Source organism: Vibrio kagoshimensis (genome assembly GCF_050337535.1).
Lineage (GTDB): Bacteria > Pseudomonadota > Gammaproteobacteria > Enterobacterales > Vibrionaceae > Vibrio > Vibrio gallaecicus.
Map to the genome: position 1 here is coordinate 57,672 of NZ_JAKJSZ010000011.1, position 57,671 is coordinate 115,342.

The 57,671-nt window shown below is 42.7% G+C and carries 45 protein-coding genes (2 of these 45 cut by a window edge); 26 read left to right on the forward strand and 19 right to left on the reverse strand.

The annotated features are described in order from the left end of the window. From L4C37_RS12030 to secD, 4 genes are all read right to left on the reverse strand, one after another. On the reverse strand, window positions 1-588 hold the 5' portion of the coding sequence (locus L4C37_RS12030; RefSeq protein WP_429768716.1) for a DedA family protein. It extends 69 nt beyond the left edge of the window; the window shows 588 of its 657 coding nt (coding positions 1-588); the start codon lies at window positions 586-588; its stop codon lies beyond the left edge, outside the window. Between the two features lie 57 nt (window positions 589-645). After that, window positions 646-1,737, reverse strand: coding sequence for a calcium:cation antiporter (locus L4C37_RS12035; RefSeq protein ID WP_429768717.1), 1,092 nt, complete (start codon window positions 1,735-1,737; stop codon window positions 646-648). Between the two features lie 290 nt (window positions 1,738-2,027). Further along, window positions 2,028-2,930: a protein translocase subunit SecF gene (gene secF, locus L4C37_RS12040; protein WP_429768718.1), complete on the reverse strand. Its 903-nt coding sequence runs from the start codon at window positions 2,928-2,930 to the stop codon at window positions 2,028-2,030. Continuing rightward, complete coding sequence (gene secD / locus L4C37_RS12045; RefSeq protein ID WP_429768784.1) at window positions 2,930-4,723, reverse strand: protein translocase subunit SecD; 1,794 nt, start codon at window positions 4,721-4,723, stop codon at window positions 2,930-2,932. The genes secF and secD overlap by 1 nt, the downstream gene beginning before the upstream one ends. Window positions 4,724-5,009: 286 nt before the next feature. On the opposite strand from secD, the gene L4C37_RS12050 reads away from it, so the two are divergent. The 11 genes from L4C37_RS12050 (at window position 5,010) to L4C37_RS12100 (ending at window position 20,488) form a co-directional block, all read left to right on the forward strand. Then, window positions 5,010-5,339, forward strand: a complete 330-nt coding sequence (locus L4C37_RS12050; RefSeq protein WP_429768719.1) for a hypothetical protein — start codon at window positions 5,010-5,012, stop codon at window positions 5,337-5,339. A 125-nt stretch (window positions 5,340-5,464) separates the two neighbouring features. After that, window positions 5,465-7,225, forward strand: coding sequence for an alkyl sulfatase dimerization domain-containing protein (locus L4C37_RS12055; RefSeq protein WP_429768721.1), 1,761 nt, complete (start codon window positions 5,465-5,467; stop codon window positions 7,223-7,225). 368 nt (window positions 7,226-7,593) lie between these two features. Continuing rightward, a complete protein-coding gene (locus L4C37_RS12060) occupies window positions 7,594-8,379 on the forward strand; it encodes a TetR/AcrR family transcriptional regulator (RefSeq protein WP_137372640.1) in 786 nt (261 codons plus the stop codon). Between the two features lie 184 nt (window positions 8,380-8,563). After that, window positions 8,564-11,092, forward strand: coding sequence for an efflux RND transporter permease subunit (locus tag L4C37_RS12065; RefSeq protein WP_429768722.1), 2,529 nt, complete (start codon window positions 8,564-8,566; stop codon window positions 11,090-11,092). Window positions 11,093-11,204: 112 nt separating this feature from the next. Continuing rightward, window positions 11,205-12,026, forward strand: coding sequence for an outer membrane lipoprotein-sorting protein (locus tag L4C37_RS12070; protein WP_372266313.1), 822 nt, complete (start codon window positions 11,205-11,207; stop codon window positions 12,024-12,026). Window positions 12,027-12,035: 9 nt separating this feature from the next. After that, window positions 12,036-13,268, forward strand: a complete 1,233-nt coding sequence (locus L4C37_RS12075) for a hypothetical protein (RefSeq protein WP_273297159.1) — start codon at window positions 12,036-12,038, stop codon at window positions 13,266-13,268. 226 nt (window positions 13,269-13,494) lie between these two features. Next, on the forward strand, window positions 13,495-14,604 hold the full coding sequence (locus L4C37_RS12080) for a GGDEF domain-containing protein (RefSeq protein WP_171735336.1): 1,110 nt from the start codon (window positions 13,495-13,497) through the stop codon (window positions 14,602-14,604). A 307-nt stretch (window positions 14,605-14,911) separates the two neighbouring features. Continuing rightward, on the forward strand, window positions 14,912-15,895 hold the full coding sequence (pheS, locus tag L4C37_RS12085; RefSeq protein WP_004734764.1) for a phenylalanine--tRNA ligase subunit alpha: 984 nt from the start codon (window positions 14,912-14,914) through the stop codon (window positions 15,893-15,895). 18 nt (window positions 15,896-15,913) lie between these two features. Then, window positions 15,914-18,334 carry a phenylalanine--tRNA ligase subunit beta gene (gene pheT, locus L4C37_RS12090; protein WP_429768723.1) on the forward strand — a complete coding sequence of 807 codons (2,421 nt, stop codon included), beginning with the start codon at window positions 15,914-15,916 and terminating at the stop codon, window positions 18,332-18,334. Between the two features lie 350 nt (window positions 18,335-18,684). Then, window positions 18,685-19,374, forward strand: coding sequence for a hypothetical protein (locus L4C37_RS12095; RefSeq protein WP_429768724.1), 690 nt, complete (start codon window positions 18,685-18,687; stop codon window positions 19,372-19,374). Window positions 19,375-19,615: 241 nt separating this feature from the next. Next, window positions 19,616-20,488 carry an alpha/beta fold hydrolase gene (locus tag L4C37_RS12100; protein ID WP_429768726.1) on the forward strand — a complete coding sequence of 291 codons (873 nt, stop codon included), beginning with the start codon at window positions 19,616-19,618 and terminating at the stop codon, window positions 20,486-20,488. A 203-nt stretch (window positions 20,489-20,691) separates the two neighbouring features. Here L4C37_RS12100 and L4C37_RS12105 read toward each other — a convergent pair whose 3' ends face one another. Beyond that, window positions 20,692-21,939 (reverse strand): MFS transporter, encoded by a 1,248-nt coding sequence (locus L4C37_RS12105; RefSeq protein ID WP_429768727.1) that lies wholly within the window; start codon window positions 21,937-21,939, stop codon window positions 20,692-20,694. 122 nt (window positions 21,940-22,061) lie between these two features. On the opposite strand from L4C37_RS12105, the gene L4C37_RS12110 reads away from it, so the two are divergent. Then, window positions 22,062-22,823 carry a helix-turn-helix domain-containing protein gene (locus tag L4C37_RS12110; RefSeq protein WP_273296585.1) on the forward strand — a complete coding sequence of 254 codons (762 nt, stop codon included), beginning with the start codon at window positions 22,062-22,064 and terminating at the stop codon, window positions 22,821-22,823. 128 nt (window positions 22,824-22,951) lie between these two features. Here the strand turns inward: L4C37_RS12110 and L4C37_RS12115 are convergent, their stop codons facing one another. Then, window positions 22,952-24,460 (reverse strand): DUF3360 domain-containing protein, encoded by a 1,509-nt coding sequence (locus L4C37_RS12115; protein WP_372266276.1) that lies wholly within the window; start codon window positions 24,458-24,460, stop codon window positions 22,952-22,954. 409 nt (window positions 24,461-24,869) lie between these two features. On the opposite strand from L4C37_RS12115, the gene L4C37_RS12120 reads away from it, so the two are divergent. Both L4C37_RS12120 and L4C37_RS12125 read left to right on the forward strand, forming a co-directional pair. Next, window positions 24,870-25,424 carry a hypothetical protein gene (locus tag L4C37_RS12120; protein WP_273296583.1) on the forward strand — a complete coding sequence of 185 codons (555 nt, stop codon included), beginning with the start codon at window positions 24,870-24,872 and terminating at the stop codon, window positions 25,422-25,424. A gap of 335 nt (window positions 25,425-25,759) precedes the next feature. Further along, window positions 25,760-26,632 (forward strand): patatin-like phospholipase family protein, encoded by an 873-nt coding sequence (locus tag L4C37_RS12125; RefSeq protein WP_429768728.1) that lies wholly within the window; start codon window positions 25,760-25,762, stop codon window positions 26,630-26,632. Window positions 26,633-26,682: 50 nt separating this feature from the next. Here the strand turns inward: L4C37_RS12125 and folM are convergent, their stop codons facing one another. The 5 genes from folM to L4C37_RS12150 all read right to left on the reverse strand — a co-directional run bounded on the left by folM (window position 26,683) and on the right by L4C37_RS12150 (window position 30,220). Beyond that, window positions 26,683-27,399 (reverse strand): dihydromonapterin reductase, encoded by a 717-nt coding sequence (gene folM, locus L4C37_RS12130; protein WP_429768729.1) that lies wholly within the window; start codon window positions 27,397-27,399, stop codon window positions 26,683-26,685. Further along, entirely contained in the window at window positions 27,396-28,034 is a 639-nt protein-coding gene (gene folE, locus L4C37_RS12135; protein ID WP_137372653.1) for a GTP cyclohydrolase I FolE, read from the reverse strand. The genes folM and folE overlap by 4 nt, the downstream gene beginning before the upstream one ends. A 10-nt stretch (window positions 28,035-28,044) precedes the next feature. Continuing rightward, a complete protein-coding gene (folX, locus tag L4C37_RS12140; protein WP_137372654.1) occupies window positions 28,045-28,422 on the reverse strand; it encodes a dihydroneopterin triphosphate 2'-epimerase in 378 nt (125 codons plus the stop codon). 112 nt (window positions 28,423-28,534) lie between these two features. Continuing rightward, window positions 28,535-29,032, reverse strand: a complete 498-nt coding sequence (folK, locus tag L4C37_RS12145) for a 2-amino-4-hydroxy-6-hydroxymethyldihydropteridine diphosphokinase (protein WP_429768730.1) — start codon at window positions 29,030-29,032, stop codon at window positions 28,535-28,537. A 288-nt stretch (window positions 29,033-29,320) separates the two neighbouring features. Then, window positions 29,321-30,220: an AraC family transcriptional regulator gene (locus tag L4C37_RS12150; protein WP_429768731.1), complete on the reverse strand. Its 900-nt coding sequence runs from the start codon at window positions 30,218-30,220 to the stop codon at window positions 29,321-29,323. Window positions 30,221-30,452: 232 nt separating this feature from the next. On the opposite strand from L4C37_RS12150, the gene L4C37_RS12155 reads away from it, so the two are divergent. The 7 genes from L4C37_RS12155 (at window position 30,453) to L4C37_RS12185 (ending at window position 39,864) form a co-directional block, all read left to right on the forward strand. Continuing rightward, entirely contained in the window at window positions 30,453-32,819 is a 2,367-nt protein-coding gene (locus L4C37_RS12155) for a penicillin acylase family protein (RefSeq protein WP_429768732.1), read from the forward strand. A 55-nt stretch (window positions 32,820-32,874) separates the two neighbouring features. Further along, window positions 32,875-33,795 carry a Fe2+-enterobactin ABC transporter substrate-binding protein gene (fepB, locus tag L4C37_RS12160; protein ID WP_429768734.1) on the forward strand — a complete coding sequence of 307 codons (921 nt, stop codon included), beginning with the start codon at window positions 32,875-32,877 and terminating at the stop codon, window positions 33,793-33,795. Window positions 33,796-33,829: 34 nt separating this feature from the next. After that, window positions 33,830-34,843, forward strand: a complete 1,014-nt coding sequence (locus tag L4C37_RS12165) for a FecCD family ABC transporter permease (RefSeq protein WP_429768735.1) — start codon at window positions 33,830-33,832, stop codon at window positions 34,841-34,843. A 1-nt stretch (window position 34,844) separates the two neighbouring features. Beyond that, window positions 34,845-35,903, forward strand: a complete 1,059-nt coding sequence (locus L4C37_RS12170) for a FecCD family ABC transporter permease (RefSeq protein ID WP_429768736.1) — start codon at window positions 34,845-34,847, stop codon at window positions 35,901-35,903. A 14-nt stretch (window positions 35,904-35,917) separates the two neighbouring features. Continuing rightward, a complete protein-coding gene (locus L4C37_RS12175; protein ID WP_273296109.1) occupies window positions 35,918-36,745 on the forward strand; it encodes an ABC transporter ATP-binding protein in 828 nt (275 codons plus the stop codon). Window positions 36,746-37,234: 489 nt separating this feature from the next. After that, window positions 37,235-39,283 (forward strand): TonB-dependent receptor, encoded by a 2,049-nt coding sequence (locus L4C37_RS12180; RefSeq protein ID WP_429768737.1) that lies wholly within the window; start codon window positions 37,235-37,237, stop codon window positions 39,281-39,283. Window positions 39,284-39,525: 242 nt separating this feature from the next. Beyond that, the gene (locus L4C37_RS12185; RefSeq protein WP_429768738.1) at window positions 39,526-39,864 is read left to right on the forward strand and encodes a cytosolic protein; all 339 of its coding nucleotides are present in this window, start codon (window positions 39,526-39,528) and stop codon (window positions 39,862-39,864) included. Between the two features lie 375 nt (window positions 39,865-40,239). Here L4C37_RS12185 and L4C37_RS12190 read toward each other — a convergent pair whose 3' ends face one another. Next, window positions 40,240-42,054, reverse strand: coding sequence for a hypothetical protein (locus L4C37_RS12190; protein ID WP_429768739.1), 1,815 nt, complete (start codon window positions 42,052-42,054; stop codon window positions 40,240-40,242). Between the two features lie 407 nt (window positions 42,055-42,461). On the opposite strand from L4C37_RS12190, the gene L4C37_RS12195 reads away from it, so the two are divergent. Both L4C37_RS12195 and ihfA read left to right on the forward strand, forming a co-directional pair. Beyond that, a complete protein-coding gene (locus L4C37_RS12195; RefSeq protein ID WP_429768740.1) occupies window positions 42,462-44,630 on the forward strand; it encodes a diguanylate cyclase domain-containing protein in 2,169 nt (722 codons plus the stop codon). Window positions 44,631-45,039: 409 nt separating this feature from the next. After that, complete coding sequence (ihfA, locus tag L4C37_RS12200) at window positions 45,040-45,336, forward strand: integration host factor subunit alpha (RefSeq protein WP_137372666.1); 297 nt, start codon at window positions 45,040-45,042, stop codon at window positions 45,334-45,336. A 242-nt stretch (window positions 45,337-45,578) separates the two neighbouring features. Here the strand turns inward: ihfA and L4C37_RS12205 are convergent, their stop codons facing one another. Continuing rightward, window positions 45,579-46,352, reverse strand: a complete 774-nt coding sequence (locus L4C37_RS12205; RefSeq protein WP_137372667.1) for a RelA/SpoT domain-containing protein — start codon at window positions 46,350-46,352, stop codon at window positions 45,579-45,581. Window positions 46,353-46,663: 311 nt separating this feature from the next. On the opposite strand from L4C37_RS12205, the gene L4C37_RS12210 reads away from it, so the two are divergent. After that, on the forward strand, window positions 46,664-47,314 hold the full coding sequence (locus L4C37_RS12210; protein ID WP_429768741.1) for a thiopurine S-methyltransferase: 651 nt from the start codon (window positions 46,664-46,666) through the stop codon (window positions 47,312-47,314). Between the two features lie 103 nt (window positions 47,315-47,417). Here the strand turns inward: L4C37_RS12210 and purT are convergent, their stop codons facing one another. From purT to L4C37_RS12240, 6 genes are all read right to left on the reverse strand, one after another. Continuing rightward, window positions 47,418-48,593, reverse strand: coding sequence for a formate-dependent phosphoribosylglycinamide formyltransferase (purT, locus tag L4C37_RS12215; protein ID WP_429768742.1), 1,176 nt, complete (start codon window positions 48,591-48,593; stop codon window positions 47,418-47,420). A gap of 172 nt (window positions 48,594-48,765) precedes the next feature. Next, window positions 48,766-49,653 (reverse strand): cytidine deaminase, encoded by an 888-nt coding sequence (gene cdd, locus L4C37_RS12220; protein ID WP_273293443.1) that lies wholly within the window; start codon window positions 49,651-49,653, stop codon window positions 48,766-48,768. A 421-nt stretch (window positions 49,654-50,074) separates the two neighbouring features. Beyond that, window positions 50,075-50,770, reverse strand: a complete 696-nt coding sequence (locus L4C37_RS12225) for an LrgB family protein (RefSeq protein ID WP_137372805.1) — start codon at window positions 50,768-50,770, stop codon at window positions 50,075-50,077. Window positions 50,771-50,772: 2 nt separating this feature from the next. Then, window positions 50,773-51,150: a CidA/LrgA family protein gene (locus L4C37_RS12230; RefSeq protein ID WP_429768743.1), complete on the reverse strand. Its 378-nt coding sequence runs from the start codon at window positions 51,148-51,150 to the stop codon at window positions 50,773-50,775. Between the two features lie 41 nt (window positions 51,151-51,191). Next, the gene (sbcB, locus tag L4C37_RS12235; RefSeq protein WP_429768744.1) at window positions 51,192-52,616 is read right to left on the reverse strand and encodes an exodeoxyribonuclease I; all 1,425 of its coding nucleotides are present in this window, start codon (window positions 52,614-52,616) and stop codon (window positions 51,192-51,194) included. Window positions 52,617-52,998: 382 nt separating this feature from the next. After that, window positions 52,999-54,687: an NAD-dependent malic enzyme gene (locus L4C37_RS12240; protein ID WP_273293440.1), complete on the reverse strand. Its 1,689-nt coding sequence runs from the start codon at window positions 54,685-54,687 to the stop codon at window positions 52,999-53,001. A gap of 184 nt (window positions 54,688-54,871) precedes the next feature. Here L4C37_RS12240 and L4C37_RS12245 point away from each other — a divergent pair, with 184 nt between their 5' ends. Next, entirely contained in the window at window positions 54,872-57,244 is a 2,373-nt protein-coding gene (locus L4C37_RS12245) for a helicase-related protein (RefSeq protein WP_429768745.1), read from the forward strand. A 202-nt stretch (window positions 57,245-57,446) separates the two neighbouring features. Beyond that, window positions 57,447-57,671, forward strand: partial view of a transporter gene (locus tag L4C37_RS12250; RefSeq protein WP_137372675.1) — the 5' portion only. It continues 153 nt past the right edge of the window; the window shows 225 of its 378 coding nt (coding positions 1-225); its start codon is at window positions 57,447-57,449; its stop codon lies off the right edge, out of view.

The window sequence follows — 57,671 nt, forward strand, 5'->3', positions numbered from 1 at the left end:
CATCAGGATTAAACTGCCCATTAAGAACCATTTTGTAATCAACTCTTGATATTGAGAGACGAGTGGGTGTCGCATAACCCACTTTCCTACTAGTAATAAACTGAAGACCCATGTAATCGAGCTAGTGAAGCTAACAATCAGCGTTCTTATTGCGCTGAGTTGTGCAACGCCCATCAACATTGGGGTCAGTACACGAACAAATGGGACAAACCGCGAAACGAACAGAGACAGAAAGCCGAATCGGTTTAATAGTTTTTTTGCCTTGGGTAACGATTCATCTGGCAGTGTTCGTTCAGCTTTACGCATGAACTGAGTGTTGTGCAGCCAACGCCCTTGAAGGTATGCAATGATACTGCCCAAAAAAGAGGCACTGGTTAGAAGCATTAGAGCACTTGAAAAATCAATAGCGCCCAAACCGACCATGCCCCCGACAAACAACACTAGGCCGTCACCGGGTAGTGGTAAGAAAACAAAACTCGACTCAAGGAAAAGCACGACACCAAGTAAAAGTAATAAAACGTGCAGTGAATTCAATTCAAGTAAGGCATCAAAGTCTTGCAGCCAAATCGCGGAAAAAATCTCTTGCATGGAAACTCCAAGTTAGTGTGGGCTCTGGCTGTTGATTGCCGGAGCCCATAATGCGTTTTAATCAAACATCAATATGATGTAAGCAAAGAACAGGATGAGGTGGGTCGCACCATTGAGCGAGTTGGTTCGCCCGCTACTAAAGCTCACGCTTGTCATTAATAGTGTTGCACCTAACAACACCATTTCTGCTGGGGCGAGGCCGAGTTGGATGGGTTCGTTCATTACCCCTGAAATCAACAGAACAGCGGGAACGGTTAGTGCAATAGTGGCGAGAACCGAGCCAAAGAAGAGATTCATCGCGCGCTGCAATTGATTGGTCACGGCGGCTTTAACAGCACCAACCGCTTCAGGGGCGAGAATAATCAAGGCAACAATCAAACCACCTAGAGCCGCAGGTGCGCCCATTTCGGTGATGCCATCGTTAATTGGAATCGCGAGGCTTTTCGCTAACAAAATCACCACCATCAAATAGCTCACCAGCATAATCGTGTGGAATAGGTTGCTGTGCAGAGGGCCGTGATGTTCGTGTTGATCTTCATTATCGCCATCAATGAAGTAGTCGGTATGGCTGCGTGTTTGAATGAACAGGAATACGGCATACAAGGCTATCGACGCGAGTACTAATGTCCAAGTGAGGCTGGTCGACATGTTACCTCGCGAATCCATACTGGTGAAATTAGGTAGTACCAAGCACAGCAATGAGAGTGGAATAATCGCCACCAAGTACGCTTTTATTCCATCCAGATTGTAGGTTTGCGTATGGTACTTCATACCACCGATTAACAAGGTGATACCAACAAAGCCATTAAGCACTGCCATCACGACAGCAAACATGGTGTCACGTGCTAAGAAGGGGTTGGATTCCCCAGTCAACATAACTGAGGAAACCATAATGACTTCTAGTAAGACAACAGACAGCGTTAATATAAGAGTGCCTAGTGGGTCACCAAGCTTTATCGCTAGCGCGTCTGAGTGACGAACAACGGAAAAAATGGCGCTCATCACGGCGTAAAACAGCACTGCAGTAATCATTAAATAGGCGAACTGTGATAGCTCCCCTGTGAGTAAGTTGTCGCCGATCAGTTTGAAAAATAGAACGGCAACGATGCCAAGTGGTAGTTTGTATTCTTGTTTGAGTACGTTGAGCATGTTGAGCCTTAATTGAGTAACCGAAGGCTCGCTAATGTCCCTTAACGAGAGTAAATCGGGTGAATACTGCAATTTCCTGTGCAGCAAATGGTTCGTTTCAAGTTATGCGTTTTAGCTTTTGCATCTAAAACGATATCTACAAAGCTATGTGTCTAACCATGTTGCTAACTTAAGGTGAACCGATGATTCAGACTATGAATTAGAGAAATTCTTTGTTGCTATCAGACGACCGACAGTCGCCTAATAGCGTTCTTAATTAAGCGGTAAGTACTAAGCGCAGTCAGCAAAAGCTAAGGCATGCTTTGAAGGGATTCAGTTTCTTCCGGTTGATAGTGGACTGGTTTCAAGCCCACACACGTTGGTAAGAGTGTGCCAATAGAGATAGAGGACCAGGTTCCACTTAAGATTCCGACGCACAGTGCAATGGCGAAACCTTCTAGTGCACTCCCTCCTAACAACCACAGTGCTGAGACCGTGACCAAGGTGGTACCTGATGTGACAAGCGTTCGTGACAATGTTGACACGATGGATTGATCGAGAAGGGCATCGGTTTCACCATCTGGCTTCGCACGAAATACCTCACGGATGCGGTCTGAAATGATGATCGAATCATTAAGGGAGTAACCCATTACTGCCAGCAAAGCGGCCAACACGGTTAGGTTGAATTCAATTTGAGTCACCGCAAAAAGCCCTAGCACAATGACAATGTCGTAAACCAACGCTGCAATTGAACCTAGTGCCAGTCGCCATTCAAATCGGTAACTCAAGTACAGCAAGGTAAGAACGAAACATACCAAAATCGCCAAGCCGCCTTGTTCGACCATTTCTAACCCAACCTGAGGGCCAATTACGCTGCTGTTGGTAATGTGAAAATTGCTATCTATCGGCAACAGCGCTCGGTTAAGTGCTTCTCGCAAATCGAGGTCTGTATCATTGAAACGCAGTTGCCAATCTCCCTCGCTGCCTGCTGCCGTCACTTGAACATCTTGAGTCAGTGCTGAATCGAGGTGAGTTTTGAGCAGAACTTGAGTGACGTCTGGCTTTGTTTGAATATCGGCGACAACACCTCCCGTAAAGTCGAGTCCCCAATTGAACCCCCTTGCAACGATTGATGTAATGGAAAGCGTCAATAGAATCAGAGATATCATCGTCATCAGTTGACGTATTTTGGTGACGTTAATTGATTTGGTCATTACAGTTTCACCTCATGTGAGGTGTCTCGTCCCCACAAATAATTGATAAGAATTCGAGACGCAAATACGCCGGTAAATAAGCTAGTCAGTAGGCCTAATCCGAGTGTGATAGCAAAGCCTTGAATTGGACCGTTACCTATTGCATACAAAGCGATGGCGACGATCATAGTGGTGAGGTTGGCATCGAAAATGGAAGAGAATGCGCTATCGAAACCTCGATCTATGGCTTGGGAAAAGTTTCTGCCTTCTCGCATCTTGTCTTTGATGCGTTCAAAGATAAGTACGTTGGTATCGACAGCCATCCCCACGGTTAGCACAAGCCCAGCGATGCCTGGAAGCGTTAACACAGCGCCAGGGATAAGCGCCAATAGACCAAACAGGCAGACTAAGTTGATAGTCAGTGCAGCATTCGCAACCCAGCCAAGACGTCGATACCAACAAGCGATAAATACCAATGTAAAACTAAGCCCCAAGGCGAGTGCCGCAAAGCCATTTTTGACGTTTTCAGCACCAAGAGTTGGACCGATGGTGCGTTCTTCGACAATGGTGACAGGAGCGGTGAGTGAGCCTGCCCTCAATAGAAGCGCAAGGTCTTGAGCATCTGCCATAGACCCCACGCCGGTGATGCGAAAACGGTTCCCCAGCGTTGATTGAATGGTTGCTACGCTGATAATTTCGCTTTGCTCAATGGATTGTCCTGTCTCTGACTGACTGTATTCACTGTAGACAGTCGCCATCGGGTTTCCGATATTGCTGCGCGAGTGGTTGATCAATAGCCGCCCACCCGTGCTATCAAGAGTGATGTTGACTTCGGGTGTCCCCATTTCTCCTAGGCTGGCGCGTGCATCTATAATGTGTTCACCCCCTAAAATACTTTTTCTATGAAGAATGACAGGTCTACCATCTTGATCATTGATGGACTTTGTTCGTGCGCTAGCATGGGGCTCCATATGGTAAAACGCGAGTGATGCAGTGGCGCCGATAATGTTTTTTGCGGATGTCGGCTCTTGCACGCCTGGCAGCTCGATTCGAATTCGATTTTCACCTTGGCGTTGGACAGCGGCTTCCGTGATTCCTAGTTCTTCTATGCGGCCTCGCATTGTTTGAAGATTTTGTGTCACAGTCAGAGTTTGAATCGCACGTTTTTCTTCCTCATCCATTGAGATCATCAAGCGCTCACCAGATTGGCTCAGAGTCCAATTTGGATACTGCGTTCTTAAGTGGTGTCGAATATCGCCAAATAGTGCTTCGTTATATCGAGCGATGACCACTTCACCGTTTTCTACACGGCCACGTACACGAAACTCCTGACGAAGGTCGTCGATCACTGATTGCGCGTGAGCATTAAAGACAGGGGCGAGGTCAACGTCTAACAGAAATTGCACACCACCACGTAGATCCAATCCAAATTTAATCGGCTGAAAGCCCAGCGAGGTTAACCAAGAGGGAGCTGAAGGTTCGAGTGTGAGGGCAACGGTCTCCGATGGTTGGATGAACTCGGACATTAAAGCTTGTGCGGGGGCTTGTTGTCCGCTCGAAGAAAACGTCACCACTAACCTATCATTGTTTTCGCTAACACTGTGAACATCAATGTTGTTGTCTACAAGATAACGATATACATCATCAGCGTGTGCCGAATGCGTTTGGTTTGAAATGTGCAAAGCTTCACGTTCACCAAATGCAGAGGGTAGGGCACTGAGAAGCATCAGTACCACAGACAGCACGAGAACGATGACCTTCCATTTAGCTGAATAATTTATGGGTGTGTTTGAGCGCTTTAACTTCATTTTGATTGCATCTTATTGATTAACGCATCCGCAAGTAGCACCAAGCTTGTTTATCAAATAAACAGCGGTATTAATCACGTATGAGTTGAAACTAAGGGGCCTGAAAGGTTTTCGATAAACCTAACTGTTGGTTACCGAGCTATCTTAGTTTCTTGACTCAATAGAACTATGGGTTAGAGAAATTCATATTTGGTTTTCTCAACTTTTCATAAATGAATTTCTCTAATTCCTCGTAGATATTTGATTTATTTAAAACAATGAAATCTGAATTAATAATTGAGGATAAATCTATATGGATTGCACAATATATTTAAATGACCGCAAATATAGAGTTTGTGATATTGGTGAAGGGAAGTGCACTTTAGTGCTGAGTTACGCCGAAGGCATAGAGTCATTGCATGAGCACTTTAGTCATCAGTTTTTTGAGCTGGAAAGAATGATAATTATCGATATATCAACATGTTGGAGTGGTAAGGTCGAAACGCTGAGCGAAAGGGACCGCTGCGAGCTAATCACAGATGTTCGGTTATTAACTGACATCTATTGGCTTGATGACTTTGAAATTAAAACCGATAAAGGGCAAGACATACTTCTGGAGCCCACATCAGTATCTACGATTTAAATCAAATGCTGATTAGCCAAATATGACTTTCTCTAATTCATCGATTTAATTATTGAGATTGAGTGTAATGGTGTCATCGAAAGGGGCTAACCCTAAATTATTCCATTAACTAGAAGAACTATATTATGCGAAAGACAATTCTCAGCACTGCTCTTTTACTCTCTACTTCATTTGTTGCGGTTGCCGACCAATACAATCTTTCTCTTAACTATGACCCTATTGCTACGGATAGAGGGATTATTACTACAAAGCCCGCTGCTATGGTCGACCAATTGTGGGATGTAGACGTGCAATCAATCACTCAGATAACCGATGGTGTCTATCGTATTGCTGGGTGGGGTATCGGTAACGTGATCGCAGTCGAGGCTCCTGATGGCTGGATCATCGTTGATACGGGAGACGATTTAAAAGTAGCGCAAGAGCAGCGTAAGCAGTTGGAAAAACAGCTAAACAAAGAGATTGATGTTAGTGCGGTTCTTTACACCCATTCGCATTATGTGTGGGGTACACAAGCGTGGAGTAATGATGACACAGCTATTTACGCACATGAGTGGATGGAGAAACACCTTTTTGCAGACAATGGTGTTAGCCCTCTAGCTGGAATCTTCTCTACTCGAGTAGCCATTCAATTTGGGTTGTTACACCCTGAAAGCGGCCCAGATGCGTTTCCTAACAAACTTGGTTTCACGCTAGATAAGCTAGAGGGCGAAAAAGGCTACCAATCTCCAACCGTTACTTTTGAGCACAACCAAGTGGAAACTCACACAATTGCGGGGATGGAGGTAATTGTTTTACCTAGCCCTACGGATGTGACAGACAGTGTCGCTTACTACTTTCCCGAAAAGAGCCTTATGGTGACCAATGCAATGAATGCAGGCTCAATTTTCAATCTCTATACTTTGCGCGGAGATAGGTATCGTGACCCTATTCGACTTGTTGATGCGGCAGATCTGGTGCTTTCTTATGACTTTGACTATCACGTTGATATACATGGCGCTGCCAATGTAACTAAAGAAACAGCTGAAGATGCCATCCATGAGTTTCGCGACTCGATGCAATTGATACATGACCAAACAATACGAGCGATAAAGCTTGGAAAGGATGCTCAAGGAGCTGCCGAATTTGTTCATATGCCAGAAAACCTACGAGTGGATAAAGAAACCTATGGGCAAGTAGAAAGTCATGCTAAGCAGGTCTATAACGGTGTAATGGGCTGGAACGGGTGGGACGTGTACGACATCAACCCTTTGCCGACACAAACCTTTGCTTATCAATTTATTGGGAGTTTAGGTGGGGTTGAGTTAGCCAATAAAATGGTCAAGCAATCAAATCAGAAGCAAACTTTGGAAGGGTGGCAGTGGTCGCTATACTTAACCTCCCAAATACTTGAAATGGAACCAAATAACGAAGTAGCCAAACTGTCACGCGCAGAAGCGGCTCGTGCGCTAGGGCAACGTACTAGCTCAGCCAATGCCCGTGGATTCTATATTTCCGAAGCATTACTCCATGAAGGGAAACTTTCATTCGGTGAACATCAATTGGTTAACTATCAATCTCTAACCCAATTACTTGGGGCAATCACCAGTGACAAACTAGAGAACTCTCCGATAGAAAATAATGTCGAGTATATCCGTTATTTGGTGGACACACGTAAAGCCGAAGGTTTGTCTTCTCAGTTCAACCTAAATATGAGTGATAGTGAGCACGCGTTTGGCATTCAGCTTCGAAATGGCATTGTTCAAATTAGTTCGCAATTAAATGCAGGGGTGACCGTGAATCTATCTCACTCTGAGTGGAGTGAAGTGTTATTAGGAGAAACAGAGTTTAAGCAATTAGATGACTCTTTGGCGGCCTTTGATACCGCACTGACTATAACAACTGACTAAAACAATGCGTTCGTGCTTTTTAGTTCATTCAATGGTGGCGAATATCTGAGCCACCATTTTTTTGTTTTCTAATTTTTACCATTTCGTTTAGGGGATTATCTCTAAACAGCTTTTGTCTAGGTCCTGGCAAGTCAGTGGATGCAACTCTTGTGGACGCATTCCGAAACTACTCCTTTGAGTATTGATGATTACCCCATCTATTCACAAATTGTATTTAATTTATAAAACACCTTGATATGATCAATATTTGCGCTATTATGACGATAAGTCAAAAATGACGAAGCGTCATAAAATGGTTGAGTACATGAATTAGTGATTCGTGTTATTATTATGAATAGGAGTTTCGCGAGTATACGGACTGAAAAATTATGTTTGGCTTTAGTTGTAAAGGTGATAAACAAAGTATCTTTGGGTGCAAATCTGGCTTGTCTAAGAAACAACAGTCGATTGCAGACCGAGAAGTAGAGCTTACGTTGTTGGCCAAAGATTTGGTTCGAGAGCAAGGGTTCGGTAACTTAACAATGGATAGGCTCACTGCGGCGAGTTCATATTCTAAAGGTACGATCTACAATCACTTTTGCAGCAAAGAAGATGTAGTTTTAGCCCTTTGTATCCACTCTCTTAAAACGGAAGCAACAATGTTTGCCCGTTCTGGCGAGTTTGAAGGGAACACACGAGAGAAAATAGTAGCACTGCATGTTGCTTACCGGATTTATGCTCGCATGGAACCTGTATTGTCTACTTGTGCTATTATGGCTAAAAGCCCATGGGTATTAGAGAAAGCATCTAGTGAACGTGTGGTTGAAATGAACAAACTTGAAGAGCTTGTGATTGAGCAAGCCGATTCAATGGTCAATAAAGCGGTAGAAGTTGGCGATTTGAAATTCTCTTCAGGTGTTGCATCAGATGCCATCGTGTTTGCAAACTGGTCAATAGCATTTGGTTCAAATGCTTTGTCACAGAATGCATCTAACAGTCACTGTATCAAGCGTTTACAAGACCCTTATTCAGTATTACATAATGCGAATATGCTTCTAGACGGGTTAAACTGGCAACCTCTTTCAACTGAATGGGATTACAGGAAAACTTGGCGTCGTGTAGAGCAAGAATTGTTCAGTGAAGAAGTGACCTATTTAGAATCTGTAGGTCGATAATCTTCCATTAAGCCCACGATTGTGGGTTTATTAATAACCATTAGTGACGTTTCGTCATAAACTAAAGTTTAGCCTAGCGCAGTAATAGGAAACTTAAGTTTATGACTGAGAATTGTATCTTCGACCAGCTTAAGCTGGTTTTTAAAGATACAAATATGACGAATCGTCACAAATGGAGACTGTGATGGAACATGACAGCCATAACTTTAATTCGAATGACCATAGCTCGAATAACCATAGCTCAAATAAACATAGTTCGAAAAACAATAGCTCACAGAGTTCAGCTCAAAATTTAGATAACCAATCGCCAAGTTCAGACAAACAATTGTCAGGTCTTGCGAGCAATTGGTATTCATTACCCACAAAGCGTTCGTTTATTGTTTTGCTGGTAACTTTTTCAATCATATTCCTTTCTGCATTTGGAGCGAAAAATCTCTACTTCAGAGGGGATTACAACATATTTTTTGAAGGCACCAACAAGCAATTAATGGCCTTTGAAGAGATCGAAACGACATTCGCAAAGACAGATAACCTCGCCATTGTAATCGCCCCGAATGATGGAAATGTGTTTACACCTGAAACACTAACTCTTATACAAAACTTAACCGTCGATTCTTGGCAAATTCCGTATTCAAGCCGTGTAGATTCACTTGCCAATTACCAGCATACCGAAGCCATTGAAGATGATTTGTTGGTGGAAGATCTGCTTTATGAAGAGTATCCACATACTCCAGAGCGAATCGCTAAAGTCAAACAGATCGCGCTCAATGAACCTTTGCTTAGAAACTCGTTAGTGTCAGCGGCGGGTGATGTCACTGTTGTGAATGTCACGGTCCAGTTACCTGAAGTGGATAAAACGGCTGAAGTTCAAGAAGTTATCGCAGAGATCAACATCATGATCGATAAGTACCAAGCCGAGTACCCAGATGTCGCATTCCATAAAGCAGGCATTGTGGCCATGAACAATGCATTTATGATGTCGGCTCAGGAGGATAGCTCAACGTTAGTTCCACTAATGCTTCTTGTGGTGTTGGTCTTCCTGACATTTATGCTGCGCTCGTTCTTCAGTGTAGTTGCCACTTTGCTTGTGATTATTTCTTCAATTGTGGCCACTATGGGGCTATCCGGTTGGGCTGGAATGTTCCTAAGTACGGCAACCGTTAACGTACCAACTTTGGTGTTAACTCTTGCTGTGGCTGACTGCGTACACGTAATTGTGACCATGAGACAAGCCATGCAGCGCGGTATGGATAAAGCTCAAGCAATTCAATACAGCACTCAACTTAACGCTATGCCGATTTTAATCACATCAGTCACAACCGCGATCGGTTTCTTGATGATGAATATGTCTGATTCCCCAGTTCTGCGTGATTTCGGGAACTTGTCTGCATTGGGTGTCATCATTGCGTGCTTCTTATCGGTCACCATGCTCCCTGCATTACTTAAAATCTTGCCGATTAAAACATTAAAGCCAGTTCAAGCATCACAAGAAAAAGTGACGTTTATGGATAGGTTAGGTGACTTTGTCGTAGCAAACCGCAAAGCATTGTTACCTATATCGACACTCGTGATTGTGGGTGCTGCAGCGTTAATTCCATTAAACAAAGTAAATGATGAATCCGTAAAGTATTTCGATACTTCAAGTGAGTTCAGACAAGCGGCTGATTTCATGGAAGAGACCATCAGCGGGATGACGAACATCAGTATTGCAGTCAAGACTAATGAGTCACAAGCGATTGCCGATCCTGTGTTTTTGAAAGCGGTAGGAGATTTTTCTGAGTGGCTTCGAGTTCAACCAGAAATAGATCATGTTGCAACGCTTTCCGATGTCTACATGCGCCTGAACAAGAACATGCACGGTGATGATGACAGCTACTATCAGTTGCCTTTAAACCGAGAGCTTGCTGCTCAGTACTTACTGCTTTACGAAATGTCTTTACCTTATGGTTTAGATTTGAATAACCAAATCAACGTCGATAAGTCGTCTATCAAAATGGTTCTGACGGTAGATAACTTAGGTAGTGTTGAATTAGTTGAACTGGAAGAGCGTATTTACACATGGTTTTCTGCAAATGCACCTCAGTATGAAGTGCTGGCGTCTAGCCCATCATTGATGTTTGCTCATATCGGCGAAACAAATATGGCTAGTATGCTGTCAACTTTGCCTATCACTCTGGTTCTTATTTCTGGGTTGATGATCTTTGCACTTCGATCGACTCGATTAGGGATGATCAGCTTAGTGCCAAATATTGCTCCAGCGATTATTGGTTTCGGTCTTTGGGCTCTGATATCAGGTGAAATCAACCTCGGCTTATCAGTGGTGGTAACACTCACACTGGGGATCGTGGTTGATGATGCAGTGCATTTCTTGAGTAAATACCAACGCGCAAGAATGGAAGGTCAGTCGGCTGAAGAAGCCGTTCGCTATGCTTTTCACACCGTTGGGCGCGCCCTTTGGATCACCACAGTAGTTCTCGTGGCTGGTTTCTCAGTACTGGCGATGTCGAGTTTCAGACTTAACTCAGACATGGGCTTATTGAGTTCGATTGTTATTTTTATCGCATTAGTGGTTGATTTCATTTTGCTACCAAGCCTGCTGATGATTTTTGACAAGAAAACCCATTACCAAGCTGAGTCAAATTCAGTTAAATACGACTTAGGTTCGAATACCGCTTCTACTTCACCTCAAGCTGTTTCAGCGATTGCTAAATAAGGAATAAGTAATTGGCTTGCGCCTAAGGTTAGCGAGCCAATTGCATAAGGAACTTACTATGAAAAACCAATACTCAATGACCAATATGAACAACCTAAATACACAATCAAAAATGCCTCAATCATTTTTCAATACAACGTTTAGCACTGCGTTTAATTCAGCCGCAATTGTTGGTATGAGCTTCATGTTGGCGTTCTCAGCGGGCAGTGCATTTGCTGACGAGGCTAGAGGGCTGGAAATCGCAGAGCAGCGTAAAACGGTTGATATGGGGTGGGGCGACTCTGTGGCAACAATGGAAATGCTACTTAGAAATAAGCAAGGTGAAAGCAGCACTCGCTTAATGCGATTGAAGTCTCTAGAAGTTGATGATGACGGAGATAAAGGGCTAACTATTTTTGACGAGCCACGTGATGTCAAAGGAACGGCTTTTTTAAATCATTCGCATATCACAGAGTCAGATGATCAATGGTTGTATCTACCTGCGTTGAAACGAGTGAAACGTATTTCTTCACGTAACAAATCCGGTCCATTCATGGGCAGTGAATTTGCGTACGAAGACTTGAGTTCATTTGAACTGGAAAAGTACACATTTAACTACATTGAAGACGCAAAAATCGAAGGTATCGATACTTTTGTTTTAGAGCAAGTCCCTACCGATAAAAACTCAGGTTACACCATGCAAAAAGTATGGCTAGACCAACAGTATTATCGCCCAATTAAAGTTGAGTTTTACGACCGAAAAGGGGCGTTACTGAAGACGTTGTCATTCCAAGACTACCAGCAATACCTAAACCAATACTGGCGAGCTCATACTATGGCGATGCAAAATCACCAAACAGGCAAGAGCACAGTATTAACCACGACCAAGTTAGCGTTCCAAACGGGTCTTAACGATAAAGATTTCCAAAAAAATACACTTAAACGTGCAAAATAAGGAATGAAGATGAAAAGGATTGTGTCAGCAGGAACGCAGTTATCCTTAACCTTGGCGGCGACCTTGGGGCTTTTACAAGTGTCGTCACCTTGTGTTGCAGCAAGCTTTAGTTCTGAGCTCGTAGAACAGGTCAGCCCAGAGCTAGCAGGGCAAGTTAACCTTGAGCACAGGCAATTTTTTAGCGATGGCTTACAAGGTCAGGATAAAGGGCAAACCTCACTGGTGTTACAGCCAGAGTTTTATTGGGAGCAAGAAGAGGGCAACGGCAGTTTTACTTTTACGCCATTTTATCGATTCGACAGCGAAGATGATGAGCGAACCCATGGAGATATTCGCGAAGCTTTATATCTTACATATTGGGACGACTACGAGCTACGAGTTGGGGTAGGTAAAGTGTTTTGGGGGGTTACGGAATCTGCTCATTTAGTGGATGTGGTCAACCAAACGGATGCGATTGAATCAGTAGATGGTGAAGCTAAGCTTGGTCAGCCTATGGTTCATTTTACCTCGGTAAAAGACTGGGGCGCTATAGATGCAATGTTGCTTCCGTATTTCCGTGAACGAACTTTTGCTGGTGAAGACGGCAGGTTAAGACCTACAGTCATTGTGTCTGAAGACGCCATTTATGAATCATCGAGAGAAGAAAAGCACGTTGATGTAGCACTACGCTATAGCCAAATGTACGGTGATTGGGATGTAGGATTAAGCTATTTAGGCGGCACAAACCGCGACCCTTATTACCGTGTAGAAGGCAATGAACTCAAGCCATATTACGCGCAAATGCAGCATTTTGGGCTAGATGTGCAAGGCATAATTGGCGATTGGTTATGGAAACTTGAAAGTATTTATCGCGACAGCTATGACAACCACACTGGCGTGGCGACAGGCTTTGAATACACATGGGTTGGGGCGCTTGAATCTTATTGGGACATTGGTTTCATTGCCGAATACTTGTATGACAGTCGAGGCAATAACGCGCAGACTATTGGACAAAATGATGTGTTTCTTGGGGCGCGTTTCGCTTTAAACGATGAAGATGGAACCGAGGTGCTCACAGGGATCACACAAGATCTTGATAACAGCGATGTCTATAGTGCGAAGCTTGAAGCCTCAAGCCGCATCAATAACAACCTAAAGTGGCGATTAAACGCGTGGTTGTTTGAAAATGAAACGCCTGATGATCTGCTGTATTTCGCTAGAAAGGATGATTTTGTTGAACTGGCATTGGAATATTATTTTTAATGATATTTTATTGGGGTGTTCTTGTTGAAAGGAGCGCTCCAAATCTAGAATGATTTTCTATTTATAACGATCAAGATCGTCTTTTTTATTAAAGGGGGGAACAATCGAATAGACCCACATGTAAGATGGTTATAATTTTATGACCATCTATAGCCTTTGTGTATGATTTTATGGTCTTCATATATGAATGTAAGGTGTATCAGGCAATGTGGGGACAGAGGGATTTATGAATTCATTTACATGGGATAAGAACTTTGAAACAGGCATTGATTCGGTCGATGAACAGCATCAGTATCTTGTCGGTTTCATTAACCACTATGGTAATCTGTTGTCGGAAAATACCCTCTCTATCGACGACATTAGCGTTGCTTTGCTTGATCTTACACGCTATGCCGAATTTCATTTTAAAGAAGAAGAGTCTTTGATGAGAGAACGCGGTGTGTACAGCCTGCACATTGAAGAGCACGTCAAAGTTCATCGCATGTTCATGCAAGATATCTACAGCATGCAAGCTTTCATCTTAGAAGAAGATCAGTTGTCGGCGAGGCAGTTACTTGATTTTTTAATCCATTGGCTTGCTTACCATATTCTCGGAATCGATCAAAACATGGCGCGACAAGTAGCGGCAATAGAAGAGGGCGCCACACCGTTACAAGCCTTTGAGGTCGAAGAAAAACAGAACGACTCGTCAACCGTCCCTTTATTAGCTGCTCTTAAAGGTTTATTTGAGCAAGTCTCTGAGCGTAATAAGCAGTTGTTACGGTTCAACCAGCTTCTTGAATCTAAAGTCGAAGAGCGGACCGCAGAGTTAAAACGAGCGAATAAACAACTCGAAGAACTGTCGTTAACCGACTCACTCACCAAATTACCAAACCGTCGAAGTGCATTTAAACAGTTAGCCGTACATTGGCAAGACTCCAAAGAATTCGGTACACCTTTAGTGTGTATCATGATAGATGCAGATCACTTCAAGTGCATTAATGATACTTGTGGGCACGATGCTGGCGATTTGGTTTTGCAAACCCTTGCTCGTGAACTAAAAAACTCGTTTCGTAATGATGATATTGTTTGCCGATTGGGCGGTGATGAGTTTTTAATTATTTGCCCACATACCGATCTTAAAGGCGGTATGTACGTTGCGGAAATCACTCGACAAAAAGTGTCTGAGTTACAGGTTGAAACGGGCAATCAGATTTGGATTGGTAGTATAAGCGTGGGTGTAGCTGAACTCACCCAAGCATTTGGATCAATCAATGAGTTGATTAAAGCCGCAGATGAGTCAGTATATTTAGCGAAAAATTCAGGGAAAAACAGTGTCCGATCGATTCAGATTTAAAACGTATCTCACTGTATATTTAAACGGATCTTGCTTCAGATATAAGCCTATCTCACTTTAGATTCAGAACCCAGCCCACTTACAAGCCTAGGCTTAGCTCACTTCCAAATAAAGGAGTGGTACTCGTATTTGTTCCACTTCTTCTTACTCCTCATTAATATCCTGTTAAATTTGCCGTGTTTTTAGTCAATAACTTGTTCTTTTAGCGATTCAATTTGGCATTGTTAGCGTGTTTGATTACTATGTGTAGCTATCTAAAAAACTAATCATCCGATACGGACACTACCAACTGGTAGATGAGGAAATGATGCAACATCTAGAAGAGATCATTGCTAATGCAACGACTGCTATTGATACAGCAGATTCGTTAGTCGCACTTGATGAAGTGCGAGTTCAGTATTTAGGTAAGAAGGGTGAACTCACTCTTCAACTACAAAGCCTAGGTAAACTTCCACCTGAAGAGCGTCGCACTGCTGGTCAAGAGATCAACAAAGCGAAAGGTGCTGTTCAACAAGCGATCGCAGCTCGCAAAGACGCACTACAACGTGCAGAGCTTGAAGCGAAACTAGCTGAAGAAACTATCGATGTGAGCCTACCAGGTCGTCGCATTGAGAACGGTGGTCTTCACCCAGTGACTCGCACAGTTGAGCGTATCGAACAGTTCTTTGGTGAGCTTGGCTTTAGCACTGAGTCTGGCCCTGAGATTGAAGATGCATTCCACAACTTTGATGCACTAAACATCGCAGACGATCACCCAGCTCGTACTGATCACGATACTTTCTTCTTCAACCCTGATCTAATGCTACGTACGCACACTTCTGGTGTTCAAATCCGTACGATGGAAAACGGCAAACCGCCTTTCCGCTTCATTGCTCCGGGTCGTGTTTACCGTAACGACTATGATCAAACTCACACGCCAATGTTCCACCAAGTGGAAGGTATGTTAGTTGATGAGAACGTAAACTTCGCACAACTTAAAGGCATTCTTAACGATTTCCTTTGTAACTTCTTTGAAGAAGAAGTTGAAGTGCGTTTCCGTCCTTCATTCTTCCCGTTCACAGAACCTTCAGCTGAAGTTGACGTGAAACGTAAAGATGGCAAATGGCTAGAAGTTCTAGGCTGTGGCATGGTTCACCCTAACGTACTTCGCTCTGTTGGCATCGACCCTGAGAAATACTCTGGTTTTGCATTCGGTATGGGTGTAGAGCGTCTAACGATGCTTCGTTACGGCGTAAATGACCTTCGTGCGTTCTTCGAGAACGACCTTCGTTTCCTTAAACAATTCAAGTAATCCGGGGCAGTCAAAACTATGAAATTCAGTGAATCTTGGCTACGCGAGTGGGTTAAACCTGCAATTAACAGCGAAGAGCTAGCTCACCAAATCACTATGGCTGGTTTGGAAGTTGACGATGTAGAACCTGTTGCTGGTGAATTCACCGGCGTTAAAGTAGGTAAAGTGGTTGAGTGCGGTCAGCACCCAGACGCAGACAAACTACAAGTTACAAAGATCGACATTGGTGAAGAAGAACTTTTAGACATCGTTTGTGGTGCATCTAACTGTCGTCTTGGCCTAACGGTAGCAGTAGCAACAGTTGGTGCAGTACTGCCTGGTAACTTCAAAATCAAGAAAGCAAAACTACGTGGCGTTCCATCGCACGGCATGCTTTGTTCTTTCTCTGAGCTAGGTATCGACGTAGAGTCTGACGGCATCCTTGAGCTGCCAGAAGGCACAACGCTAGGTATGGATGTACGTGAGCTTCTTGAGCTTAACGACGTAACTATCGACGTAGACCTAACAGCAAACCGCGCAGATTGCTTCAGCATCCGTGGCCTTGCTCGTGAAGTTGGCGTACTAAACCGCGCAGACGTTACAGAGCCAACAGTTGACGCTGTTGCAACAAGCATTGAAGACACAGTATCTGTTGAAATTAAAGCAACGGATGCTTGTCCACGTTACCTTGGCCGTGTGGTTAAGAACGTAAACGTGAAAGCGGAATCTCCAATCTGGATGCAAGAAAAACTGCGCCGTTGTGGTATCCGTTCAATCGACCCAGTTGTAGACATCACAAACTACGTGATGCTAGAGCAAGGCCAACCAATGCACGCATTTGATCTAGCTAAGATCGAAGGCGGTATCGTGGTTCGTCTAGCAGAGCAGGGCGAAAAGCTAACACTTCTAGATGGCAACGAAGCTGAACTAAACAGCAACACACTTGTTATCGCTGACCAAAACAAAGCACTAGCAATCGCTGGTATCTTTGGCGGTCAAGATTCAGGTGTTACTACTGAAACGACAGACGTACTTCTTGAAGCGGCATTCTTCGCACCGGATCACATCCGTGGTCGCGCACGTGCTTACGGCCTTCACACAGATTCTTCTCTACGTTTCGAACGTGGTGTTGATTCAACGCTACAAGCAGCAGCAATGGAGCGTGCAACGCAGCTTCTAGTTGAAATCTGTGGTGGTGAAGTTGCGCCAGTAAACGGCAGCGAATCTGAAGCTGATCTACCAAAAGCAAACGTAGTTGCTCTACGTCGCGCTAAGCTAGACAGCCTACTAGGTCACGAAATCCCATCTACAGACGTAGTGGAAATTCTTACTCGCCTAGGTTGTGAAGTTACTGTTGTTGAAGAGAGCGAGAGCACAGACGCAGGTTGGACGGCAACGTCTCCATCTTGGCGTTTTGATATCGCAATCGAGCAAGACCTAATTGAAGAAGTAGGTCGTATCTACGGTTACGATAACATTCCAAACCAAGCGCCTAAAGCGGCACTTAAAATGAATGACCACAAAGAAGCTAACCAACCGCTTAAGCGCGTTCGTGACCTTCTTGTAGACCGTGGCTACCACGAAGCAATCACATACAGCTTCGTAGAACCAGAACAACAAAAACTTGTTGTACCTGGTGTTGAGCCGCTAATCCTGCCATTCCCAATCTCTGCGGACATGTCAGCAATGCGTCTTGGTCTAATCCAAGGTCTTCTAAACACAGTTGTTCACAACCAGAAGCGTCAACAGTCTCGCGTTCGTCTATTCGAATCAGGCCTACGTTTCATCCCTGAAGCAACTGCTGAAAACGGCATGCGCCAAGAAATGATGCTTGCGGGCGTTATCTCTGGTACTCGTGGCGAAGAGCACTGGGACATTGCAACTAACACTGTAGATTTCTTCGATCTTAAAGGTGACCTAGAAGCCGTTCTTGAGCTTTCTGCAAACGAAATCGCATACAGCTTCAAATCTGCTAAGCACCCAGCACTTCACCCAGGTCAAACTGCGGCTATCGTAGTAGACGCTGGTCTCGAAACAGAGAGAGAAGTGGGTATCATTGGTACTGTTCACCCAGAACTAGAGCGTAAGTTTGGTCTTAACGGCCGCACTATCGTATTCGAAATCGAATGGGCAGCTATCAACACTCGCGTGCTTCCAGAAGCAGTAGCCGTATCTAAGTTCCCTGCAAACCGTCGTGATATTGCAGTTGTTGTTGATGAAGCAGTAGCTTCTGGCGACATCGTAGATGCATGTATCGCTGCTGGTGGCGAATTCCTAACAGGCGCTAAACTGTTCGACGTATACGTTGGTCAGGGCGTTGAAGAAGGTAAGAAGAGCCTAGCAATCGCACTTAGCCTACAGTCTGTAGAGCGCACACTTGAAGATGCAGACATCGCTGGTTCAGTAGATGCTATCGTAGCTTCAATCTCAGAGAAATTCGGCGCAGCACTTCGCGACTAATCTCTTCTGATAGATAGAAAAAATCAAAGGCCTCGCATTGCGAGGCCTTTTTGTTTTTTGGCAAGAAGAGGGGCTAACCTCATTATTGGACAAAAACACCTCAGAGTAAATCGCCTATAATCCAGGTTTCAGAAAACTTCTCATATCCTAAATGGAAAAATTGTAGGGTTAATGACGGCCCGTTAGCTAATAATACATGGTTGATATCATCATAGTGAACGGACTGGCGTTGATTGTTTTTTTGCTAAGTATCGGAATTTAATGCCTAGTGCACAGCTGTCTAAAACTTTTGTCTTTATACTGTTTTCTTTCTCCAGTCAGAGACCTATAACAATCAGTTGGATTTAAAAATGAAAAAACTAAAAGCAATATATTTTGTTTTTCTAATAACATTAGTTTCTAGTCATAATGTGTCTGCATTTATCAGTGAAGAAGAGCTGGGGTCAGAGCCCCCTTTCAACTCGCTAGATTGGAATTCCGGTTATAGCGATGAGCCGATACTTTACCCATTACCATCCGCCTTATATGTATCTCAATCTCCAACAGACACTTCGGTATTCGCCTATCAGGAAAATTTGATAAACGGTAGGGTAGTTAAATCTAGCAGCCAACTTAGTTCAAAGAGTTCTTATACAATCTTTAATGATCCTTTATTGACGAATACAATTGGTTTTGTCATTTATGAAGCTGTAAGTGCGTATATGTCATATGGCGTGGCAACTGGCTATGGTAATGATGCAGTTGGAGGGACTCAAGTTTTTCTCGGTATAGCTTCTGGGGGTCAACTTCCTTTTACAGGATATACATTGTTGGCACTTGGAGGATACAATTTACTTAATGATGTTGAAAGAGAACAAGATGAGGATGGTGATCGCAAAATAAATGAAGATGTATTTTGGATAAATTTCGTTGGGATGAACCTACTCAACCTAGAATATACCTTAAATATGTCGTTTTTTGGTCCAGACTCAAGTCAAAAGGTATACTTCTACCCTGATAATAAAGGTGATTGGTTTATCAACTATAACTACAAATTCTAGAGCATAAGCAATGTTCTGCGCTTTGCCATAACTACAAGTATCGCAAACTCAGTAGCGTAATCTGTTGCTGAGTAATCGCACTAAAGCGTAATGAGGCAAAAATGAGTTGCTCAAGTCACCACAACAGAAGAACTTTTATCTAAATCCCCCTTGACCCGTCTACAACTTCACACTTTATAGTGACTACATTGATTGAGAGGGGCGCTTTCTGTGTCTCCTTTAAAGTAAGTAGAGAGACATTATGAAACGTTTAATTCTAAAAATTACATTCTTGGTATTTATGGCACTTGGTAGCATCAATGCCATGGCTCATGACTCAACGGTTAAGTATGGTATCGCGATATCTCACGATGGTGAGCAAATTGCGTATGGCAAAAGCGGAAGTGGGGATACGGCGCTGATCTTTATTCATGGTTGGAGCTTAGACAGCAGGCTGTGGCAAAACCAAGTGAGTGAGTTTTCAAAGCAGTATCAAGTCATCACCATGGACTTAGCCGGGCACGGTAACTCATCGTTCAACCGCGAAGAGTACACCATGGTTGCATTCGCTGAAGACATCAAAGCGGTAATTGAAAAAGAACAACTCGAATCCGTCATCTTAGTCGGTCATTCTATGGCGGGTGGTGTTATTGCAGAAGCCGCTAAACTGATGCCGGAAAGAGTGAAGGGCATTATTGGTGTCGACACATCGCAAAACGTCGCACTTGCGGTTTCACAAAGCGACTTAAATGCAATGACCAAACCGTTTGAAGTAGACTTCCAAGCAGGCATTACTATGTTCGTGAAAGACTCGCTACCAAAAGACGTAGACACGGATTTACTTTATTGGGTAACGCAAGACATGGCATCAGCACCGCCAGCTATCGCGATAAACCAGTTCCGCCATTATCTAGGCCAATACGTGACAGGCGAAGCTCACCGCGTGTATGAGAACGTGAACGTGCCAGTAATATTGGTGAATGCTCGCCTATGGCCAACCGATTCAGAAGCGAACAAGAAACACATCAAGGATTACAGTATTTACTACATTGAAGACTCAGGTCATTTCCCTATGCTAGAGCAACCACAGCAATTCAACACAACGTTGATGAAAGCGGTTAAGTCAGTGAAGTAGGGCGCTTGCGCGTGAGAATAGGCTGATAATCCCCTCCTAACCTCCCCTTGGTTTACATCTCCAATCTCTTGTTGGTTACGGAAAAGGGGAGGAACTGAATACCGATCGCTACATGTGCTGCAATGTGTTCAGCGACAAAGAATGTTCTCCCCCTCATTCTTATATCTCAAGAGATCGGGTCACCCCATTCGAGGGGGAGGCTTTCACACAGACTCTGTTTTGACTACTTCACGGCAGCCGAGGAAATAAAGCGAAGAGATTAAGAGTACAGAACCACACAATATCCAACTAAGGGATATGCCGTAATACTCAGAAATGAATCCCAAAGCTAAAGAAGCCAGTACGCCGCCACCTGTAACGGCGAAAGAACTTATGGACAAAATTGTTGATCGCATCTCTTCTGGAGTATTTTCATTAAGTAATACCTGCTCAGAGTTGTTGCCCATTGTTAGGAGAAAGAAAAACGCCAAATACAGTAGAGCAAAGTTCATGGTGTTGCTGGTGTTGGCAAGTAAGATCAGCGACAGGCCGGCAAGTGCGCGAGTCACAAACATTAAAGCCTTGTGAGAACCGCCAAACACTTTTAACAAGGGAACGGACACTATTGACGATAAAGCGGACACCAAGAAGTACAGTGCCGATATGATGCCAAAAAGTGTTAAATCTTTGGACTGCATTACCATTAATTCTGATAGGTAGGGTTGCCAGAGGTTTTCAACAGCACTCATTGTTGCGCCAAATACGAGTGTTGCCTGAATAACTAACCTTAACGTCCAGTGGTTTAGAGAGAAGTTAAGTGCCTGAACACTCGTTTTTACCGCGATTATGATGGTGCTTTTGTGGCTTTCTTTGATTCTTTTCTGCTCATCAGGAAGCAATAGCCGTGTCAGAAAAAGCAAGATAATACTTGATACGCTAGTGACGAAAATACTGATGTCATACGAGTCAAATGACTCAAAATATGAACTCACCATACTGTTAGGTAAAACACCACCGAACAGACATCCGGTTGCTAGCCCTACGGTAACAAACACATTAACTTTTGCCATAGCTGTATGGTACGAATTATCTCCAGGGATACGATCAAATGCATCATAGAACCATGCGTCGAGAGTCCCGGAGTAAACGGCTCTAGAAGCGCCTAAGAACATGGCGCTAATTAAGATACTGCTCAAGCTATTTGCATAGAGTAGATTGAGATAGCCAAGTAGAGTAAGTACTAGCGAGTACGAATATGTTTTTTTTCGTCCAATGGTGTCAGCAAGGCCACCGACTGGTATCTCTAATATTGTCGTGCTTCCGATCCAAACAGCCATGACAATCCCAACTTCCGTTAGGTTTAGTCCCCTAGACTGAAAAATAAGAATAATGACAGGAATAAGTAGCCCAACTACTGTCCAATGTAGATATTGTTGTATGCCAAATCGTACAACTAACTCATTTCGTTGCATCAATATGTTCCTTTGCTTATTTAAAATGGCATCATCTCTGATTGATACTTAAGTGCAATTGGTGAATAGAAAGGATAGTATTGTGATACTTTTGGTATCTGCATTGAGATGATTGGAGCGAAATGGACGAACAACTATCATTAGAAATATGTAAATTGCTTAAAAGAGAGCTTAAAAGGTGCAATCTTTCCTATCGCACACTTGCTACGGAACTTGAGATCTCAGAAGTGAGTATTAAAAGGTTACTTAACAGTTCGCAACCGCTGTCAATTCAGAGGTTAGTGACGATTGCTAACCTCACGGGCAGACCGCTATCAAAGCTTCTTGCAGAAGCAGAAGAGAATGTCGCTTCAATTCCCGTTTTCTCCAAAGAACAAGATGACGCGTTTTTTGATAATCCAGCTCTTTTCTCATTTTGGTCAGAGTTGGCGGAAGACATTTCCGTTCAACATATTCAAGAAAAACACAGATTAAACGATCCTTCAGTGCACCTGTATCTGCGACAACTGGAAAAGCTCAGCCTTATCGACATTGGCTGTAATAATGCGTGTAAGTTGCTTTTTCCCAAAGAAACCGCGTTTATAAAAGGGGCTAGATACCCCGTTTATTTCACCTCGCAGGTGTTAAGTGGTCTACAAGAACGAGTCATTAACTTGCCTGAGTCTGATGATGATGCCTTTCTCACCAGCTTCAAAGCTGAGTTAACGAAAGATGAGTTTATCGAGATCAATAACATGTTAGATAACTGGCTGTTTAACAAACTACGTGAAAGACAAGCGTTTGATGGTCGAAGTTACGATGAGGTGAAGCCTTATACATTTGGTTTTATGGGAGCGCAGGGTGAGTTTCATGGGCAGATGCCACCAATATCGAATTTAGTCTAGCGGAATGCTAGTGATGACAGCGATTAAAGTCAGTGAAGAAGGGCCGTTGTAACCGTTAGATAGATAAAACTAAGGCCTCGCGATTGCGAGGCCTTTTTGTTCCGGCTAAAACTAAAGCTTAATCGAGCTTAACGGAAGCTTGGGATAATCGCCGGAATACCCGGTAGAAGGCCAACCAACGCCATCACACCACTTAGCACAATAAACATAATGCCAGGTAATACCCAACGGCTCATTCTACTCAGTTCACTGCTACGTTCTTTACAACCGACTAAGCCTAAGTTATCCAACAGCATGGTGAGAGCCCAGCCAAATGCAGGGTTAACGAGCGCTGAAGAAAATACAACTATCGCTGCCGATTGTGTGGTTTTCCCTTCTCGTGTCATTTCCATTCCAGCTTCTAACAATGGCACAAATACTCCAACAATGAGCGCAACACACAGCACAGGTTGCCAGATAGCTAAATCCATCGGGTAGCCCCAAACTGCGGCGATGATACAAAACAGAGCCGTCAGCAAAGCGCCAGCAGGAATAGGGCGTTTAGCAATCGCCGCCGGTACAATATAAGTACCCCATGAAGACGTAAAGTTAGTACCACCAAGCAGAGAACCGAACGTTTGACGAATTGAAGCCGTGGTCATGGTGTCATCAATGTTCATATGTACTTTTTCAGTACGTTTTGGATAGCTGATCTTTTGAAACACTTGATGCCCTAGAAAATCTGGCGACCACATAGCCACGGCTAAAATAGCAAAAGGTAAAACCACCATGAAATGTTCTATCGTCGGTAAGCCTAGCATCCAGCCGGTATCTTCTCCCCACCAATACATAGGGTTCATATTGGGTAAACCTGGCTCGGTTTGAAAAGAAAACGGTGCACCCATGGCAAAAGCTAAAGTACCACCTAGCAAGCAACTAAGAGGTACGGCTAGCCAACGCTTACGGAAATGTTCCAATAACGCGTATAAAATAATGGTGCAAAAGATCACGACAAAAGCAATATGGCTCATGCCGATCCCCTCTGCCCACGCGAACAGTTTTTTCACTTGAGAAGCGGTTCCAACAAAGCCGAGGTAGAGCAGTAAACCGCCACACACGCCTTTACTGGTGAGGTTTGCCAACATGCTGCCACCTTTACTGATGGCTAAGATTAAGCCAAAAGCGCCAATCAGCAACCCAAAAGCCATAGGGTGTCCACCTGCTGCAACGACAATCGGAATTAATGGGATGAGTGGACCGTGTGTACCGGCGAGGTTAGCGGTCGGCAGTAAGAAGCCAGAGAAAAGAATAATGAAAACAGAGGCGATGAGCAGTTCATAACGAACATTTTCTAAAATGAAGCCTTCATTTAACCCAAGAGCTCCGGCAAAGGTTGCTGCAATGGCGCCCACCATCACAATCTTACCAATGGTTGCTGCCATCGCTGGGATGGTATCTTCTATCTCGAATCGATAATCTTTAAACGGTAAATTGGGACGCCAGCGTTTAGGCGACATGATTTGTAATTCGTGCTCTAGATATTGTTCTCGGGAATCAAATTCCGAGCTTGGTTTATGCTGTTGTTCATAAGTGAGTTCACCCTCATTGGCTTGAGGCTTATCTGTTTGTATATGTACGGACTCTAAAGTACTGCTCATTTTGATTCCTTTCGTTCACACTCTAAGGTGTGTTATTCCAACAAACGTTATTGACTCACGCAGAAGCGCAAACAATGCGTCAACTTATAATTAAAAATTCATTAACATTTAGATGTTAGTACCTTATACCAAACCAAAAAAAACAAATAGTCTCAGTTAGTTAGACATTAGTCGTAGAGTTCTAAGGTTAATATGAAAGACGGTAAACAGTATGAATTGGCTTGTTTGTAGGCGATGAATTTATGGGTAATAAACGAATATCTAACAAGAAATTCTTGGTGTTAAAGAATCAGAGAACGTCCATCGACGAGTGCTTTTTGGGGTAATGTTTTTTGTTAAAATCCATTGATAATAATTCTCATTACGGTATTTTATGGGCTCAAATACACTCATTGTTGCGGAGACCAACATGGAACACTCGGATATTACTCAACTGCTTATTCCAAAGAGCGATTGGGCATCGCCTGATCTTTTTCTCTATGAAGGGGAAGACAAACTTCATCTGAGCTTAGAAGGCGCAATTCAATACAGTGGATTGAATAGCATTGGTGGCGTGGTTCTAGGCTTTAGGATGATCCAACATGCGGTGCAACTCGCGGCGGGTGAGCAGTCTTTGCAACGTGATGGCATCAGTGTTTATACCGCGTTCCCTGGACGTGGTGCTCAAGATGCTTTTGAGTACACATGCCGCGCACTGCGTGATAGGCGCTATTGCTGTGATACCACATTGCATCACCCAGCAGCGCAAACCGGGCAACGTGGTCAGTTCTTGTTTACGCTTCGCTTGAATGAACAATCTATGGTGATGACGCCAGCAGACGGACTTCCAAGAAAAAGTTATTTTGAGGCCGACAGACACGCACAAGACGGTCGAGAGGCAGCATTGAGATGGCGCGATGAGAAGATCAACTTTGCCAATACGCTCTTGAGCTTGTCGCCAGAAGAGTGCTTACGCGTGTTGTAATTCTTTGTTCTCACTTACAGGATGAGCTCAAAAACACAATGAATAACAAGAGGTCGCTCGCTTTCAAGTGGGCGACCTTTTGTTTTATCAAGCGCTCACGAAAAGTAGATTCCTAGTCGTGCTTAGGCTTGCTGGAATGACTCACTTTTAGTTTAGTGCGGTAGTCTAAAGTCTATGAGTTTGAGCAATCAACTTAAGCTGCCCGATCTCAATCCACGACACATAGAGGCACGCAGGTGGTGCAGTTTTCAAAGCATTACACAGCTTACAGTGACACGAAGTGGTATGATCTTGCTGAAAGAACTAAAAAGCTAATGAATTAAAGGATGAGTACGATGGCAAAAACGATCTCATTGGTACTGGGTAGTGGTGGCGCAAGAGGCTTGGTTCACGTTGGAATCATCCGCTGGCTCATTGAGCATGGCTATCAGATAAAATCTATCTCTGGTTGTTCAATTGGCGCACTTATCGGTGGTGTCTACGCGGCGGGTAAGTTGGATGAATTTGAAGAGTGGGTCACCAGTATCGACCAATCGGATATGGCGATGATGTTGGACTTTTCATGGCAATCGAGTGGTATCTTCAAAGGGGACAAGATCATCGACACGCTGCGTGGATTGATCGGTGAGATTTCAATTGAAGATCTTCCTATTTCTTATACCGCTGTTGCCGCTAATGTCGCCGATGAAAAAGAAGTTTGGTTGCAATCAGGCTCTCTGTTTGATGCCATCCGCGCTTCTATCTCTTTGCCATTGTTCTTCACACCCCATGTTATTAATGGCGAAGAGCTGATTGATGGTGGCGTGCTTAATCCCGTACCGATTGCGCCAACCTTCGGAGATAAGACAGACTTTACGCTAGCTGTGAATTTAGGTGGTGAACCTGAAACGGTTAAGCAGGAAACGGCACCTGTTTCGCTACCAACAAAAGAGAGTAACCTGCACGAGAAGGTTGTTCATTTTATCGATAATCTAGGTAGCAGTGTGAAAAGCAAAATGAGTTTCAATTTTGCTGCCTACGACATTGCTAACCAAGCGTTTGATGCGATGCAATCGACCATTGCTCGCCAAAAATTGGCAGCTTACCCTGCCGATATTACGCTTGAGCTTCCTCGCAATGCCTGTGGCACATTAGAGTTTGATCGATCACAGGAGATGATAGATAGAGGCTACCATTTGGCACAGGCAATACTGGGCGACAGGCTTTAATGGGAGGTAGTGACGTCCCTATGCTGCCGTAAGCTCAAAATTTTTGGGCTTCACTTCAAATGCCTGCCGCCATCAAGGTGCAAGGTTCTTCCTGTCATGTAGTGGCTGGTCAACACAAACTTGATGCCATCTATTATTTCCTCAAAGCCCGCTTCTGTGGGAATCAGTGCTTTTTGTAGAGCCTTGGCTTTGTATGCCGCATCGTCATGTTCATTGAACTTAATCATGGCTGGAGAGATGGTATTTACTTTCACCTTGGGAGCTAGCATTGCTGAGAACGACAGAGTTAGGTTGTTGAGCGCAGCTTTACTGGCAGCGTAAGCGATGTGTTTTTTACTGCCTTTTTCCGCAACGTAATCACTGATGTGGATGATGTCTGAAGTTTTATCGCCAGACATCAGTTGGTCTTTGAGTGTTAGATTGACTAGGTAAGGCACGGTAGCGTGAACTGTCATCATCTGGTTCATAATTTGCGCTGCGTTTTCACTGGGGTTTTTCTTGCTCTCTGGTTTCCAGTCTGAAGCGTTATGTATGATGGCTCGGAGCGTTTTATATTCTTGAACAACGTAATGAAGAAAGCCCTCTACGTCGCTTTGTTGGTAAAAGTCTACCTGCTGCAAGTCGGCTCCATCGTCGCGTAACAGTTGCAATTGAGGATAGTCGCTTCGGTATGTTCCGACCACTTTGTATCCATCTGCTAAAAGTTGTTGCGCCAGTGCGAAGCCTAGTCGCTTTCCCACGCCGGTTATTAGAATCGTTTCACTCATCTTAAAAACTCGGCTCTAGTTTGAGGGTTAGTTTTGAAGATACCACCGAGAGCGGTCGTTGAGGTTTCAGAGTTTGCATCCATAACGCCTCTGGATTTAACGCAATAGTGGGTTGCTTTAATCGTCACAGCCACGTTCTCTGTTTCAACGAGAGTCTGTATAGCAACTAAGATTTGCTGGGTAAGACGTTCTTGAACTTGAGGACGCTGAGCAAAGAATCGAACGATACGGTTGATTTTAGACAGCCCAAGAATCTTGTTTTCAGGGATGTAGGCTACTTCTGCTAAACCATCAATGGTAATGAAGTGATGTTCGCACGTCGATGTTAAGTTTATGTCCGATACTTTAACCATTTCATCAACTGACATTTTATTGTCTATAACACTGATTTTAGGGAAATTATCGTAATCGAGCCCTGAAAAGATCTCATGTACGTACATCTTTGCAATGCGATGGGGCGTTTCAGCGAGGCTGTCATCGGTTAAGTCCAGTCCAAGCGTACTAACAACTTCCGTTAAAAGCCCTTTGATTCGGTTGTACTTTTGGTCGGGAGTCATCTCGCTTGCTGTCATTGGGGTTTCAAGTCCTTTTGCGAGCAAAGCTTCTCTAACTTTTTCTGCTTCTGTGTTTAGCATGACTCTCTCCTTATGAATGATTGTCGTTGTCTGCTTCGTAGCTCAGGGTGAGCGAGACGGAGTCGGCAAAACGTAGCGCATGAGGCTTGTCAATTCTCACTTGAGCGTATCGCACCCATGAATGGTCGATACAAATGCCGAGCACATCGCTGGTTAATTTTTCTAAAAGCAGAAACCTTCCAGACTCAACGTGTTGAATTATCTTCTTACAGATGTTTTTGTAGTTAAGCGCGTTGTCCACATCATCAGAGAGGCAAAGGTTGTTTGCGGGGTAGTGGATTTCTGCATTGATAACGATGTCTTGCTGCTTAGACTTTTCTTCTTCGTTGAAGCCGATGAAGGTTCTTAGTCTGAGATTTGTGATGGTAATAATGGCGTTGTGGTTCATAACAGTGTCCAATCCTTAGGAAGTGAAGTCAGTTACGTGCTTGTTTTAAGAAAAGATCAGTAAAGCTCACGCGATTATGAGATCAGCCGTTCTTTATAGGCAGTTGTAAGGACTAAGTGAAACTGAGCTTAAAAGGGACGGATTTGGTTTTCTGGCTAAACTGATCGAAGTTATCCCAGAGATGCTGAAAAGAGATGTCTAGAGTGGGATGAAGTTCTTGCGCGGCAACATCGACTAACGGTCTGAGCACAAAAGCGTACTCGGTTATCTCACCTCTTGGCAGTTCTACTCCATCGATAATACCCACTTGATCACCATAAAGAAGGATGTCGATATCCATTGTTCGTGAAGCATAGGCTTTAGTCTCACGCTGGCGTCCATTTTCTGATTCGATTTGATGTAGAACCTGAACCAGCTCGGCGACAGGGAGGTCACATTCAAACCCAACGACTAGGTTTAGGAAGTTATCTCCTTCGAAACCGACAGGCTCGCAATCGTAGAAATTAGAAATGTGCAGGGGGGCGAAACGATGATTCAATGCTTTGAGAGATTCGGTGATGTGATGTTCGCGGTTAATGTTGCTTCCAATGCTTACATAGACGGTGACCATAGTATTTTCTTCCTTTTAAGAAGCTTATACGTCCAACTCGCTATGAAGATCAGCTATGTATCCGTTTAATGTCAGAAAGATAAAGATAAAGATAAAGATAAAGATACAGATAAAGATAAAAGAAACCCCCAGCTTTTTCGCAAATTTTCCGATTTTTGAACCCGTAAAAGGGGGCTCTAGTTTGGGGAGAATTCATTGATACATAACGTCAACCAACACCTTAATAAATCAGCTATTTTGTCCAACTAGATCTAAGACTAATTAGAAAAATGTAGGTCGTATTAATTACTATTGAATTGGGAGATTAATATCAACTTCGAAATATTGCTCTTCTGGATTGACTACTTTATATGAATCAAACCTGATTCTATTATCCAAGCTATAACCACTGCTAGGCAGCCAAACATTAAAAACGCCTTTATAGTCATGTGCTATGTCACTTGGGTTGCCTTTAGCTGTATAAGAGGCAAACTTCCCGCCTTTGATAACACGAGTGTTTGTGGTTACATGAGGCGGTAAAACAGTATCACCATCTATTTTTATACAGATATCATAAACACAACGACTTTTGTCTGTGATATTCGGGTCGCTGTAACACACATCAATTAACTGTGAATCATCTTGGATGAGACTCCTATGCTCGTCGATAAATTTCGGCCATTGATGAAGAAGATCACCATAGTCACCAATGTAGCGTCGGTAGAGTACTCGTATATCTTCTAGGTCTCGAATTACAGCATTTTTATTATAGTATTCAAACTCTTGGTATATGATTTTTGACCCGTCGAAATGGCTTACCAAGTCAAATTTCTTATCTTTTTTGAGTTTTCTATATTTTGCTGGAGAGATCCCGTGGTGCTTAGTAAATGCTGAGCTGTAGTTGGATGAGCTGTATCCGTAGCCTAAGCCAATATTGGTAATACTATTGTTTGTATTAGTACCTAACACGATGGCACTGTCTTCCATTTTTAGGCGTTTGATTAACGAGTAAATACTCTCGCCAGTAGATTGTTTAAATAATCTACTAAAGTGAAATTTTGATAAATTGCAATGGTTTGCAACTTCTTCTACACCTAGCTCGCTGGTTAGGTTATCGAAAATGTATTCAATGGCATTGTTAATGGTTTTATTTGTTACTTCCATATAAATCGTTTCGTATATCCATAACTTGGTTGTGTGTTGATTCAATACTTGCGCCTGGTTTTCTCAATACAATTTAAATTTGGAAAAAGCACAAATTCAGAAGTAAAGAGGTAGCAAACTTCGTATTATCACTGGATTGGTAATGATAATGATTATCATATCAAAAAGGAAGGACATTGAGAAAGTAGCTTTGAGATCATCAAATAGATTCGTTTGTTGTCTTGACTGGTTGCTGGGCGAGTGTCGGGTAATCGCGAGTATTAGGATTAAAAAAAGCATGACTCAGTTTTCTCAATCGGTTCCAGAGAGCAAAACGTTAATCTATAAAAACCAAGGTAAATTTGACCAAGTAGAGATCGTTTGGACCGACAAAGACGTACCGCGGATCCAAGCCGATAACTATGAAAGCTTAGGGTTTGGTTATGGGTATGCTCATGCCAGAGATCGGTTGATTGAACTTGTGGGGCAGGCTATTGCAATGCGTGGTCAACGCTCTAAATATTATGGACCTGAAGCCTTTTCGACCTTAGGTTTTCTCAAAACTACCAACCTCAATTCTGATTTAATGTTCAAGCTTAGGGTGCCCGATGAATGGGTACAAGAAGAGCTGAAACAATTAAACCCAGAGACTCAAGATTATGTTTTTGGTTATGTAAATGGCCTGAATTACTTTGTTGATAGTCTATCTGAGACAGAATACCAACAGATCGTTGGTCAAGAACCTATGGTTAGATTTGAAGTCGAGGACGTTGTTCGCTTTACCATGCGTTTTGGGGTAATGAAGGAGCTGATTGAAATTGGCCCTCATCTAGTTGCATCAGCTAATGTAGTCGCATCAACCAACTCAGTTACACCAACTAATTTAAATACGCCAGCAAATGGTATTAACGCTAATACCCCAAGCGATATGATTTCCCCTCATAGCACACCAGTTGAAGTCGAAGGAGGCTTTGGCAGCAATGCTTGGGCCTACGGTGGCGATTTTGTTGAAGATGGTCGTGCAATCTTGGTTGGTAATCCCCATTCTGCATGGCAAAGAAATCCGCATCAATTACGTATTTATATGCACCAGTGTCATCTCACGATTCCGGGTGAACTTGATGCAGCAGGCACCACTTTCTTAGGTTTTCCGCTACCGCTGACGGGGTACAATGCCGATGTCTCTTGGAGTATTTTGGATGCCGCGACAGTTACACCTTACGTGATGCAGCTTATGGACGTTAAGCTTAAGCAAGACTCGTTCAAGTATTTGGTGGATGGTGAATACCAGTCTGCGACTATACGCAGAATCGATATTGAAACACGACAAGAATCTGGTGAAATCACCATTCAATCCTACCAGTTTGCACAGTCACATTTAGGGACGCTTTTCCATCTTCCTCAATCACCAAACAAGCCAGCAGGTTGGTATGCAATCACTAATCCAGGTGAGAGAAATGCTAAGGGCTTGGATCAGTTTTTATCGGCGGCGAAGGCTCGCTCAACCCGAGAGTTTATCGAGCAGATAGAGCAACACCGCGGCGTGCTTTGCCAGCTTGTTGTCGCAGATAAACATGGCGATGTGGGTTACGTAGTGGCGGGTAATGTTCCACCGATCACCGACGAAGTTATGGCAAGCGCTCATGTAGGTATTGAAGGCGTTGCGTTTAACGTTTTGGATGGCAGCCAAACTAAAAACTCGTTCCGTGATAAACACCAGAGACCACTGCAAGCCGCTAAATCATTTTATCCCAACATTATCTCTCGTGGCATTATCCATAATACCAACAACAGCTATAAGTACAGTGAGTTTGGTAAGCAGCAGCCTGACTATCCATCTGTATTTGGCCAGCATAAACAGCAGCACACATTGGCAGCCGCAAGGCTCGACTATGATCCTCGCCTAATAATGTCGTATAAGCGAATCAAGGAGATCAGCTCGAATGGAAAGATAAGTGCTCAACAAGTGCTAGAGGTAGTGTTTGATAATCGCAACTATGCTGCTGAGACTTTCCTTGATTGGCTATTAAGTTTAGAGCCGAGAGATTGTTCAGCACTGACCAAGCAAGCTTTTTACGTGCTTGCGAATTGGGATAGGAAAAACAACGCAGACAGCCGTGGGGCGTTATTGTTTCATCAGCTGTGGGGCAAGCTTGTTCAGGCGAAGCTGGTTAGAGTGGCAGGGTTTGGTGATCCAGAAGTGGACTCAGAAATCTCAACTACACTACAAAGCCAGAAAGTGATTTTGGCTGCGCTAGAGCAGTCTGTTATAGAGTTAGAGCAACTTGGTTTTGCATTAGATACTGCGTGGGGGAGCGTGCTCTATCAGACCGCAGAAAACCACCCAATAGCCATGCATGGCGGATCTTATGAGCAAGGTATTCTCAACGGAGAAATGCCCGCAGAGTTAACCCGTGAAGGTTTTGCCTACATCTTGTTTGGTACAGCATATCTTCAGTTAACCCAATGGAAAGATGACACGATTGTTCCACAGGTGTTATTAGCACATGGTCAGCGCGATGGGATAGATTCAACAGCACGCACATGCCAGTTGCAAATGTTTCTTGATAAAGAACTATACGCAATTCCTTATAGCCCCGAGCAGTGGGACAGCACCCACGTCACCGATAGAATTACGATAACCAACGCAGACCTTGCTTCCTAATTTATTCTATTTAACTCGTTATTTTTAAAAATATATTTATGGGTCTTAATCAATAATGAAAAAGATAATCTTAACTTTGGTCACTGTACTGACAGCCACAGTTTCAACCGCTGCGCTAGCCTGGCCAAAGAGCTTTGTTAATGACGATGGAAGTACGACAATTATCCCAGCAAAACCAGTTAGGGTGCTATCTACCTCGGTCAGTATCACAGGTACCTTACTCGCCATTGACGCACCTTTAATAGCAAGCGCTACTGATATTACAGGGGGATTTTTTGGACAATGGCAGTCAGTTGCTAATCAACGTTCGGTAAATAAGTTGTGGCCGGCTGGTAGTGTGGACATTGAATCTGCCTATATTGAGCAGCCAGATCTGATTGTTGTATCTACATCTGGTGCAGATTCGGCGCTTAACCAAGTTAAAGAGCTTCGCTCCATTGCCCCAACTATTATCGTAGATTACAGCACTCAATCTTGGCAGGAATTAGCTAAGCAACTAGGCGATGCGTTGGGCAGTGAAAAGCATGTTGAAGATATTGTTGCTGAATTTGACCAGTTGGTTGCGGACGCTAAAGGGCAATTAAACTTGCCTGATGGTAGAGCTAATCTTATTAGCTACCACGGACCGGGAGTGACCAATGCAGTAGCGCAATCGGAAGGGGCGCATGCGCTATTACTCTCGGCATTGGGATTTGAACTCGAATCACCGGATCATAGTTGGCATACCGGCCCAGCCTTTCATAGCGATTTTGTTTTAGTTAATTATGAAAAGTTGACCCAACTTAAGGCTGAAACTAGCTTTTTACTTGAGGCTTCTGACGAGCGAGCTCAGAGCTTGATGTCTGATGCGGTATTGAAAAACTTACCCTCGGTGAAAAACCAGCAAGTTTATGGGTTAGGAGAGAACACCTTTCGAGTGGATCTCTACAGTTCCAGAGACATTATCAAAAATATGCTTGCGCGATTTGGAAGCTAGTTAATTATTGTGTCAGAAAAAAATACCGATTGAAATGAATCAACTAGCCCATACTGTTGCTCGAAGAAATAAGCGACAAGTAAATATCGTTTTGATTGCTGCCCTTATTAGTTTGCCTGTTTTAATGCTAATCAGCATATTTATTGGTTCCCGAGATATTGCAGTAGCAACAACCCTTAAAGCGTTGTTTTACTTTGATGACACCAACTCTGAACACCTCGTTGTTCACCACTTGCGAATTCCTAGAACCTTGCTTGCTGTGGCTGTAGGAGCCGCGCTTGGTGTTTCGGGTATCATCATGCAAGCGATCACTCGTAACCCATTAGCTGACCCCGGGATCCTTGGTGTCAATGCTGGAGCGATGACTATGATCGTGCTAGGTATTTCCATATTTGGGGTGACGAACTTATTAACTTATGTGTGGTTAGGGTTGTTAGGTGCTGCGATCACAGGTGTGTTGGTCTACCTTATCGCAGGAAAAGGGAGAAAGGTTGATGCCGTACGAGTCGTTTTATCAGGTACTGCACTAACGGTTATGCTCTTGGCTGTCACCAGCCTAATCACTATCAATAGCCATCAAGAAGTATTCCACCAGTACCGTCATTGGTCGGTCGGGTCATTACAAGGGCGCAGTTATGATGTGTTGTATTCGGTTTCTCTATTTATTGGGGTAGGGCTGTTGTTGTCTTTGGCATTAGCTAAGCCTCTAAATTCAATTGTATTGGGTTTTGAAAAAGGTCTGACACTAGGTATCAACCCTAGATTTGTCTGGGCTGGTTCATTTATTGTTGTGACAATATTGGCGGGTAGCGCTACGGCAGCAGTAGGACCTATTAGCTTTCTTGGTTTGACTGCCCCTCATATTACCAAGTTGATGGTTGGCTCCGATCATAAAAAACTTCTACCTACCTCTATGCTGATTTCAGCTTTATTGCTTCTCAGTTCCGATATATTGGGTCGTATCGTTGGTTACCCAGATGAAATAAGTGCCGGTATTATGGTTGCATTAATCGGTGGACCGTTTTTCTTGTACTTGATTAGGCGTTAGTGTGTTTACAGTTACTAAAGTGCTTTCTTCTCGACATTTGTACGCCTTGCGGTGTAAGTCTGTTTCCGTTGTGATGAATACAAAGAATATATCGATCGCGGCTATCATGGCCCTTGGCTTGTGTGCTCTTATTTTTTTTGCCCTTAGCGTGGGAAAATTACCGATCACTGTTCATCAGGTTTTGGAGTTGTTACTTTCTTCGGATCGAACTGACGGTGGCTTTCAGGCTAAAATCTTGTGGGATATCCGCTTTCCTAGGGTCATTACTGCTGTGTTTGCCGGCGCCGCTCTTGGGGTTTCTGGCGCGATCTTCCAGTCTATCTCCCGTAATCCATTAGGATCTCCCGATATTATAGGTTTCACCTCAGGAGCGGCTGCTGGAGCGTTAATTCAGATCATCTATTTTTCCGGTGGTTCAATTCAAGTTGCTATTGGAGCAATTGTCGGCGGTTTTGCAACGGCTGCGGTAGTACTGGCTCTATCTTATCAAGGCGGTACTATCAAGCGTCAAAACCTAGTGCTAACTGGCATTGGCATTGGAGCAATACTCAGTGCGTTTAACGGTCTGTTGCTAGTGAAAGGAGAGATAGATAGCGCTATTACAGGCAATCTATGGTTGGCGGGATCGCTGCATGCCAGAACATGGGAACACGCATTACCAGTACTATTTGGAGTAGTTTTGCTTTTACCGCTAGTCAAGCTATTTTCAGCGGCAATGGCTGGGCTAGAACTAGGAGAGTTACGTGCCCAGTCGGTTGGCATTCGAGTATTAAAACTTCGACTGATAATGACACTAATAGGCGTTGCACTTGCGGCGTTGGCAACGGCATCTACTGGACCTATCGCTTTTATTGCCTTGGCTGCTCCGCAACTGATGGCTCGGTTAAGAAATACAGCAAACTTACCCATTATTTCATCAGCGCTGATGGGCGCTTTGATACTGCTTATTGCCGACCTTATTACTCAACTATTGCCAATTGATCTCAACTTACCAATAGGGAGAGTGTGTGGAATTATTGGCGGGTTTTATTTACTTTGGCTTATCACCAGAAGCCGATAACTCAGTAACTTATTATGACTATTTTTGATTCTGTAACGGATGGACATTCAACACTCAGCGCTGAAAATCTAACGCTTGGATATGGCTCAAAGATCATATGTGAGGCTCTCGATGTCACTATACCGAGTGGGCAATTAACGGTCATCGTTGGACCTAATGGCTGCGGTAAGTCGACGCTTCTAAAAAGCCTATGTCGCTTGCTAAAACCAAAGCAGGGACATGTGATTTTAAATGGTGAACAGATCCAGCGTATGCCGAGTAAAGAGGTCGCTAAAATGTTAGGTTTTCTGCCTCAAAGCTCTCCCACCCCAGATCGGGTTACGGTGGAAGAATTAATTGCACGTGGACGCCATGCTCATCAAGGATTATTTAGCCAGTGGAGCATAGAAGATGAGCGTGCAGTAAAACAAGCGATGCGTGTCACACGTGTTGAAGAGTTTGCCGAGCATTCGGTTGATGCTTTGTCTGGCGGTCAACGGCAGCGGGTCTGGATTGCGATGTTGTTGGCACAACAAACGCCAATCCTAATGTTAGATGAGCCAACGACCTATTTAGATATCTCCCACCAACTTGAATTGCTTGAGTTATTTAAAAAGCTCAAGCAACAGCAGGGCAACACCATCGTTGCTGTACTACATGATTTGAACCAAGCTTGCCGCTACGCCGATAACCTGGTTGTATTGAGTGGCGGTAAAATTGTGGCTCAAGGTTCCCCTAATGAGCTAATGACCGAGTCTTTAGTTAAGCAAGTGTTCGGCTTAGATAGCTTAATTATTTCAGACCCAGTCACAAGTACACCTATGGTTGTACCTAAAGCTCCCTTGATACCAGACGTAGTGTGAGTCTTAACTAGCTTTCACCTGACTCTTTGACCATATGGCAAGATGTGATACCACAATAACCTGATGATTTTCCGTTAAATTGTCGGGAATTCTTCAGCATTCGACTCAGTAAAATTTTCGCGTAACTCGTTATCGTATTGACCTCCAACAACCCAATTCGTTTGTTCGTTCGAAAAGCACAAATTCAGAAGTATGTGCTTACAACCCTTAGTAAGATACGCCTGTAAATGAGAATTGTTATCAAAAATTGAATCCAAATAACAAGATAACTAAACCGTACAAATCAGAGACATGTGCGACTAAAAGTAAGCCAGCACTTCGGCTAAATACTTATTTAGAACATGGTCTTATTACTATTGCCACGTGATAAACGTGTCGGAAAATTAACAAGCAGTGCGAAGCCGTACCCCAACGAACTTTAAACCGAGGTAATGCAAGCCAAAGTAGCTTGTTATACGGCGACCAGAAAAAATCTAGGAGAATGACCAAATGGAATTAGTGCCTATAGAGCGCTTAGCGAAAAGCCAGTCAAGCAGATACCCACTCAGTACTCTTGCTGCATCAATTGCAGTTGTCTGCTTTGGTATGCAATCAGGACTTGCCGCTGCCGAAGAAGAGACCAAAGACGCTATAGTACCTACTATCGTGGTATACGGTGACAAATCCGAGCGTGCTCTCCAAGAAACCAGCGCAAGTGTTGTTGTTTATGACCAAGATTCAATGGAGGAAAAGGGCATTAATACGACTCAGGACTTACTGAGAATGAGCCCAAACATTGTTGATACTGGCTATGGAAACCAGATTGCGACGGTGCGAGGAGTTGATGGCTCTGGACCTGGCGTGGGTGCTGCAGCTTTTATTTCAGGTTCAAAGCCTAGGCTAAATGTCTCTTTAGATGGACGATCGCTGACCTACAATGAACTCGCCTATGGGCAAAATTCAATGTGGGATATGCAGCAGGCAGAGGTTTATCTTGGTCCACAAAGCTATATACAAGGTCGAAACTCCATTGCCGGAACAGTAGTTTTGAAATCTAACGCCCCTATTTTTGAGCGTCAATTTTCAGTTAAAGGTGGTTTGGGAAACAATAGCCTCCAACAGACCGCCATCGTATATAACGATGTTCTGGTGGATGATCAGGTCGCATTTCGTATTAGTGCTGATAGGCAGTATCAAGAAAGTTCTGTAGCGCTGGTTAGCTATGAACCTGCGGGGGATTCCAAAGAAATTGAGTCAAACGTCATTCGAGCTAAGTTACTTATCGAACCTGGTAAAATACCGGATCTATCTTCGACGCTTAGCATTTCACATAATGACCATCGTGCTCCGCAGGGTGAGTATGAGCCTGACGATTCACAGTTTGCCCCATTCCCTTCGAAACGTCCGGTGTCTGAAGGACATTCGAATAGCTATGTATGGGATCTAACCTACGCTGCGACATCTAATATCGAGTTGGCATTTAACACCAACTATACTGATTTCGAAATCGAACGTATTGTTCCAACAGGTGATAGATTCACCGCAGAAATTCAAGGTAAGGAATACCATATTGAGCCAACCATTAGATATGTCTCTGATTCGGAGCAACTGGATCTTTTAGCTGGGGTAAGATATTTCAGTAATAGCCAAGATGATTTTATTGATGGCATGGGTTCCTATGAGGATGAAACTAAGACCCAATCTGCTTACTTGCAAGCCATTTATAACCTAACCCCAAGCTTGGTACTAACGGCGGTCGGTCGTTATGAAAGTGAGAAACGCTTTAGGCAGGGGGGGAGCGGGGCGTTTGCTCTAGAGCTTGATAAGACCTATAACGACTTCCTACCTAAGTTAGCCTTGGCGTGGCACTCAGACAAAAACAACACCTTTGGTGTGAGTGCAGCAAAAGGATTTGGCTCAGGTGGTGCCGGCGTTGATTTCATTGCAGGGTCAACGTACATGTTCGACAAAGAATCTGTTTGGAACTATGAAATATTTACTCGTCATCGCTTAATGGATCAAAGTCTGCAGCTGACAACAAATGTGTTCTATAACGACTACGACAATTTGCAACAGTTAACTGGCGCAGAGATCTCGAACTTGGATGATGCAAAGTCTTATGGTGCAGAAGCCACAATCGATTGGTATGCAACACAAGACTTGAGTGTCTTCGCTAATATGGGTCTATTGAAAACTGAACTTAGCGATAGTACCCAGAATATCTATGAAGGCAAAGAGTTTGCTCGTGCTCCTGGGTTTACTGGTGCTGCAGGGCTGAACTATTGGCTAAGTAATTTTGAGTTCAATGGTAACGTTCAGTACGTTGGAGATTACTACTCAACGACAGACAATAACGAAGTAGGAAAGATCTCTGGCTATACCACTGTCAATACATCTATTGCTTATGTATTCGATTATGGCCATGCCAAACTATTTGCGAATAACTTGTTCGATTCAAACGACGTTATACTTTTCGAAGCTCGAGGAGAGGTATATACCGCATCCCCACTTCTACAAAAAGCGCGCACAGTCGGCTTATTGGTGCAGCTTGACTTCTAAATCCTAAGCACAGGTCAGCATTGATGATGCTGGCCTTTTTGGGAGCACAGAGCCACTAACAGATCTACATTGCGGTTGTGAACGACTCGTTTTATCCATTAGTGCGACAGTACTTTCATTAAATAGAAGTGATCTAAGACTTAAACTCTGACCTCTAGCTACTCAATCTCTACTACGTTCTGTCGCTGATAGTGATAGAATCTCCGCATCAAAATTATCGAGAAACTAGGTATTTATAAACAATGTTTATCCATCATGCTAACGGCATTGACTGGCTGGTGATTACAGCTTTTGAAGAACTGAAAACTATGTTTATCGAAGAAGCAGGTACAATTCCATCTTGCTTCTCTACCATTAGCGAATTGAGCCTGATTGATCAAGCCAAGCGTGCTTACGGATATTTGCCCACATTCAGCGGCGTAATCACCGATACTGGCACCTATCAAAGAAAGGGTAATGAAGAAGATTTGAACCCACAGCTTGCCTGCCTAGTTGAGGGGCGTGGTAGGGTGTTTATCTATCATGGCGGCTTTGTGGCTTTTGTGGATGACGAACAAACGTTCATTACCCGAATGGACTGAACATAATTCAGCAACTTGAAATGGGTAAATTGGCGAATTGGTATTCATTCTTGGCAGCATGAATACCGTAGAACTAGGTCCAACAGCTAAGTACGGTGATCATTTATTTCCTGGTGATGAGAAAATTTCGTATGGCATAAAAAGGGGCGAAGAGAAGGCAGTTATCGGAAAAACAGCGGGACTCAGTTATTATAGTTGGGCATTACAAGGCTGGTGGTATTATCACTAAACCCGTCAAAATTTTTGAAGAAGACCTCGCCAATGCGAGGTCTTTTTTTGTTATAAGCTTAGCTATCTCAGTGTATGTTCCAGCTATATATCTAGAGCTTCAATATATAGCTAGAGTTCAATAAATAGTTAACCTTGCAATGAGAGCTAGCGTTGCAATATTGAGGTGTGTGTCGTTCCGTTTACCGTAGCATTAGCAACGATATTTAGCTTACCGTCAGCGCCATAAAATACAAACTTAGGCACGGTGGTGTATGTGTTACTTCCTATTGTGGTATTCGGAAGAGTAATTGTTTCTGACAGATTCAAATGGTTTGAAGTCAACACCATTACCTTGTTACTTTGACCTTCAAGAGAGTAAGCAATTTTGGTGCTATCGTGTGATTCGTCCAGAGTCTGAATTGTAGAAGAGTAAGGCCATGAGCTGAGTTCTGGCAAAGTAATTTTTCCTGCGTAAGTCATATCAAGCCCAGCATTACTTGACGCGTTCAATCTTACTCCACACTGCGTGTAGATGAATGTTCCAGTATGGTTAAACCAGAAATTATCACAGAAACTGTAATCACCATGGTAAGGGGAATCGACAGGGCTTGCTGGGTTTTCCGGGTCAGAAATGTCCGTCTTTGCGACATCTTCAGGGCTAATATTCGTATCTAAACTGTAGAAAGCTTGGCTGTTAGGGCTGATTTTGAGTACTGTTTTTTCGTAGTACCCCCAGTCACTTCTAGACTCTACAGAGCCGCTATCAAGGTTAATGACTTGTAGGTCAACCCATTGATCCGTTTTTGGTAAAGTCCAAACGTAACTACCATTAGTAGTTAAATCAAAAATATCATGAGAATGGTAGATATTCGATACTTGAGTATCTATTGGCGAAGAGACGTTGTATTCAAGTGTCGTTATCATCGCGTCATGGCCGACCACAAAGCGATTAGTACCATTGCTGTTATCAACAGTGACGGCTGATGGCGATCTATGAAGATCGATCTCATAAGCTGTAGCATCGTTCAGACTATAAAAGTAGATCGCGTTCTTTGGACTATCAGATACAACAGCAATTACATTTAATGCATCGGAATAAATCGCATCGACAGTGTTGTGGGTCGGTGCATTATCAAAGTCGATAACGGAAATGCTTGGTGTTGTTGGGGTGCCTCCATCAGGGTTTGGATTTGGATTCGGATCAGGGTTTGGTGAAGTGTTGTTGATCTTGTAGCTAACAGGAACGGTTAATGGGCTGCCTTCAATCGGATAGTTACAATTATAGTCGTAACACACATCTACATTAAGAGTGGCGCTAAATGAGCCAAAGCCAACTACTGATGGCGTTTCTAAGCTCATATTAAGCCCGATATTAGAGGGACTAATGAAAGGGGTAACGGATGTAATAAATGAACTATTGGATCGAGCTTCTACACGAAGGTTTTGTAGGTCAGAACCTGAAAGGTTGATGGCATCAGATACATTCTGGTATACGTTTACATCAGTGAGTTCTGCTACTGTTTCAATTTTAGGAACGGCAAGTTCCACTTTATGATCCAGTGTCACTTTGTTGGTTAAAGTGATGGCGACTGGCGAACCAGAATAGTGTTGGCTACAGTATTCATCGTGACAAATTGCAAACTGAGCTGTTGTAGATTTTGTCCCGTTACCAACTTCATAACCAGGTTTTAAGTATACGCTGACGTGACCCGTTGCATTGTTATTGATGTTGTATTCAACACGAGATATCAAATTCCCACTGTCATTCATGATCCCATAGTAGAGGTTATCCCCTGCGTTATAGTTTACGCTGAAAGGGATGTTTACAGAGGGTTGTTCAAACGCGCCAGATTCCATTTGATAGCTGGTTTGTGCAACATTAACTGCAGTAGTTGATGAACCGCCACCTCCACCACCGCACCCAACTAAAGCTAACATAGATAATGCTGGCGTCATCTGATAAAACTTATTCCATATCATATAATTACATCCAATTTATAATACCTAAAATATTGATGAATTTAATCATATTGGTGCAACTGCATGCAATGCATCTTCTAGTGGTTTATGTCGCATTTCTTGCATAATATTAATGACTTATGTCGTTAATATCGATATTCAGAATTGAAAACTGAAGTGAGTCGTTTCACTGGTAAATTGAACTTATAAAAATGAAAGTTTTCGCCTTTAACATAAAGCTTTTACGAAGCATTCAGCGGGTAATAGTTGGCTAAAATTAAAGCTCTAAAAATATTGTTAGAGGAAAATAATTCGTATTCGTGAATGAATTTTTACTCATTTAGGTTGGTTGAATAGGATTGTAGTTATTCAAATGACTTTTCGGTATGCTGTGTTTAATAATGTAGCAACTTTTATAGCGTGAAAATATGGGTACACTTACGGCTCCAGTTTCAAATTCTACGACAGCCGATCTTGAAGCAATTTCATTACTGACACAGCTTCATGGTGACAAAAGCTCAGAGGCGATAGATTTCGCACGTAGCCGATTAATGCAGATAAGTAGTATGCATGGCGTAGAGTTAGAGCCTTATTACACTCAGTACCTAAATGCGGTGGACGCGTTTGGGCAGGGTGATTTCACTTTAGCGACTTCGTATTTTCAAGATTTTATTAACCATAAAGAAGTGGATGTTCCGATATCACTGGTCTCCTACGCCAGTATCTATCTTGGAAGCATTTTTGCATCACAAGGCGATTTCTATCGTGCTTTGCCTTATTTTACTAAGGCAGAAATGGACACTCGCGCCACAGATCACCAGTTAGGGTTATTTTTAAATCTTAATATAGGCAGTGTATATATCAGCCTTGGTGACTATGAAAAAGCATTAGAATACAGTGAAAGTGCCATTGAGCATGGTGCGTGTGTGAGTAACCCAGTGAATACCAGCCTAGCTCTATCTAACCTTGCTATTTCTTTAGCGAACACTGGTAACCTTAAAAAAGCTTTAGACACAATAGAAGCCGCTGCTGAACTCTCTGTAAAGGAGGCGTTTATGCAGGGCTATGCACTGAGTAAATTTTATCAAGCGCTTATTCTTTCGTTAATGGAGAAAACACGAGATGCTTTTGATGCGTATAAAGCCGCTTTTGAATTGATAACAGCCCATGCAGATACCTACCTAAGAATTGAGTTTTATAGCCGGTATGCTCAGTTTTTGCTTGAATGCGGACATGTCGAATTTACCATAACGTTTTGTAAAAAAGCGCTTAAATCAAACGGTATTAATGGCAATAAACAAATCAAAATCTCTCTCTTAAATACGCTAGCTGATTGCTATAAGAAAATCGAAGATGCCACATCAGAAAACGAAATATTAAGGCAGTCTTGCGCGCTATACAAAGAGCTTGCCGATGATTGGAAAAATAAAGAAGTGAGCCATGCTAATTCTATTCTTAACCATGCAAGGGTAGAAAATGAAGTCACTAACTCAGAGCTGTTCACCAGGCATTTATCTCATTTAAATGAATTAGGGCAGTTGATAGCGAATACAGAAGATAAACCCCAAGACATGTTGAGGCTATTTGAAAGTATTGGGGAGCTTATTCCATGCAGCGCATTTAGCCTTGCGTTGTATAGAAAAGATCGCAATGTACTCGACTATAAATATCTGTTGGAAGAAGGGGTTTTTCAGCAAGGGTTTGAAGTTGAGTGTGAAAATGTGTCTAGGATTGGTATTTATGCATTAAAGCATAATGCAACGGTTGTATTGGATACATCCAGTGATAGGGAAATTGGACAATATCTTGATGTGTCTTGTTCGCCTAAAGGTACTTGGGTTAATGGGGACTTAGAAGACTCTGGAACTTCAGTGATTTGTACACCTGTTGCGTTTAATGGGGAAATCTTAGGGGTAATAAGTATTCAAAAAAATCAAAGTTATTCTTATCAAGATTTTCATGTTCAAGTAGCAAGTCAGTTAGCCAATTATATTGCGGTTTCACTGAAGAACCTTTACCAGCATCAAGAGCTTGAAGATAACCGCCTATATATGGAGCAAATTTATCATACCGATCATCTTACAGGGCTAAAAAACCGCTTTGCACTTAAACCCTATTTAGAGAACCTTAGCGAAACGTTTGGCGCTGGAGTAGAAATGTCCACAGTATTACTTGATGTGGATTACCTCAAAGCATTCAATAACGAATATGGGATGACTTCAGGGGATGATTTGTTGGTGACATTTGCGAATATTTTACGACATGTGGCGAAAGGAAAAGGTGAGGTGTTTAGAATTGGGGGAGATGAATTTGCAGTAGTCTTACCGTCTTCTGGCCCTGGCTTAGGCATAGCCGTCGCTCATGAAATTAAATCACACTTGAAGCTCAGCGCGATTAAACATAGAGGCGCAGAAGTTGATGCTATTGCCATTGGCGGCAGGGATACGTTAGTCACATGTACCATAGGCGTTATGGACTCACCCTTTGCCGGTAATACCGCTCAGTTTGAACAAAGCATATTGGTGGGAGAAAGAGCGCTCATCAAAGCAAAGAAAAACCAACGAAACAGTTTACTACGCTATTCGTATTCAAATTAATCTTCTTTGAATATGATATTTGTTGCTAGATATTATGGTATCTAGCGGGCTGTTGTTGAGAATAATGTTAAATCAAGTTGCTGATTTAAATGAATATAACTCTTTTCGTTTAAATAATAACAAAATAATTAGTTCGGATTAATAATCTAAATTATTAGTTGAAAGCAGTTTTTTGGACTGCTCTTTTGAGTGTGGATAGTGTTTTTTTGGTTAAAAATGAAGTTTTATAATGCTCTTATCTAACTGATTTGACAGATTAATTGCCCCAAATAAATAAAAAGTTGGCGAAAATCATAAGCTTGGCATACACTTTCCTTGTAAACACCTATATCTTATTGATTGGATAGGGTAAATGCTTTGGCGCTACTGCATTAGTAGCAATGTTTAACATAGCTTTGAGGAAAGTTTTATGGCACTCACGAAGGCCGATTTGGCTGAGAACCTGTTTGAAAAACTGGGATACAGCAAGCGGGATGCCAAGGAAACGGTTGAAGTGTTTTTCGAAGAAGTTCGTAAAGCACTCGAAAATGGCGAACAGGTAAAACTATCGGGTTTTGGTAACTTTGATCTAAGAGAGAAGAGTGAAAGACCTGGACGTAATCCGAAGACTGGTGAAGACATTCCAATTTCTGCTCGACGTGTTGTTACGTTTAGACCCGGACAAAAATTGAAAGCTCGAGTCGAAGACATAAAAATCGAGAAGTAAGCCAAGCAATAGACCACGCCAAAGCGTGGTCTTTTTGTATCTAAAGCCTGTCAAATCGATATCGTTGGTCGATATAGGTAAATTGAATTTTTGTATTTAATAAAAAGCTCCCTTATCGCCCTTGATATCAAAGGCGAGTAAGGAAGCTTGTATGATGTTGGTTATTCAACTACCTAACTACTTAATTATCTAACTAAAAAGTAGATAGCAGGTAAAGTTTTAAATTGCCTTGTATATTTAGCTTAAGCAGCCTTGATATGAGTAGTTATATAAGGTTGCCACGCCTGTTGGTACAGTTCTAATGATTGACGTCTCAAGCTAGTAATCTGCGCAGCTTCAATATCATTCACATTTCTTTTTTCAGCAATGGCATTTCTTTCGATTCCCTGAATGATTTCATAAAGGTCATGTTCTGGACCACTTTTAACATCAGCAATGGCTTTAAGGTGAAGTTGCACTTCAGCCACAATGTTGGTTTTAGGTAATCGAACTAGTAGGTTTAAATCACGGTAGCCAGAGTCGGCTGGTGTTTTAAATTTGTTTTTAACTTTCACAACGTCTGCTTCACGGCTTAAAGCTTCATAGACTTCAACTAAGCTTTCGACATCATTAGCCACAATGGTGGCACGAGCTAAATCCGTTATTTTTGAAACGTCGCCATTTAGCTCTAGTTCAATTTTTTCTTTTGCACGATTATCAGATTTAACGCCAGCGAATAGGGCATCTGACTGAGTAAGTAACGCAGTACTCTTACAGATGGTCTCTAATTCAGCTTGGGCTTGGTGTGCTTTCGAATAAAGAATATCGAAGTCAGTGTAAGGTTGAGTTGGTTTTGAATCGAATGCGCGGATACCGTAAAGCCCACTTAAACTATGACGAAATACTTTTGAAGATATTTGATTTTGTGCCGGTGCACGAGATTGCTCAGCTGAGCTCGTTGATACAGTTGCTGCGAATGCAGGCGCTCTACTTAATACTAAAAGCATTAAAGCAGTGGTGCGGAGAAATAGACTCATTCAAACTCCAGAATACACGGTTACTAAAAGGAATACTTAAAGGTTGCAACCAAATATAAATTAAGAGAAAAATGCTCTACTAAAAACTATATGGGGTGAGTTTTAGTAGAAACCAACCATAACGTCTTATAAATAATCAAAATGTGAACTGGTAGCCAAAGTCATAATTAGAACAAGGAGTAAGCCACGGTTAAACCGATGTATCACTATTAGAAACGTCGAGTTTTGGTGCCGTTTCGTGGCGTTAAGTTACTTGCTCTTACCTTGCTATCCTGTACCCTTGCATTATGACAACTCAATATGAATGAAAGATGAATAATCCTGATTTTTGGCACAATAAGTGGGCTGCAAACCAAATTGGTTTCCACCTAGAAGATGTAAACCCATTATTGCTTAAGTTTTGGCAACACACCTCTCCAAGCTATGACAAGAGAGTGCTGGTGCCTTTATGTGGAAAAAGTGAAGACTTAATATGGCTAGCTTCTAAGCATGAAGAAGTACAAGGTGTTGAATTAAGCCAAATTGCGGTACGTTCATTTTTTGCTGAACATTTATATACACCAACGGTCACTAAGATCAGTGGGCAGCATGAGTTGTACCAATTTGATGAGTTAAGCATTTATATGGGGGACTTTTTTAGTGCTCCAGTAGAACCCGTTGATATTATTTATGACCGCGCATCCCTAGTGGCATTGCCTAGCGAAATGCGTGTGCAATATGCAGAAAGGTTGAAACAATTGCTGAAGCCTGGCGGTAAGATTTTATTGGTCACTCTAGATTACATACAGAGTGAGATGTCAGGTCCCCCGTTTAGCGTGCCTGAACAAGAAATTGAGCAGCTATTCAGTGGGTTTAAACTGACTAGATTGAACCAAGATATTGCTGGAGCGGATCACCCTAAGATTGCCAAAAAATGGCTGACTCGATTCTCGGAAGAAGTGTATCTTCTTGAAGACATCTAATTCGTATTAGATAGGCTTCATAAATGAAAAAGACAGGTAGTGGCCTGTCTTTTTTTATTCATCAAGAACTCGTTAAATAAATAGCTAAGTCAAAAGTTAACCATTAGTAGATAACTTTGATCTTGCTTGCACTTTCAACTGCGTCTTCAATTGCAGTTTCAACTGTTTTACGGCGTGTAAGCGCGACACCTAAGCGTCTGCGACCATTGATGTCCGGCTTACCGAATAAGCGAACTTGTGTTTGAGGGAATGCTAGCGCTTCATTTAACCCTTCATAACGGATGTTCTCTGACGAACCTTGCCCTAGAACGACTGCTGAAGCACATGGACCATACTGTGTTATCGAGTTGATAGGCATGCCAGTGAAAGCACGAACATGTAAGGCAAATTCTGATGAGTCTTGCGATAGAAGCGTTACTAAGCCAGTGTCATGTGGACGCGGGGAAACTTCGTTAAAGATAACATGGTCACCTTTGATGAAAAGCTCAACACCGAAGATACCAAACCCGCCTAAGGCATTAACTACTTGTTCTGCAGTAAATTGTGCGGCTTTTAAAGCGTTGTCTGACATGACTTGCGGCTGCCATGATTCACGGTAGTCGCCATCTTCTTGGCGATGACCGATTGGTGAACAGAAATGCACGCCATCCACAGCTCGAATGGTTAATAAGGTAATCTCGTAATCGAAGTCAATGAAGCCTTCAACAATTACTCGTCCAGCGCCAGTACGACCACCTTCTTGTGCATAATCCCAAGCTGTTTGAATATCAGCTTCAGTTTTTATAACACTTTGACCTTTACCTGAAGAGCTCATAACTGGTTTGACTACACAAGGCAGACCAACGAACTCTACAGCAGAAGAGAAGTCATCAAAATTATCAGCAAAGCGATATGGAGAAGTGCTAAGCGATAATTCTTCAGCAGCCAGTCTACGGATACCTTCACGGTTCATTGTTAGCTTCGTTGCATTTGCAGTTGGAACGACATTGAGTCCTTTAGACTCAAGCTCAACAAGTTTATCCGTTGCGATTGCTTCAATTTCAGGTACTACATAATCTGGTTTTTCTTGCTTAATGATGGTTTCTAACGCTTCTCCATCTAGCATATCAAAGACGTGACTACGGTGAGCAACTTGCATTGCCGGTGCGTTTGCGTAGCGATCACAAGCAATCACTTCTAAACCTAAACGTTGGCATTCTATTGCCACTTCTTTACCAAGTTCACCAGAACCAAGTAAAAGGACACGAGTTGCATTTTGACTAGTTGCTGAACCAAACATGTATATTCCTTCCGAACTGTATAGCTGATAAGTAATTTAAGAACGGGGTGATGATACTGTTTTAAACGTCAAAAGCAATCGTTTGCCTGTTGGTTTTCGCGACTTTTAGAGAATAAAAAAGCCACCAACTGAATTAGTGGTGGCTTGTTAATTTCTTGTTGAATCTATGTATTTAGATTGCTAGGTAAGATACTGGAATGTCAGGATTTATTGTTTCAAGTGTTGACTGTGTATCTGCTAGGTGGCTAATAGAGCCTTCGTTCATTTCAACCAGTGCCGCGCATTCAATTTGGTCGAATTCGAAGCCAGCTAATCTTAACTGAATAAGTGCTACTTGAAGAGGTGGTAGGCTAGGGTTGAAAGCAGCATTTTCAGCATATGAACCTGTGAAAACTTCGCCGGTAATTAGTTTTAATGCTACGCCGCTGAGGTTCTTTGTATAAGGTGCATGGCTGCGGTTTAGAGCATGTAATGCACTAGTGACAAGCGAGTCATTGTCTTCACATGAAAATGCATGGTCTAGCTTACTCATTAAACCTGTTGTGATACCAAGATCTGCAGGACCAAATGAGTCTGGCAAGTAATCTTCTAGAGATTTTTCGTCACGTTCAGGAAGCTGAATCTTAAGTTCTTTCGCGGTGGTCAGTTCATTCATAAACTGGCGACAGTGACCGCAAGGGCTGAAGTTGATAGTGATATCAGAGATGCCTTCTTCCCCTTTCATCCATGCGTGGCTGATACCAGATTGTTCAGCATGAACTGTTTGACCGAGTTGTGCGCCAGAAATTTCAAGGTTAGCACCGAAGTATAAACGACCTGAAAGTCCGCGGACTAATGAGCCAACATAAAAGTTAGAAATAGGCGCGTATGAATAAGCCGCTGCTAAGGGGAGTAGTGCAACACGAAGTTCATTATCTTCTAACCCGCTGGCTGAAAGCAATTCTTGATATTGTTCTTTACTAAAAGTGGCATCAAAACCTTCAGCTAACACAATGTCACTGAGAAGAGCTTTAATTGTTTGAGGAGCATTTTCTAGCGCCAGAGTGATACGACTTGTCATGTGTAATCCTTAATTAATCTTAGGTTTTAATTCTAGATCATCACAGGGATTTATCTGTGATAAAGATCACCATTCAAATGCGCATGTTACATGTTGTTTCACAATTAGAGTGAGGTCACAAATGCAATCGATTTCAATATGCAAATAACTCATTAGTTAAATAAATGTTAGGTAGAAAAGGTTATATTTTTTGTGATAGTTGGGGGGGGGAGAAAGTAAAAGTTGGGTGAGTTCTGCTATAAAAACACCTGAATACACTCTATAAAATCATTCAGGTATCGCTAAATTAGTTCAGATTAGGGGGGGGGATAATATTGCAAACTATCAATACTGCAATGATTAAGCTTCCCAATGACGAAGTCCGCCAATGAGAAGCAGGAATTATTATGTGTCGTAATAATTTAATGAGGAAAAGTAATCGTTAGACCGCTAATTCAAAAAAGGCATAGACCCAAACCACTGCAGAGAAGATCGTTGGTGCAATGATTGAAGTGATCACGCCGCACAGTACTAAAGCAAGCGAACTGAAGGCCGCATCTTGTGGCGCCTTTTCTGCACTGGCTGCAGTCCCTAACGCATGGGAAATGGTTCCCATGGTAAGACCTCGTGCTATGGGACTTTTTATTCCTATTAAATTATAAATAGGGTAGGCAAAAATTGCACCGAACAAGCCCACTATCAATACTAAAATAGCCGCAATTGCAGCTTCTCCACCCAGGTGGCTGGATATTTCCATAGCAATAGGTGTGGTAACAGACTTACCAAGTAAACTGGCGACTAGGCTTAATTCTGCATGGAATAATGTTGCGATAGTGGCTGCCGTAATCATAGACATGATACTGCCGATCGTGCATGCAAGCGTTATGATTCGCCAATTAGCTCTGATCTGTGGAAGCTGTTCATATAAAGGATAAGCTAAGGCAACCACAGCGGGTTGAAGCATATAATTTATCCAAGAGTTGTCGGCATAATAGCGCTCGAACGGTACTTTTAGATAAGTAAGAATAGGGATCAAGATCGCGAGGCAGATCAGTAATGGGTTACAGAAAGGTGAATTAACTTTTCTGCTTACCCATCTAGCGAACATAAATACGATGACAGTGACTATTAACCACATACTCAATCCCTCCTTGTAAGTAAGCGGTCAAGAAACAGCGCTAAGGAGACTAATACGATTAATGAACCACCTACAGCACTGGCTAAAATAGGCAATGCATTGTTAATCAGCATATCAATATGTTCCATTAGCCCTACACTGATTGGTACGAAAAGGAGTACCATAAATCGAATGATTATATTGGCTCCTGATTTAACCCATTTAGAAGGTAGTAACCCGCTCGCCATTGCCGCGAATAGCAATAGCATTCCAAAGATACTTCCAGGTATAGAAGTATCTAAAAATTGTTGGATGGCATTTCCTGCAGTTAAAGATCCAATAATGAGTACGAAAGATATTAAGCAGTAAATGATATCAATGAGCTTATTTTTTACATCCATAAATGTGGATAGAGCCTTTGTGGTTTGGAATGGTTAGAGTGCTAGCTAACAAGCTTTTCAACATATTGGTAAACAGATTTGAGAATCGCCATTTTCTTCTCATCACTCTCATGTTCATGAGCTAGATTTTCAAGATTTAGCATGTACTCCTCAATTCGTGTTTCATAAAAATCACGACAGTGGTTAGCCCAGCGTTGTTGCTCATTCTCATTGAGAGTTAATGGGAAGTGCCTTGCACGGTAACGAAATAGCAGAGGTTCAATGCGAGCATCATTGAAGCTGATATCAAGTGCCGCGAGATTGTTTGGATCGGTTTCACGAATGATATCCATGGCAGCCTTGTCTGCAGGAGAAAAGAAACCGTCGTATAAGTGAGTATCGACATCGTCACTTTTCTCATAGTCCCTGTCGACTGTATACAAGCCTATCAGCTTCTCTCTTATTTCTGGGTTGTCTTTAATAATGGATAGATTTTTTAAGCATTGTTGTCTGTCAATGCCGATTGTTTCGGCATTATTAGCCGTCAAAGTTTTAGCAGGGGCAATCACTGGGCATTTGTTTAAGTGAACCAACTTGATTGGAACTGGCAGTTCATCTTCTGATAATTCACTGCGTTTCGTGTAAAGCCTTTCACGCAAAGCATCGGAATCCAGTTCAAGCAGTGGAGATGGATCTTTTGCAAGATCAACCACAATAACAGCATTCTTGTTCACCGGATGCCAAGCAACAGGTACGACCCAGCTAGTGTAGTTACAATCACGGCCAAACATGCCCGAAACGTGCATTAATGGCGTCATGTTTACAATATCAATCAGCTCATTTACTTTGCGCTTGTGTCGCATGTTGTATAAGTAATCGTACATCTTAGGTTGAGCCGTTTTTAACTTTTTAGCGAGCTCAATAGTTGCGATTACGTCAGCCATGGCATCGTGAGCATTTTCATGTTCAATGCCATTAGCTTTAGAGAGATGCTCAAGTTTAAAACTTGGGTAACCTTCTTCATTTTCTGGCCACACAATACCATCCGGTCGAAGTGCATGGACAGCACGCATAACATCAAGTAAATCCCAACGAGAATTTCCGTTCTGCCAGCTCCACGCGTAAGGGTCGATAAAGTTTCGGTAACAAGTATAGCGAGTTACTTCATCATCAAACCGAATACTGTTATAGCCAAGGCTAGTGGTATTAGGCTTGGCGAGCTCTGCGTGTATTTGTTCGATGAACTCAGGCTCAGGAAGACCTTGCGTAGCAGCTTTTTGCGGAGTAATTCTTGTGATTAACGCCGCTTCAGGAGCAGGGAGATAATCAGAAGGTGGCTGACAATAAATCACCAATGGCTCACCGATGATATTGAAATCTTGGTCGGTACGTACACCAGCAAATTGGCTTGGGCGATCTTTAGCTGGGCTAGTTCCCCAAGTTTCATAATCGAAAAAGAAGTATGTCGGCTGGTTATCTGAGCTCATTGAGTGTCCTGAACAGTAAATGTGGATTTACTGTGACTGAAGGTTAGTTTTGCTAAGTATCTGATAGTATGCGGCAGCGGTGCAAGGGTGATTCTTAATAAATTTAAGAAAAATGCCCGTCTTCGAGCCCGCTTCTGTGATTTATGGTTATTTAAAAAGCGTTCAGGTATGCGAGTCAAAGAAAGTTAGCAAAAAATAGGACTCTATTTGGGGTATTAAAAAGCCCAATCATTCGTTTACAAAGAGTAAGTAATGATTGGGCTGTGATATTGAAGCACTAACAATATTAATTACTATCAATAATAAGTAATAACTATAGTCGAGCACTGTTATCTGTTTGATTAGTGCTCACTTAAATGAGCTTAGTAATCAATCTGTTAGATTAAAACGCAGTTCGCTTGTAACGGCGGTAAACTGGTTGCCAGAAGTGCTGATCAATCGCTTGTTGTAACGCTTCATCGGTAATCTCTAAAGCAACGCCTTGCTCAATTGCTTTTTTGCCTACAGCAAATGCAATTTTCTTCGAAACAAGGTGAATTTCTTCTAATGGTGGAAGAAGCGCACCACTACCGTTAATTGCAAGTGGTGAGCATGTTGCTAACGCACGACTTGATTCCATCAGCATTTCATCAGTGATTCGAGATGCGTTTACTGCTAGCACACCTAAACCAATACCAGGGAAGATGTAGCTGTTATTACACTGCGCAATAGGGTAAGTCGTACCATTATGGACAACTGGTTCAAATGGGCTACCTGTTGCTACTAATGCTTGTCCACCAGTCCAACGGATGATGTCGTTTGGTGTTGCTTCAACACGGCTCGTTGGGTTAGATAGAGGGAACACGATAGGGCGCTCGCAATGCTTATGCATCTCTTGAATGACTTCTTTGCTGAATAAGCCTGGCGCACCAGAAACACCCACTAAAACGGTTGGTTTAGCATGGCGCATAACATCAAGCAGTGAGAAGCCGGTACCTTCACTTTCCCAATCTTTAGTATTGGCATTGCTTTGTACAAGACGCTGTTGGAAATCAAGCAGGTTTTGCATGCCTTCTTGTAGTAAGCCCCAACGGTCAACCATATAAACTTGAGAGCGTGCTTGTTGGTCACTGATACCTTCAGATACCATTTGAGCAATGATAGCTTCAGCAATACCACAACCTGCTGAACCTGCACCTAAGAAAGTCACGCGTTGATCAGAAAGTTGACTGCCCGCGGCTTTACACGCAGCAAGTAAAGAACCCACAGTAACAGCTGCTGTACCTTGAATATCATCGTTGAAACAACAGATGCGATCTTTGTAACGCTCAAGCAGTGGCATTGCATTCTTTTGTGCGAAATCTTCGAACTGAACTAATGCATCTGGCCAGCGACGTTGCACGGCTTGAATAAATTCTTCAACGAACGCATCGTAATCAGCACCTGTGATACGAGGGTGACGCCAGCCCATGTACATTGGGTCAGCAAGACGCTGAGGGTTGTTTGTACCTACATCTAACACAATTGGTAGCATGTAGGCTGGGCTAATACCGCCACAAGCCGTATACAAAGCTAACTTACCAATTGGAATCCCCATTCCGCCAATGCCTTGGTCTCCCAAACCAAGAATACGTTCGCCATCCGTGACCACAATAACTTTTACATTATGGTTCGTTGCATTGTTAAGAAGGTCATCGATACGCTCACGGTTTGGGTATGAAATAAACAAACCACGACCACGACGGTAGATGTTAGAAAAGTTTTCACAGGCTGCGCCAACGGTTGGCGTGTAAATGATAGGCATCATTTCAGAAATGTGATTTTGAACTAAACGATAAAAAAGTGTTTCATTCGTATCTTGGATGTTTCTTAAGTAGATATGTTTATCCATATCATTTTCAAAGCTGAGATATTGCTTATATGCACGTTCAACTTGCTCTTGAATTGTCTCGGTTGTTTCTGGTAACAAACCTTCAAGGTTAAAAGAGCTGCGTTCTTCTGCCGAGAATGCACTGCCTTTGTTAAGAAGTGGAGTACTTAATAAAGCAGGACCTGCATAAGGAATATAAAGAGGGCGTTTATCGTTGTTCATTGGGTGCCTAATGTGGGAGAAAGAAAACCGAAAAATGATAACGGTTTAGTTATTCAATTGTAAACAACTTCTACGTATTTCAACATGAGAAAATGGCATTCTCGTTCACTCGCCACACTTATCGAAATTCATTAAGAGAATTCGGTATACTCTGCTCACATTTTTCAAGCTTCGCATTCCATTTATGTCTGAATTACCTATTGATGAACACAAGTCCACTTTCACTCGGTTAATACAAAATAATCACTTGGTGGTAGAGGCTGAGACGGGTTCAGGCAAATCCACTCGTTTGCCTATATGGGCTGCAGAACACGGTCGGGTTCTTGTTGTTGAACCCAGGCGAATTGCTTGTACTTCACTTGCTACTTATCTTGCTGAGCAATCAGGTTGCACTTTAGGTGAAAAAATTGGTTTCGCTATTAAATTAGAGGCTCAATTTTCACCAGATACTGAAGTGGTATTCGTGACGCCTGGTGTGGCATTACGCTGGCTTGCTGACGATGGATTAAAGCACTTTGACATAGTGATGGTGGATGAGTTTCATGAACGTCGATGGGATATCGATTTGCTGGTGGCGTTATTAAAAGAGAATAAAAGCCATCGATTGATTGTCACTTCAGCGACAATAGAAGGTGAAAAGCTTGCCGCCTATATTGATGGGCAACGAATACGATGTGCCGGTCGTGTATTTGAGGTGTCATACCAATATAGAGCAAGAGACTCGCGACATTTACCAGACATACGTTCGATTGAGCAAAATGTACAAGCTGAGGTTGAAAGACAAATAGAGCATACCACTGGGGATATTTTAGTCTTTCTGCCAGGAAGGAAAGAAATCACCCAGTGTGCTCAGATGCTGGAGAAACTCAACGATCGACAACTCTACGATTTGCTTATTGTGAAGCTGCATGCTTCCGTCAGTGATGAAGAAAAGAACACGGCGCTTACCGTGAATGAGAAAAGAAAGATTATTTTAGCCACTAATGTCGCGGAAACATCCCTAACGATTCCGAATGTCGGGGTAGTGATTGATTCAGGTCTAGAAAGAAGAACCGTACAAAGGAATGGACGCACAGCGCTGAGCCTTAAAGCCATTTCTAAAGCGAGTGCAAAACAGAGAGCGGGGCGAGCGGGACGTATGATGAATGGTTTATGTATTCGTCTGTATGGTGAACATGCCGCTCTGGAATTAATGACTCCACCAGAGCTTCAGCGTGAAGAACTGATAGAACCCATGCTTACTGCTGCAGCTTGTGGTAATCCGTTACAAAAGTTGAACTTCCTAAACCCCTTACCTGAACGTTCAGTAGAACAAGCCAAGCAGGCATTGTTGCTGATGGAGGCGGTAGATCATGAAGGAAAGATAACTGAGCATGGTTTAAAAATTGCACCGCTACCCATTGATGCGCTGTATGCCGATATTGTTACTCGAATCAGTGAGAAGTCACTAAAAGAAGCCATGATAGACTTAACCGCTGCGTTATCTGTTCCGGCAAATTTGTATCAGTTACCTTCAAATAGTGAAGCATTGCAAGAATTGGCTTTGGTAGAGAAAAACGGCTGCGATATGAGTCTATTGATTGGTTTAATTCGTGGAGGTACGTACCCACATATCCAAATAGATACCAATGCGTTAAATGAAGCAAAAGGCTTAGCAAAGCAGATGCGTGAGGTTTTTGAATTACCTCAGCTTGAAGCTGCCTCTAGATACCAGCGTCAGCCACTATTAAAAGAGATTATGGAATTACATCCTGAGCTAGTGTTTGTTCGAAGAGCTAAAAGAAAAGAAGCTTTCTCAAATGAACTATTGGAAGTCTTACTTGGTCGCCAAAGCCGATTACCAAATGCTTCAGAAGCGATACTTGTCTTTGATACACATAGCTTACCGGGGCGAGGAGTTAAACAAACCCTCACGCTCGCTACTGTCACCGCTCCGCTACCACTTTCATTACTTAGTGAAGCTGAAATAGGTCAGTGGCATCAGGGAGGTACTATTGTAGAAAGCAATACAGTACATACAGAAATGTCGCTTATGTATGCCGGAAAAATAATCGCGACGAGATTACTTGAAGCGGAAGGCGAGCTTTCATTTAAGCCGATCATTGAGTTGGTGAACCAAGATCTGCTCCTGCCTGGTTTGGCAAAGCTGAGAAAGCAAGAAATCAAATATTGGCAACTTTATGTGGCTTTAGGTTGGAATGAAGCAGTTAAAAATACTGACGAGGTACAAGGCTTAACATTTGATAATTGGTTAGTCGAACAACTCAATTTATTAGGGGTTGAGTCCCCTGAAGACTTAAGTTTATTTTCAAAAGAAGATATTTTGTTCGATGGCATTCCTTATTGGGAATATGAAGATTTCACTCAAAAGTATCCTTTCGATTTATGCTTGGGTGATCTTCAACTCTCGGTAGAATACTTAGTAAGTAAAAAGCTGGTTTATGTTATTCATAAAAGTGGTATAAGGAAAACGATTCCTAAGCGGTGGGAATTACCAACGTGGAAAGGGTGGAGAATTCAGTATAAGAAAGCGAGTAAAATAGTTGATATCAAATAGTCGTTTAGTTTTTGCTGTGAAATATTAAACAAATAATGTTAGATATGATTATTCCGTACACAGTTTGTTACAGCCTTGCTTTTTATATGTCTTTTCTATCAAATTAAAGGGCATAAAAGACCATTCTCTTATATCCTATTGCTATATGGAAAGAGTTCGTAGATATTAAGTATATTGTGTTGCCAATGTGTCGGGGGACGATATGGACAAACAAAAAGAGACGTGTGTTGAATTTGATTACACTACTTTTCTTGGAGCCTCTTGTAATAAAAAATGGACGTTTTTAGAAGCACTGACCACGATTGCGCCGGTGTTTAGTACCGTTTGGCGAGATAGCATTAAAGAATTGTCGACGCCAGAGGACAGACTTTGGCAAATGGCTTTAAAGTCTATGTCATCTCGTAAAAGTGATGAGTCTAATATTGTG

Bases quoted from the DNA above. Each gene is read 5' to 3' on its own strand.
- L4C37_RS12035 (WP_429768717.1), bottom strand. From the start codon at position 1,737: ATGCTCAACGTACTCAAACAAGAATACAAACTACCACTTGGCATCGTT.
- L4C37_RS12115 (WP_372266276.1), bottom strand. From the start codon at position 24,460: ATGAGCAGTACTTTAGAGTCCGTACATATACAAACAGATAAGCCTCAA.
- L4C37_RS12070 (WP_372266313.1), top strand. From the start codon at position 11,205: ATGCCTCAATCATTTTTCAATACAACGTTTAGCACTGCGTTTAATTCA.
- L4C37_RS12205 (WP_137372667.1), bottom strand. From the start codon at position 46,352: ATGAGTCTATTTCTCCGCACCACTGCTTTAATGCTTTTAGTATTAAGT.
- pheS (WP_004734764.1), top strand. From the start codon at position 14,912: ATGCAACATCTAGAAGAGATCATTGCTAATGCAACGACTGCTATTGAT.
- L4C37_RS12125 (WP_429768728.1), top strand. From the start codon at position 25,760: ATGGCAAAAACGATCTCATTGGTACTGGGTAGTGGTGGCGCAAGAGGC.
- L4C37_RS12075 (WP_273297159.1), top strand. From the start codon at position 12,036: ATGAAAAGGATTGTGTCAGCAGGAACGCAGTTATCCTTAACCTTGGCG.
- ihfA (WP_137372666.1), top strand. From the start codon at position 45,040: ATGGCACTCACGAAGGCCGATTTGGCTGAGAACCTGTTTGAAAAACTG.
- L4C37_RS12100 (WP_429768726.1), top strand. From the start codon at position 19,616: ATGAAACGTTTAATTCTAAAAATTACATTCTTGGTATTTATGGCACTT.
- L4C37_RS12175 (WP_273296109.1), top strand. From the start codon at position 35,918: ATGACTATTTTTGATTCTGTAACGGATGGACATTCAACACTCAGCGCT.
- L4C37_RS12065 (WP_429768722.1), top strand. From the start codon at position 8,564: ATGGAACATGACAGCCATAACTTTAATTCGAATGACCATAGCTCGAAT.
- L4C37_RS12105 (WP_429768727.1), bottom strand. From the start codon at position 21,939: ATGCAACGAAATGAGTTAGTTGTACGATTTGGCATACAACAATATCTA.
- L4C37_RS12110 (WP_273296585.1), top strand. From the start codon at position 22,062: ATGGACGAACAACTATCATTAGAAATATGTAAATTGCTTAAAAGAGAG.
- purT (WP_429768742.1), bottom strand. From the start codon at position 48,593: ATGTTTGGTTCAGCAACTAGTCAAAATGCAACTCGTGTCCTTTTACTT.
- L4C37_RS12080 (WP_171735336.1), top strand. From the start codon at position 13,495: ATGAATTCATTTACATGGGATAAGAACTTTGAAACAGGCATTGATTCG.
- L4C37_RS12230 (WP_429768743.1), bottom strand. From the start codon at position 51,150: ATGGATGTAAAAAATAAGCTCATTGATATCATTTACTGCTTAATATCT.
- L4C37_RS12165 (WP_429768735.1), top strand. From the start codon at position 33,830: ATGAATCAACTAGCCCATACTGTTGCTCGAAGAAATAAGCGACAAGTA.
- L4C37_RS12240 (WP_273293440.1), bottom strand. From the start codon at position 54,687: ATGAACAACGATAAACGCCCTCTTTATATTCCTTATGCAGGTCCTGCT.
- L4C37_RS12120 (WP_273296583.1), top strand. From the start codon at position 24,870: ATGGAACACTCGGATATTACTCAACTGCTTATTCCAAAGAGCGATTGG.
- L4C37_RS12185 (WP_429768738.1), top strand. From the start codon at position 39,526: ATGTTTATCCATCATGCTAACGGCATTGACTGGCTGGTGATTACAGCT.
- L4C37_RS12225 (WP_137372805.1), bottom strand. From the start codon at position 50,770: ATGTGGTTAATAGTCACTGTCATCGTATTTATGTTCGCTAGATGGGTA.
- folM (WP_429768729.1), bottom strand. From the start codon at position 27,399: ATGAGTGAAACGATTCTAATAACCGGCGTGGGAAAGCGACTAGGCTTC.
- secF (WP_429768718.1), bottom strand. From the start codon at position 2,930: ATGACCAAATCAATTAACGTCACCAAAATACGTCAACTGATGACGATG.
- fepB (WP_429768734.1), top strand. From the start codon at position 32,875: ATGAAAAAGATAATCTTAACTTTGGTCACTGTACTGACAGCCACAGTT.
- L4C37_RS12180 (WP_429768737.1), top strand. From the start codon at position 37,235: ATGGAATTAGTGCCTATAGAGCGCTTAGCGAAAAGCCAGTCAAGCAGA.
- L4C37_RS12195 (WP_429768740.1), top strand. From the start codon at position 42,462: ATGGGTACACTTACGGCTCCAGTTTCAAATTCTACGACAGCCGATCTT.
- L4C37_RS12155 (WP_429768732.1), top strand. From the start codon at position 30,453: ATGACTCAGTTTTCTCAATCGGTTCCAGAGAGCAAAACGTTAATCTAT.
- L4C37_RS12060 (WP_137372640.1), top strand. From the start codon at position 7,594: ATGTTTGGCTTTAGTTGTAAAGGTGATAAACAAAGTATCTTTGGGTGC.
- L4C37_RS12210 (WP_429768741.1), top strand. From the start codon at position 46,664: ATGAATAATCCTGATTTTTGGCACAATAAGTGGGCTGCAAACCAAATT.
- L4C37_RS12095 (WP_429768724.1), top strand. From the start codon at position 18,685: ATGAAAAAACTAAAAGCAATATATTTTGTTTTTCTAATAACATTAGTT.
- L4C37_RS12055 (WP_429768721.1), top strand. From the start codon at position 5,465: ATGCGAAAGACAATTCTCAGCACTGCTCTTTTACTCTCTACTTCATTT.
- L4C37_RS12245 (WP_429768745.1), top strand. From the start codon at position 54,872: ATGTCTGAATTACCTATTGATGAACACAAGTCCACTTTCACTCGGTTA.
- cdd (WP_273293443.1), bottom strand. From the start codon at position 49,653: ATGACAAGTCGTATCACTCTGGCGCTAGAAAATGCTCCTCAAACAATT.
- L4C37_RS12050 (WP_429768719.1), top strand. From the start codon at position 5,010: ATGGATTGCACAATATATTTAAATGACCGCAAATATAGAGTTTGTGAT.
- folE (WP_137372653.1), bottom strand. From the start codon at position 28,034: ATGCTAAACACAGAAGCAGAAAAAGTTAGAGAAGCTTTGCTCGCAAAA.
- L4C37_RS12190 (WP_429768739.1), bottom strand. From the start codon at position 42,054: ATGATATGGAATAAGTTTTATCAGATGACGCCAGCATTATCTATGTTA.
- sbcB (WP_429768744.1), bottom strand. From the start codon at position 52,616: ATGAGCTCAGATAACCAGCCGACATACTTCTTTTTCGATTATGAAACT.
- folX (WP_137372654.1), bottom strand. From the start codon at position 28,422: ATGAACCACAACGCCATTATTACCATCACAAATCTCAGACTAAGAACC.
- folK (WP_429768730.1), bottom strand. From the start codon at position 29,032: ATGGTCACCGTCTATGTAAGCATTGGAAGCAACATTAACCGCGAACAT.
- pheT (WP_429768723.1), top strand. From the start codon at position 15,914: ATGAAATTCAGTGAATCTTGGCTACGCGAGTGGGTTAAACCTGCAATT.